Origin of the sequence: Brevibacillus sp. NPDC058079 (genome assembly GCF_042885155.1) — a bacterium.
GTDB lineage: Bacteria > Bacillota > Bacilli > Brevibacillales > Brevibacillaceae > Brevibacillus.
In genome coordinates, this window is record NZ_JBHVSO010000012.1 from 57672 (window position 1) to 114906 (window position 57235).

The following is a 57235-nucleotide window of genomic DNA, read 5'->3' on the forward strand; positions in this document are numbered from 1 at the left end:
CCGGCCTTATCTCTGGACTTGTACGTGATTACGGGGTTGATGAATTCAAGAACAATGTTCTGGCTTTAGCAAAGACCGCGAAATTTTTCAATTTGCCTGTCATTCTTACCACGAGCTTCGAGAGTGGTCCAAACGGTCCATTAATCAGGGAACTCGTCGAACTCTTTCCAGACGTGCCTAAGATCGCTCGTCCAGGACAGATCAATGCGTGGGATAATGAGGATTTTGTAAAAGCAATCCAGGCAACTGGCAAGAAGCAACTTATCATTGCCGGTGTGGTTACCGATGTCTGCGTAAGTTTCCCTGCACTTTCCGCTCTTCGTGCGGGGTATGAAGCATTCGTTGTCACCGACGCTTCTGGCACTTTCAGCAAACAGGTAGCGGAGGCCTCGTTAATGCGCATGGCACATGCTGGCGTGCAACTTATGAACTGGTTTAGTGTAGCATGCGAGTTACAACGAGATTGGCGCAACGACGTCGAAGGTTTTGGTGCTTTACTAGCTAGTAACCTTCCCGGCTATCAAAATGTAATCGAAAGTTATCGAGCGCAGAACGAACTTGTCAAATAGAACCAACGTGGGGTACCTCCATATTGTTGGCGGTACCCCTTGCTATATCTTGCGTCCCTAATCCATTTGTATAATGTCTCTTCAATTACTTGATACTACAAAAAAGTAAAGGAGGTAGTTCTGATTGTCACCAACCAATAACGATTCCCAAGCAAATTCTAATTGTCCACCAGATTGTAACTTACCGGATCCAGAATTTCCGCCATCGGGTGCAGTCCCACATCCACCAACTCCTTGGCCACCACACAGCCTCGATCCTCATCCTCCAACTCCAGTACCACTTCCCCCAATCAATCCACAGCCACCAGCGATACCACCCGTAACCAATCATCCCCGACCACCACACCCTTGGTGACCACTCGATCCTCCCCAGGGTCGAGTTTTCATGTCACCCATCCGGGCTTTTGATGACGTGTATTGCTTATCCGAACGGAATGTGCCAAAAAGAAAGACGACAGAAGCAGATTTGAAAATTCTGCCTATGTCGTCGCATTCTACATCCCATTTCATGCCGTTAACCCTCGAGTAAATGATGTATGAAGGTAAATAAATCCCCCACCATTTCGCCAATTTGGTGGCAGTACGGTGGGGGAAGAGTGCTACTTCTTATCATCCATGCGCAATACAGCCATAAACGCCTCTTGTGGAACCTCTACGGAACCGACAGACTTCATGCGCTTCTTTCCTTCTTTTTGCTTTTCGAGCAACTTGCGCTTACGCGAGATGTCCCCGCCGTAACATTTGGCAAGAACGTTTTTACGCAACGCACTGATCGTTTCACGAGCGACAACCTTCTGTCCGATGGTCGCTTGAATCGGCACCTCGAATTGCTGACGTGGAATCAGTTCCTTCAGTTTTTCGCAGATGACTTTTCCACGAGGATAAGCCGTGTCTTTGTGTACGATAAACGACAGAGCATCCACCACTTCGCTGTTGAGGAGAATATCCATTTTCACCAGCTTGGAAGCTTTGTACCCAGCTAGCTCGTAGTCAAAGGATGCGTAGCCTTTTGTACCCGACTTCAGCATGTCAAAGAAATCGTAAACGATCTCTGACAAAGGCATGTCGTACTTCAGCTGCACACGGGTCTCACCCATATACTGCATGTCAAGAAACTCACCGCGTTTCCCTTGGCACAACTGCATAACATCACCGACGTATTCTTTCGGCACCATGACTGTCGCCGTAACGTAAGGCTCCTCGACCATTTCGATCTTTTGCGCTTCCGGCATTTTGGACGGGTTGTCGATTTCGAATACTTCGCCGTTCGTTTTGGTAATGCGGTAAATAACGCTCGGCGCGGTGGTAATCAAATTAATGTTGAATTCCCGTTCGATCCGCTCCTGGATGATCTCCATGTGCAGAAGTCCCAAGAAACCGCAACGGAAACCAAAACCAAGTGCTTGGGAAGTCTCCGGTTCAAACTGCAGGGACGCATCGTTTAGCTGTAGCTTTTCCAATGCATCGCGCAGATCGTTGTACTCGTTCGTTTCGATTGGGTACAAACCGCAGAAAACCATCGGGTTGATCTTCCGGTAACCAGGTAGCGGTTCAGAAGCAGGGCGACTTGCATCTGTAATGGTATCCCCCACACTGGTGTCTCCCACTGTTTTAATGGAAGCAGCTACGTAGCCTACATCTCCAACCGTCAATTCTTCTACTTGCGTTTGGCGTGGTGTCGATGTACCAATTTCGGTAACCTCAAACGACTTGCCAGTCGCCATCATCTTGATCTTCATACCCTTTTTCAAGGTTCCGTTGATGACACGGATGGAGGCAATAACGCCACGATACGCATCAAAATAGGAGTCGAAAATCAAAGCTTGCAGAGGTGCATCCGGGTCTCCCTCTGGAGCAGGTACTTTTTGTACAACGGCTTCCAGTACTTCTTTAATTCCGATACCTGCTTTGGCAGAAGTCAGAACTGCATCGCTGGCATCCAGACCGATCACGTCCTCAACCTCTTGCTTCACACGCTCAGGCTCTGCACTCGGCAGGTCGATCTTGTTCACAACTGGAATGATCTCCAGGTTGCTGTCCAACGCTAAATACACGTTAGCCAAAGTCTGGGCCTCGATCCCTTGTGCCGCATCCACGACGAGAATAGCTCCTTCACAGGCAGCCAAACTGCGGGATACTTCATACGTAAAGTCGACGTGTCCAGGGGTGTCAATCAGGTGGAGAATGTATTCCTCACCGTCATCTGCTTTATAGTTCAAACGCACGGCATTCAGCTTAATCGTAATCCCGCGCTCTTTTTCCAGCTCCATCGTGTCAAGAAACTGGGCTTCCATCTCACGTGCAGTCAAAGCACCGGTCAGCTCCAAAATGCGGTCTGCCAGCGTTGACTTTCCATGGTCAATGTGGGCGATGATGGAAAAATTTCGTATCCTTTTTTGTCTTTCACGACGATCCATGTGTTGTTCGTTCCCTCCCACGCGAATCCATTCAAACGTTCAGATTGCGCCTCGCAAAAAATACACTAACAGTAATTATAACAAACCGATGATATAAAGAGCAACCAAAGAGAATCGGGCATTTGCCTCCTTTTTCTCGTATCCAAACTTTTCCTGTGCTAAAGTGGTAAATAGCATGGGGTGGTTGGAGTTACCATTTGTCAAAACAGCGGTGCTTTCAACGAACTGACTCATTTTCATATGCATGTCACCCCACGGTTTCATCATGATGGGTTCGCGTGGAGTGATCCTTTGTATGCGCATGGAGCTGAAACGCGCCTTGCAGCTACTCGTATAAAAATGGCGAAAGCATTAACTGATCTATTAGGTTCTACCGCCGTGAACACAAAGAAAGAAACGGAGAATGATCAAAGTGAACAGCGTTGACTCTTGCTTGCATTGCTTAACGATATCGGATACTCCCGGACTCATTGCCTTATCTGATTCCGTAGGTTGGGATTACGACGAATCGGAAATTCGCACAATTCTGTCTATCGGTACCGTATTCGGTCACAAAGATGCGACTGGCACTCTACTTTCAAGTGCGGCTATCATCCCATACGATGACAAGCTTGCGAGCATCGGTATGGTAATCGTCCATCCCTCGTCACAAGGCAAAGGGTATGGCCGCCAGCTCATGCAGGCGTGCATGGCGTCTGTTTCTACCGATACAACGATCATGCTCATTGCAACTCCAGAAGGAGAACCATTGTACAAAACCCTAGGGTTCCAGACAGTGGATCGTATTCGAAAGTTTATAGCTGACCGCTTTGTACCTGAAGCATCTCTGCAAAACGAAGCCAATCACGAGTTTGAAATTGTGCCAATGGGGTTAGACGATTTCCCAGGCATAGTTGAATTGGACAAAGTAGCACTAGGTAGCAGACGCACTCATTTTCTCGAGACACGCATGGGACAAGCTACCACCTGCCTGGTAGCCAAAAATCGCTCCGGCAAGATTATCGGATATGGCTTCGCCGTTCAAGGCCCGGTCAATCTTATCGCGGGGCCGATCGTCGCAGAAAATGCCATCATGGCTGAACACATCCTGTTCAAGCTGACGCAACATCATACGGGACGTGTGCGGATAGACGTACCGGATGAACAAGCAGCGTTTCACGCTTATTTGGAGAAAAACGGCTTCACACAGGTTTCTCATCCCCCAGTGATGGTTGCGAATGCTGATAACCTGCCACGCCGTGCTGGGACGTACTGGGCGATAGGCGCTCAAATATACGGATAGACATCCATAGCTAAAAACGGACCTTCTGTTAAGAAAAGGTCCGTTTTGTCATTCTTACTTTGTTTTTGATCGATTGTGAACTTGCTCCAGCACTTTAGGTGGAAACAGTTTTTGCAGGCTGCTCTGGTAGTTGCTGCCGTCCTCAGGCATTTGGAAGTCCGTTACCTGATAAGCATTTCCATTGTAGACGATTTGAAAGACCATCGGTGCACTGAGCGCGGAAGAATTGCTTCCCGTTATTTTCACCCAAGCGTATACGGTTCGCTTCGCCGCATCTGGCGCTTCCACTCCGAGGAGCTCGACGTTAATCTCGCGTTGTTTTCCCAGCCACCCCAGCTCATCGCTTTCCGTCTCCAAATACTGCTGAATGATAGGCCCGACCAGTTGACGATTCGCAGGTGCTATCCCTTTTTTCACCTCTACAAACACCTGTCCGAGATGCTTGCCTCCCGATCTTACTTCCAGCTTCCATTTTCCCGGTTCAGGTAACACGATCCCTGATGGAAAATGACCATCTGCATCGTATAACGAGTCCATAACCTCGTAGCTGCCCAATGACAGACGGGTCCCATCCGTATTGTAAGCAGTGATCTCTACTTTTTGTGCAAAGTCCCCATTCAACAGCCATATCACCCGCTGCGTCTGCCCTTCGTAGAAACCGTCCTGATCTGTCATGATGCGGATAGGCTTTTCTCCCAAATAAGAAAAGGACTGATTCTCGTAAGTGGAAGACAAAGAAGGCGACAACTTCCACAAATCCGCTTCGACGATTTGGCCCCCTGGCAACAAGGAGGGGACTTGCACCTCTTGTTGTGATGGTCTCACCTCATGCTGTGCAGATTGTCTCTCCTCCTGAATGGGGAGCCCGAACCACAATAGCAAGCCCATAGTCAGAATAACGCCCGGCAAGGCTAGCTTCCTCCAGCCAGTCAACCACCCTGTCTGGGGTCTCATCCTCTGCCGCACTCGCTCTTCCATCGATGCAGTGAACTGTACATCACGAAAAATGGTCTGATCTGCCCGTTCCTTTAAGTCCGTGAGCCATCGGTTTTCGTCCATTCCCAGTCCCTCCCTTCTCCCATACTTTGCCGAAGCTGTTGTCTGGCCCTATGCAACCGAGTTCTGACCGTTCCTTCCGTTACCCCAAGCACATCCGCCACCTCTCCGATGGATAAATCCGCATAGTAATGAAGGGCAATCGCTTGACGATAGAGCGGAGGAAGCTGCAACACTTCTAATACGAGCTGGTCCCTCTCGGCTTGATCGAGCACAAGACTTTCTGTTGAAAGCTTCCCATCCTGTCTAATCCACGAGCGGGGAAGGAGATGACGGAACGACCAAGAACGCAAATAACCTTTGCACTCATTAACCGCGATTCGATACAACCATGTGTGCACACTGCTCTCCTGCCGAAATCGGGGAAGATGCCGATACACCTTAACGAATACATCCTGCGTAATATCCTCTGCCAAGCTACGATCTTTAACCAGAAAAGTGACGAGTCGAAGCACACGGGTCCCATATTCCCTCATGATTTGTTCAAACGCAGCATCTGTCGTTGGCTGCAATTTTTCCAAGGGCGCGACCTCCTTCACTCGCATTCATACTGGTTAGATGCAGTAGCAGACTTTTTGTTACAAAGTGGAGGAGGATATTTTTTTCGCCAAAATCGTCCAGCGAGTAGCTCCACCCGGTGTCCCGACAGGTTCAGCGAATGGATACCCACCATGCTGCCAACGATCCATATCATAACCCTCGTCCGCCTGACTCGGCTCGAAGTCTTGCTTGTGGAATACATTCTCTTTGCTATGAGTGACGTGAAAGCCTGCTCCTTCCAATAACAGCTCAACCTCAGTAGGCAAAAGCAGCGCCATCTCGCGCTCTACGCGATACCTTGGCTGCTCAGTCTGTTCAAGAAAAGTCTCATAAGTAAGCGTGTAGCGGAACTTCTGATCCAAGAGTGAGGTTTCCCCCTCTACCTTTTGATACACCATACGGTCCGGGAAAACGAATTTGCGTTGCATCGTTGTCCATTGATTTTTTACTGGCGGCAAGAGTACGTCAATTGCCACTGTTCCGTCCTCTGTTATGTAATCGTGGATGACCGAAAGCAATTGACGTTGCTTGTCTCTACAGGTGGCCTGCTGAAAAATCCCTTCCGGAAGAAGCACATGCGTAAATTGCCGATCCAGCTCCAGCTCCCACATATTTTGTTCTACCAGCTCCAGTCGTTCTTCTTTCCCTTTTAACATGCGCCGTTTCTTTTTCGAGGCCATCTCCAGCATATCCGGGCTCCAATCGATCCCGCAGACTGACAAGTCATTCCGTGCCAGCTCAATAGCAATTCTCCCTGTTCCGACACCCAGCTCCAGCACGGAGACCGGTGATTGCTCCGCTTCTCGCAGCAACCAGTTTCGATAAAAAGCGATGCTGGCCTTCCCGGCAAATTGATCGTAATACGTAGCTTCTACATTTGTGTACTTGGTTTCAGGAAGCGGCAAGTGCCGACCTTCCTCGCTCATCCCACAATCGGTACACACCGAACTTGCTAAATGAGGAAAAGGCACCCCGGGCGGGACGCCATTTTTCGTATCACCTAGCCACTCGTCGTAACGGAACTTGCATATTCTGCAACTGTACACAGTCATAATGCTTTAGATACCTCCTGAAGATTGCTTGCTTCCCCCAGAACGCAAGAGAGGGAGCTTGATATGACTCGGATACTGGCTGTCATGATAGACACGTTGCGAGGCGATGACCGTCTCGGTTTCCGTTGCCAGATCGTTGCCTGTATTCGGATTGGGGAACGAGAAGTTCTCGGCGCCAGAAGTAACCGAGACGCGAATGCGATGACCTTTTCGGAAGACATTGGCGATCTTAGTCATGCGAATCTCATAGCATTCGATTTGTCCAGGAACAAGTAGCTCGGGCTCTTCGAATGAGTGACGATAGCGTGCGCAAATAATCCCGTCCGATAGACGAATCGAATTGCCTTCCTCATCTACATCACACAGCCGGACCAGCCAATCTGTATCACGCGCTGAAGTGGATGCATAGATAACAGCTGAGATTTCTCCCGCGATGACGACTTCCTCTTCCAATGGCTCTGATGTGTAGACTAGGACATCTGCCCGTTCTTCCACATCACGATAGTTTTCCGGTACGCTGTTTTCATTCTCAGACAAATCCAGCAGATACGGTGCTGCGTCTAGTGGATCATAGCTGTATGTATCCGCCACCTGTTCACCTGGGATAGACAGGGTCAATGTTCCATCTCCGTTGCTCGTATTAGCGTTTCCCCCACTGCTCAGATACAGATTCGAAAGCGTCGTCTCCGCTGGCGGCCAAGTCTGCGAGGTCTTCCATTCGTTTTCTCCCACCATGTAGTACTCAACACGTGGCTCTTGATCGACGCCATTTTCTACTCCTTTTAAATAGCGGTCAAACCAGCGGAGCTGTGTCACATCCAGATCGTAGCGGATTGCGTTGTTTCCAAAGGGCACATGATGGATTTCTCGCGTCGTATTCGCCTTGTGATACCACGGCCCCAAGATGAGTCTGGCGTGCTCTGGCACATTTCGCGAGACAACCTCCCACGATTCGCTCGTCCCCATCCCGTTGTCGTCATACCAGCCTGATACGAGAAGTGCAGGCACCTTTACCTGATCCGCATGCCGTTTCCAGTCTGACATACCCCAGAACTCGTCTCCGTCCGGATGTTCCATCCATTTTGTCCAAAACGGGATTTCTTTTCCCAGCACTTTTTGCGGGATTTCCTTGATTGGGCGCACCTTGATGACCTCACTCCAATCATCCCGAGAGAGGGCCGCGACATTTCGACGCTTCTCCGCCATCATGAAAATCCATGACAGACCACCAAGAATCGTTCCCCCTTTGCGTGGAATGTCCACGTAAGGTGTTCCTACTGTCACGTAGCTGAAAATCGCCTTCAGATGTGGATTTCCGCTTGCGGCCGCAGCCCACTGCACATACCCGACATACGATCCGCCGAGCATCCCGATGCTGCCATCCGACCACTTCTGACTCGCGATCCAGTTGAGGCTGTCGTCTCCATCATTGCGCTCGTGAACGAGTGGAATCCACTCTCCCTCGGAATCTTCACGTCCCCGCGTATCCTGAACAACCAGCGCATATCCGCGAGCTACAAAGGGTAAACGTCGAAAAATGCCATCCATTCGTCCATAGGGAGTGCGCATGAAAATAGTTGGGACTCGCTGTCCTTCTGTTATACCCGCGGGTAGCCAAACCTCGGTCGTCAAACGAATGCCATCTCTCATCTCTACATCATGCCTACCCAAATGATGTACACCGTAGTTAACTTCGGACAGCAGAGGGTCCTGCCACATCGAAAGCGGCGTCAAATCCTCCCACCCTGCTTTTGCCAATACGACACTATCTCCACGACCCGTCAGCACAAACGCGATGACTTCATTCTCACAAATGATCAAGTCAATTGGCTGCGCTGCTTCGCGCACCGCCCAGATCCACGCTTGCTTTTGCCCTGCGGGACCTGTTCCTTCGATGGATAGGTGGCGTTGGTAGTGCCCTCCGCTTTCCGGAAACACGACTTGTTCGCTCTCCCAGTCGATTTGCTCCCATGCGGGCAGCTTTTGTGCCAGGGTGAGGAGAGGCAACTCGTAGGCTGCTTCCCGTTCAGCCAGTTGTGCAAACAGACCTTCAGCTGCACCACCCGTATCCCAACCTGTGCCCCGATGCCAAACTTCCCCATCCTCAAAGCGTATATCAGCTACCTTGATGCCAGATTGATAATAGCCAAAAGAAGCTTGTTTGTGTCCAGTCTGTGCCATCCGTCATTCCTCCCGTTATCCGTTCTACTTCCACACTTCCTGATACACTCTGAGGAAATTACCACCCAAGATTCCTTCGATTTCTGCATCCGTGTACCCGCGCTTCATCAGCTCACGCGTAATTTCCGGAAGTGACGCATGGCCTTTCACTACATCAAATGGCATTTCTTTGGTTTTGGCAATCTTGTCCAAGGGCAAATATTTCGTCAAATCATCGCACAGGTCTAAGCCAATACCGATGCACCTTGCTCCGACAAGCTTTTTCATATAGTCAACATGATCAATCAGTCTCTCGATAGTTGCGTCAGCGCTGTTAGTGGCTGTGAACATGCTAAATGCATTCAGCCCGACAAGCCCATCCTTTTCCGCAATCGCTTTGATCTGCTCATCTGTCAGATTGCGCATCGTCGGCACGACTGCTCGGCTGTTGGAATGAGAAGCAATCACTGGCTTTTCAGCGATTTCCATCACGTCCCAGAACCCTTCGTCATTCAAATGGCTCACATCGATGACGATGCCCAGCTTTTCCGCTTCCTCGATGAGACGAACACCGAAATCAGTGATGCCCCCTTTTTTCCCTTCGCGTACCGGTGCAAAAAAGCTGCCGTCCCCAACGAAGTTGCGCCGACTCCAAACCAGCCCCATCATCCGTACTCCGAGCTCATAAAAGACACGCAAGAGACTCAGGTCATTATGCAGCGGTTCTGCCCCTTCCAACGAGAGGATGAACGATACTTTTTGCTCCGCTCTTGCCCGTTGCAAATCATCCAGATTTTTGGCGATGATGATGTGCTCGGGAGACTCTGCCGCCTCTGCGTGCAGAGCGCTAATCTGGTTGAGCGCCTTGCGCAGACTCATCTCTGGTACAAACGCATCCTCTACGAACACGGCTGCCACGATGGAATGCACGCCACCCTTCTGGAACCGTGGCAAATACTCCGTCTCGATCATTTTGGTTCGACCGTATCCACGCTGTATCTCCACATCCATCAGCAGATCAAAATGCCCATCCAATACGTGAACACCGTCATGAAATTTGCGCGCCTGTTCTCTCGTTACTTCCGTCATACGGGTCAACTCCCATCTTGTTCTATGGATTTTTCTTATCGAGATAGTTGTAAACCGTGAATTTGGATATATCCAACAAATCCGCGACGTATTGCACGGCTCCTTTGATCAAAAAGAGACCCATTTCATCCAACTGGTGGATAAATTGAATTTTCTCTTCTTTTTGCATCAGGGCGATTGGTTTGCCTGTCCGTTTCAGGCAGTCCTCTATCATTTGTTCCATTAAAGTCCCGACAGTCGGAGCGAAGTTCTCTTCCGCTTTTTCTGCATCACGCTTGTCTTGGATCACCATCATCGATTCGATGAATGATTGCGCCATTGCGAGATGAGTGATATCAAGATTGATGCACAGACTGCCAATGACCTCTCCTTGTTCATCCTTGATGTAAATGGAGCTTGATTTGATCTGTTTACCTTTGATGGTATCGTTGCGGTAATTGAGGTCAAAAGCTTCTTCACTGACCTTCGCCGTACGTAAAGCTTGCAGTGCCAGATTCGTAACTGGTGAACCGATCTGCCTGCCACTGACATGGCCGTTGGAAATGGCAATGATCGATGATGAAATATCGCCTGTTAGATCATGTAACACCACTTCACAATGCTCGCCAAATGTCCGTGCCAGTCCCTCTACTACCGGAATGTAGCTTGCTAATATGGGATGTACGTTTTTCATATTACCCCTCGTTCACTTCCACAATCATCTCAATTTCGATTGGGTTGTTAAACGGAAGAACAGATGTCCCAGCTGCCGCTCTCGCATGCTTGCCCGCTTCACCAAAAATTTCGATAAGAAAATCAGAAGCTCCATTAATCACCCGCGGCTGCTCGTAGAAATCAGGAGCGCTGCTGACGAGTGCGAACAGCTTGACAATCCGTGTGATTCGATCCAAATCACCAATCTCGCTTTTCAAAATGGCTAACAGATTAAGAACCGTGACCTTCGAAGCCTCGTAGCCCTGCTCTATCGTCACATCTGTTCCCAGCCTGCCTAGATACATAGGGCTTCCATTTATGTAGCACCCTGCACCGGATGTATAAATGACATTGCCAGTCTGTACACAAGACACATAATTCGCCATGGTTGGAGGAACTGGCGGCAACTCATACCCTAACTCTTTTAAACGTTGTTCCACTTTGGACATAAGGCCATCACCTCATCATCAATTTCATTCCTTTCTTTAAACATACTATTCTGCAAATTTGTCTTCAACAATTTTTTGTATGATAAAAAATTTATTTGAAAAACATATGCCGTCCACTTAACAAAAAAGGACGCCGACTAGGCATCCCCTCTTATGAAAATCAAAGATACTCAACTTGACCCTATCAGTTGGCCCCACTCATTACCTTCTGGATAGATGGCTTCACACGGATCGCTTCCGAGTAGAAATACACATGTTTTTTGCCTGTAATGGGATGCGTCGTCACTTCTGTCTCTACTCCGAAAACATCCCGTATCAGATTGGGTGTCAAGACTTCCTCTGGCGTCCCCGATGTAACGATTTCCCCCTCACAGATCACGTACAGCCGATCACAGTACATCGCAGCGATATTGAGATCATGCAACGAGGACAAGACCGTAATCCCAAGATTTTTGACCAGATCCATCACCTGCAACTGATATCGAACATCCAAATGATTCGTCGGTTCATCAAGGACAAGAAACTGGGCTTGTTGCACCAAAGCTCTGGCAATCAGCACCCGCTGCTTCTCCCCACCCGATAAACTGAAAAAACTGCGATCAGCGTATGTATGCATCCCTACTCGCTGTAGTGCTTCTTCACAAATTTGAACGTCTTCTGCGTTATCGGACTGAAATAGTCGCTTATGCGGGGCACGTCCCATATTCACGATTTCGGTTACCGAAAAATCGAATTCCACAGAGGTCTCCTGCCGTACTGCCGCCATTCGCTGAGCGTTTTGACGTGAGGTTAACTTGTACACGTCATCGCCATCGAGCGAGATCCATCCCGAACGCGGCTTCAGTACGCGATAAATGCTTTTTAGCAACGTGGACTTCCCGCTGCCATTCGGCCCGATCAGCCCCACAAACTCTCCGGAGCGTACCTCCAGACTGACGTTGCGAAGGATTCCCTTTTTCTCCAGTTCGACCGATATATTCTCAACCAGTAAATTCATCGTCCGCTACCTCCAAAGGAATAAGAACTCCGCAACATCAACCAGATAAAGAATGGGCCTCCACACAGCGCTGTCAAAATACCAATCGGAAGCTCTTCCGGTGCAAATGCAAGCCTGGCGACTACATCAACCCAGATGAGAAATATCGCGCCAAACAAAGCGCTGACAGGAAGAACACGTCTGTGATCTGATCCGACCATCACACGGACGATGTGGGGCATCATTAATCCAACAAAACCGATTGATCCCGCGATGGATACGATCACCCCCGTGAGCAGTGCCGTGATCACCAGGAGAAGCTTGCGGAATTGTACCGTATTAACCCCTAATGTCCCCGCTGACTCCTCTCCCATCAACATCGCATTGAGCGAGCGATATTGGGCCATTAAGACGATGAGACAGATGACGACAATCAATGTTGGGATCGTCAGGTACTCCCATTTCCCACCAGCCAAACTACCACTTAACCAAAACAGGACCGTCCCAATTCCATGCTCATTCGGGGCTGAAAAAACAAGGAGACTAGTAATGGCCGACAAGATCGCAGATATCGCAATTCCGGCCATGAGCAGGCGTACCGTCGAGTTTTGTCCTCCAATACGGGATAGCGTAAAAATGAGAATGATTGACACAAGGGAGCCTGTAAAAGCGCCAAAAGATAGCGCATACTGCCCGTACATGCTGAATGCTCCGAATATAATCACCGAGGTAGCTCCAACCGAAGCACCTGAAGATACACCTAACACATACGGGTCAGCCAGGGAGTTGCGAACCAACGACTGGATCGCTACTCCCACGACAGATAGACCTGCTCCGACGATCGCCCCCAAAAGTACACGCGGAAAGCGAATATCCCAAATAATCGTTTGCTCCCCTTTGGACCAATCCATCTCAATCCATTGGGTCAACATCGGAATTTTTGATAAGGCGATTTTCCATACCGTTGTCGGCTTAATCTCCACTGATCCCAAGGTAACTGCGAACGTAATGGAGAGGAAGAGTCCGACCAGTAGAGTAATGATAATATAAGGTAACTTGATCTGTTGCAGTGCTATTCCCTCCCTTAAAAGGGGTGTACTCTATTTGAATTTATCCGGGTAGAGTCCTTCCGCCAAAATTTTTAGCGCAATCGGTGCTCGAACGCCTTCAGAAGCCGCAGACAATGGCAATACCATTAGTCGTTGATTTTTAATCGCCGGGATATCCGCCAGTTCTTTTTTTGTCAAAAGGAAATTACGTTTTTGCTCAACGGTTCTATCACCGTAGTCTACGATAATAATCACGTCTGGATTGCGACTCACTACTTGTTCCCAACTAACCTCTGCCCAACCCTTTTGAATGTCATCAAAAATGTTCTTACCGCCAGCAGTCTTGATTAAGGACGTCATGTAGTTGTTGGCTGCTGTGAATGGTTTGTCTTCCCCGTTGTCGTACACGAACACTTTAAGTGGCTCGTCCACCTTGCCAATTTTACTAAGCGTTTGGTCCATTTCACTCTTCATTTTGTTGATCAAATCATCAGCTTTGTCTTCCACACGGAAAATGCGTCCAATATTCGTAATGTCTGCAAACACATCGTCGATTGTCGGGCCAGGCATACTAGATGACGCTTGCAGATACGATTTGATGCCGACTTTTTCCAAATCCTGCATCGATCCTACGCCCTTTTCGCCGAATCCGCTTTTCCATCCGGCGTACACGAAGTCTGGGTTCGCTGCCAGCAGCACTTCTTTCGTAGGATACTTATCAGACAGTACCGGAATCTTGTCGTAATCTGCTTTTAACTCTGGAAGGATTTCATCGTCTAGGTAAGCGGTTCCGACCATTTTATCAGCAAGGCCCAATGTCAACATGATTTCGGTGACGTGTTGGTTCAATGTCACAGCACGCTCAGGTGCTGTTGGATAAGTCATTTCGATACCATTATTGGTGAGTGTTACAGCCTTGCCCTCTGCTGCTGGTGCAGCTGTTTGTTCTGTTTTGGCTGGAGCCTGTGTTGTCGTAGTGGAGCCGCATGCCGAAACCAAAAGCATGGCAGCTGTCATGATACCGAAAGCTAGTCCTTTCATTACTGTATGTGATTTGTTTGCCTTAACCATCTGTAATCCCCTTTTCTATATGTATATGATGGGTTGAACCAAATCCTCCACAAAAAAAGCACCCCCCATTTCTATCGGGAGGTGCATGACAAACGTAGATATAGCTATAAGCAGGCACAAAGGCGCCCTTTCATAGACTGCTTCCACATCTGCCCCATCCTCGTGGGTCGATTGTAAATGATCGCATGGCAGGTCTCCTGGCTTACGGATCAACACACCCAGCTACCTTCCCATTTTTTGTCTCGCAAAAAACAGTGGCTATACGCTAGGCGCTCCTCGTTACAGTGGCGGGACCGCGCCGGTTTCTCACCGGACTTCCCTTTTAAGCTGACGGCATATGCCATCCAGCACCATTCGATACGTATTCAATTTTTACGATTTATTCATTAGTTGATAGAAGTCAGTTTTTTCGGGAACTGCGTGAGAATTTCAACGCCCGTTTCCGTAACCAATACATCATCTTCAATCCGCACTCCGCCTACACCTGGCAGATAGATGCCCGGCTCGATCGTAAAGACCATCCCTGGACGAAGCACTTCTTGGTTCTGGCTGTGAACAGACGGATATTCATGTACATCCATCCCAAGTCCATGCCCCAGACGGTGCATGAAGTATTCTCCGTAGCCTTTTGCAGTGATGACATCGCGAGCGGTTTTATCCAAATGCGCAAAGGTCACACCCGGACGAATCTCAGCAATTGCCGCTTCGTTGGCAGCCAATACTGTCTCGTAAATTTCTTGAAGCTGGGCACTGATCTCGCCTACAGCAAAGGTACGGGTAATATCGGATACATATCCGTTCGCTGCTACTCCAATATCAAACAAAAGCAAGTCGCCTTCTTGCACCTGGCGCGTTCCTGGTTTCCCGTGTGGCAGTGCCGACTTCTCCCCTGCCAATACCATGGATGTGAAGGATGGACCTTCCGCACCCAAGCGCTTCATCTGGAATTCCAGCTCAGCTACGATTTCCGTCTCGGTCATGCCTGTCTTGACTTTTTTCAGGGTCTCCCGCAAGGAATCCTCGACCAACTGAACAGCATGCTTCAGACGATCCACTTCATCCGCGGATTTGATCAAACGCATTTCACGCAGTGGCTCTTCCACGTCCACATAGCTCGACGCCAGAACAACTTGTCCAAGTGCTTCATAGCGCTCGACAGTCATATGACTTTTCTCAATACCGAGCTTCGTCAAATTCACTGGTAACACTTGCTTGAGGATTTCATACGGGTTTTGGATATCCGTATGTGTATGGATATCTTGAACGAACGAAGCCTCTGCCGCTGCCTCACGATCAAGAGCAGGTACAATTAAAGAAGGTTTTCCCTCAGCAGGAATAACGAGACCCATAAAACGTTCATGCGGGTCTGTAAAAAATCCGGTCAAATAGTAGACGTGCTTGGGAGAGGTAATCAACACCGCGTTCAGCTCTTGCTCTGTCAAAAACGTGTGGAGCTTCGAAATGCGCTCTTGAAACAACTTCTTCACCCTGCTTTCACCAATTATTCTATTGCGAGAATACCACTTCCCCATCAAAAAAAGAAGACTTCAATTGAAAAATCTACTTCGTATCGGACAACCTAAGGGTGGGGTGAAAACGAAAATGGAACAAATACTCGTCCATCAGGATGGCAAGCAGTTTGCTTTTCACATTTCGGGAAAAGGTCAGCCGTTATTGTGTATCCATGCGCCATGCATCGGCTCTATCAATTTTGTTTATCAGCAAACACTCGCGGATACATATCAGCTCATTGTCCCTGATTTGCCTGGACATGGCGACAGTTCACCGATGGAGAAGCCCTTTTCCATTGGGGAGCTGGCAGAACAGCTCCATACGCTTGTCCGGTCACTCGGCATTGAACGTCCCTTTATTTTGGGGTACTCCCAAGGTGTTTCTATCGCTCTTGAATATTGTCTTCGCTATTCAGATGCTACAAAAGGCGCCATACTCGTGAGCGGTTTTTCCGAAGTGAATGACCTGTATTTACATGGACGATTTTGGATGGGGCAGGCGTTGTCGATGCTTCACGGAGTTCCTCTTCTTGCCCGTTCGATTGCTTCCTCACATGTCGATGACCCAGAAATGCAGGAAAAATGGACGGCGCACGCCTCCAAAACAGATCCCAACAGCTTAAAATACCTTTATGCTGCGGGACATCGTTATCAATGTACGGAGCGTTTGGGCAACATCCAGCTTCCGATTTTACTTGCCTATGGCAAACAAGATCAACGGATGCACCATTATGCGCAGATGCTTACCATGAAATTGCCAAAAACAAAACTCGAGATGATCCCTAACGTGAAACATCAAGTCATCACGAAAGCTGCTCCTGTTTTCAATCAGTTGTGCCGCACCTTCATGGAAGAAGGCTAAACCAAGAAAAGACAGAAGGACCGGGCATCTCCAGCCCCCTTCTGTCTTTTTGCGATTGGACTAGCTCTTCATCCGTGGGTCGAGTGCATCGCGCAAGCCGTCCCCAATTAAGTTAAAGCCGAGAACTGTCAGCATGATAGAGAGCCCTGGAAAAATAACAGTCCATGGTGCTTTCTGAATGTACTGTCGTGAATCAGCGAGCATTTTTCCCCATTCCGGTTCTGGCGCTTGTGCTCCCAGTCCAAGAAAGCCAAGTGCTGCTGCTTCGATAATCGCTGTGGCAATCCCCATCGTCCCGGTCACAATGATTGGCGCAAGGCTGTTCGGCAAAATATGCTGCATGATAATCCGGGAATTTTTCATCCCAATTGCCCGTGCGGCCATGACGAATTCTTCTTCCTTCAAGCTCAATACGCGGGCGCGCACTAACCGTCCGAATGTCGGAATGTTAATAATCGCAATTGCAATCAAGGCGTTTTGCAAAGAAGGCCCCAAGATGGCAACAACGGCAATCGCCAAAAGAATACTTGGAAAGGCAAGCATAATATCAAAGAGACGCGAAATGATCGTATCAATCCATCTGCCATAATATCCTGCCAACAGCCCGAGCAAGGTCCCTGCAAGAACGGAGCCAATGACAGAGAACGTCCCTACCCACAAGGAGATTTGAGCCCCATAAATAACGCGACTAAACACATCGCGACCATTGTAATCTGTTCCAAACCAATGCTCTTCGGAAGGTGGCTTGTTTTTCATCACGAGCTGGCCTTCGTCGTACGGATACGGAGCAATCCATGGAGCTAAAACTGCCACAACAATGAAAAACAAAATAATCCCGAAGCCCACCAGCGCCAGCTTGTTTTTTCGTAGCGTCCTCCATGCATCCTTCCAAGGAGAGACTACTTCTTCTTGCTTCACTTTTAAAGGTACTACCTGATCTCGTGGTTGTAATTGTGGTTGTGCCATGTCTCTTCGTCCCTCCTTAACGATATTTGATGCGTGGATCGATATAGGCGTACAGAAGGTCGACCAAGAGATTGATCAGGACGAAAATCGTCGCGATCACAAGGATACCGGATTGGATAACCGGATAGTCACGGTTTCCAATGGCGGTCACAATATAACGACCGACACCTGGCCATCCGAAGATTGTCTCTGTCAAAACGGCTCCACCCAGCAGCAACCCTGTTTGCAAACCAATTACAGTCAAGACAGGGATCATCGCATTTTTCAGCGCATGCTTGTACACGACCCAGAACTGTGTCAGTCCTTTTGCACGAGCGGTTCTGACATAGTCGGCACGCATGACTTCCAGCATGCTCGAACGAGTGATGCGCGCAATGATCGCCATTGGGATCGTACCTAACGCGATTCCCGGCAGGATCAAATGCTTGATGACTTCCCATAGCTGATCCCACTGACCAGCAATCATCGTATCCAGTATATAAAAGTGCGTAATGGCCTCTACGGGATTACGCGAATTGTCGCGACCAACTGATGGCAGCCATTTCAGTTCTTGGGCAAACACCCACTGCTCCATCAAACCTAGCCAAAAAATTGGCATGGATACACCAACCAAGGCGATCAACATCGCACTGTAGTCAAACCAGGAGTTTTGCTTCCACGCAGAAAGAATCCCTGCATTTACACCGATAAACACCGCAATCAGCATACTCACAATCGTAAGTTCAGTCGTCGCCGCCAAATAAGGTATGATTTCATCTGAAATCGGCGCATTCGTTTGCAATGATTCCCCAAGATTTCCGCTCAAAATATCTTTCATATAATCGAAATACTGTATGTACCACGGATTATTCAATCCCAATGCTTCTCGTATGTCTGCAATCGCTTGTGGTGTTGCCTTTTCTCCCAAAATCGTCAAAGCCGGATCACCAGGGATGGCACGAATAATGGAAAAAACGATGATTGACATGCCCACTAAGACAGGAATGAGCATTAAAATTCTTCGAATGCTGTAAGCTAGCAATGCCATCTCCTCGCCTTCCTGCATAAAATAATCGCTAAATAATGAAAGGAGGGTAAGAAGAGGTATGCACTCCTCTTACCCTTTTACTATGAATCAGCTTACTTGATATCTACCTTTTCCAAACTTTCAGTCCCTTTTGGATGCGGGTTGTAATCTACGATATTCGCTTTTCCTGCCAATGCTGGTGTAGAGTGTGCCAGCGGAACCATTGGCACGTCTTTGAAAATGATCTCTTGTACTTGTTTGTACAGTTTTTCACGCTCTGCTTGCACTGGAGTGGATTGAGCTTTCATCATCAATTGAGAAGCTTCGTCGTTTGCCCAGCGTGTATAGTTGTTGCTGCCAATGCTGTTTTTGTCGAGCAAGACAGCCAAGAAGTTGTCAGGGTCGCCATTGTCACCTGTCCAACCAAGCATGAACATTTCTTGCTCACCCAAACGAGTCTTTTCCAAGTACGTTGCCCATTCCATCGTCACGATCTCAGCATCAATCCCAATTTTCTTCATGTCTTGCTGGATTGCTTCTGCAATCTTCACACCTTCAGGCATGTATGGACGCGGTACTGGCATTGCCCAGAATTTGATTTTGAAACCGTTTGGATGTCCTGCTTCTGCAAGCAATTGTTTTGCTTTATCGAGGTTGAACTCACGATCTTTAATATCGTTGTTATGTCCCCACATGGTCTTTGGCATTGGGTTGACTGCTGGTTCTCCAACGCCATCGAAGAAGGCCGTTACGATTTCAGGTTTGTTAATTGCATAAGCAATGGCTTCACGAACTTTTGGATTGTCGAGTGGCTTCTTCTCTACGTTAAAGCCAATATAACCAATGTTATTAGTAGGACGGAGGAATAGTTGCAGCTCTTTGTTGTCTTTTACTGCTGGGATATCATCTGTGTTCAAACCATCCATCAAATCGATCTCACCTGATGCCAAAGCAGTCAGACGCGCCGTGTTTTCTGGAATGACCTTGAATACCAATTTATCCAATTTCGGGAACCCTTTGTTCCAGTAATCAGGGTTTTTCTCGAGAGTGATGGTGTCGTTGCGCTTCCACTCTACGAATTTGAAAGGCCCTGTACCGATTGGGTGCTCATTGAATTTCTTAACATCCTTCTTCAATGCTTCAGGAGAACCAATCGCGAAAGGAGACATCGCGAGGTTAGCAAGGAATGGAGCCAATGGACGAGTCAAGGTGAACTTTACAGTGGTAGGATCGACTGCTTCCACAGATTTGATAATGTGATTCGCGTCACCCTTGTATCCACCGAATTGGCTGATGTAATACTCGAAGCCCTCTGGTGAATGCTGTGGATGGCTCTTGTCGCTCCAGCGCTCAAAGTTGTATTTGACCGCCTCTGCATTGAAATCTGTACCGTCGTGGAACTTGACGCCAGATTTCAATGTCAGCGTATAAACAAGACCATCAGGAGATACTTCCCACTTGTCAGCCAACGATGGAGCGAGCTCTGTTGAGCCGTCAGCGAAACCGATCAAAGTATCCATGATGTTCTCTGTTACTTTGAATGTCTCACCATCTGTTTGAGTGATTGGGTCAAGCCCTTTTGTGTCTGCACCGCGACCGACGATTAATTGCTTCGGTCCAGTTTTTGCAGGCTCAGTTGCAGGTGCCGGAGTTTCTGTCTTTGGTTGTTCTGCCGGCGCTTGTGTCGTTGGAGTGCTAGAGCATCCAGCAATCAGCATGGCCAGCGCCACTAGGCTGGTCATGGTTGCGGAGAGAACTCTCTTCTTCATGAAATCATCCCCCTTTTTCTAATAATGGTCGCATGTTCCTTTTTGGTAGATGGTCGATACAATACCTCCTGCTTTGCATCCCCCCTTTACAAGACTCCCTTTTGTCGATTAGGACTTGTATAAGTGACAAGCAACAAAGTGTCCGTCGCCTGCGTCCATAAATTCTGGTCGCACAGTACGGCACTCCTCTGTTACATGGGGACACCTCGTATGGAATGTACAGCCACTTGGAGGCTTTGCAGGGCTCGGCACATCTCCCTGGAGGATGACTCTTTCTCGTACCGCATCAGGGTCTGGCGAAGGTACCGCCGACAGCAGTGCTTTCGTATACGGATGGAGCGGATTGGAATACAATTGGCTACTCGTCGTCAGCTCGACAATTCTTCCAAGGTACATCACGCCTACCCGATCACTGATATGACGCACTACACTCAAATCGTGGGCAATGAACAAGTATGTAAGGCCGAATTCGCGTTGCAAATCCTGCATGAGATTGAGCACCTGTGACTGAATGGACACGTCCAGTGCAGACACGGGCTCATCCGCAACGATCAATTTGGGCTTGAGCATCAGCGCTCTCGCAATGCCGATCCGCTGCCTCTGTCCTCCACTGAATTGATGCGGATAGCGGCTCGCGTGATAGCTGCTCAGACCAACGATCTCCAGCATTTCCTGCACGCGCTTTTTTCGCTCTGCCGAAGAACCCAAACCATGTACAATCAAGGGCTCTTCCAAAATTTTCTCAATATTATGTCTAGGATTGAGTGAAGCAAACGGGTCCTGAAAGACAATTTGCATGTCACGTCGCATCTTTCTCATCGCATCTGTGGAAAGCGACATGACATCTGTCCCGTCAAAGTTGATTTCACCGGAAGTAGGTTCAATCAGTCGCAGCAAGGAACGTCCAGTCGTGGACTTTCCACAGCCACTCTCACCTACCAGCCCCAAAGTTTCTCCACTCTTAACGGTAAACGATACATCATCTACCGCCTTCACTACACCTACTTCCCCTCCAAGAACACCGCCTGTGATTGGGTAGTATTTTTTCAAATTTTTTACGATCAGAAGATCTTCAGCCACCTGCATGCTCCTCTCGGGTTATTCGGTCAGCCAGCAGCGGGAAAGGTGATTGTCCCCTACCACTTTTAATTCTGGCATCTCACTGCGGCATCGGTCTGATACTTTATCGCATCTAGGTGCAAAACGGCATCCGACAGTAAGCGAACCCGGAATCGGGACGTTGCCTGGAATTGAATAGAGACGCTCCTGTGATTCTTCCAGCTTCGGCAACGAATTCAACAAGCCGATCGTATAAGGATGCTTCGGATTTTTTAAGATCGTACGAACATCACCTTGTTCAATCACGTTGCCTGCGTACATCACCACGACGCGGTGACACATTTCCGCAACGACCCCAAGATCGTGGGTAATGAGGAGAATAGCTGTGTCTGCTTCCCGGTTGAGTTGGCGCATCAGGTCCAAAATCTGCGCTTGAATCGTCACGTCGAGCGCGGTAGTAGGCTCGTCTGCAATTAAAAGCGCTGGATTGCAAGCCATTGCCATCGCAATCATGACGCGTTGTCGCATGCCCCCAGAAAGCTGGTGCGGGTATTCATCGACGATAGCTTCCGCTCGAGGAATTCCGACTTTTTTCAACATCTCAATGGCACGTGCTCTTGCGTCCTTTTTGCTCGCCTTCGTATGTAATCGGACTGATTCTCCTATCTGGTCTCCAATCGTAAACACCGGATTTAACGATGTCATCGGCTCCTGAAAGATCATCGCAATTTCATTTCCGCGGATGTCTCTCATTCGCTTTTCGTCGACAGATACGAGATCCTCCCCCTTGAATTTAATCGAGCCTCCCACGATTCTCCCTGGGGGATTGGGTACTAGCTTCATAACGGAAAGGGAGGTAACACTCTTTCCGCAGCCGGATTCGCCTACGATACCGACTACTTCTCCTTTTTGTACCGTGATCGTCACGCCATCAACGGCAGGGATTTGGCCGCGGTCCGTGAAAAAGTGCGTTTGCAGGTTTTCGATTTGTAGGACAGGATGTGACACGTGGCTCACCTCTCTCACCGATATATACTTCCAAAATAGACCTTTCAGTAGACATTATGACATTTATTCAATTTTTTCGCAACACAATAAATTCAAACTATTACCTCTTTACTGATTAAAAAGAATATTTGACTCGCGTTTTAAAATTATGTAAAAGAATTATATGATAGCCCTTTCATTGTTGATGTAGCCTTACTTGCACTGTTTAAGCAGATTGAGTGAAGCATCTGTGGTCACATGCAAAAGACCCGCCTGTACGGGTCTTTTGTCACTGGGGCTTTCTGCACCCCTTCTTTTTGCGCATAAACCATTTTCACGGTTCAAAATAACTCCCTACCCAATCGACAAAACTCTGCGCCCCACTTTTAATGCTTCCACCCAAAGTCAAACCAATCCGACTGACGTAGTTGACCATTTCCTTCGGGTTGGCAGTCTGAACCTGCTTGCCCATTACCGCGATCTCCACTTGCCCTTGGTCCACTTTTTTGATGGAAAAGGTTTGCGCCTGCCCCTCAGGCACTCCACTCACCTTGGATATTCCACGCTCAGCCGTTTGCAATCCCAAAACTACCCCGACCAGCAAGATGATTAACAATCCAGTCAGCTTCATCGTCACGTTCATGCCCGTCACCTCTTTGCAGGCTCGTCAGAAACTGTTTTGCCTACTTTTTCAGCTTGCTGATAATAGGCTGCGAAAACATCAGCCAATGCTTCTGCCGTATTCTTGCTTTCCTGCACGCTGTTTTCCGTACCACCTATTTCTATTAACAGGCTTCCCGGGGAGAGGGACTGATTATACTCGCCATGATCCGTTTTTGCGCCTTTTTCCATCACGCCACGTGAAAGCTCTGGGTACATTTTTTCCATCAGCTCATGAAGCTCTGTTGCAAACGCCTCATTTTTTTCGTAGCTTTTGTTTCTTTTTCCGATGACGAACAATACTCTTCCATACGTTTTTCCTTTGATCGTGACCGTCGTACGATCTCGTGGCGCTGTGTCTCGATGCAGATCGAAGAAGTAGTACAGTTCCTTGTTTTTCTCCGTTGCGGCCTTGACCACTTGCAAAGATTCCGCGTAGGAGAAGGAGTAATGCATTTTTTTGTTCAACAGCTCCTGATAGATGTCGTCGGTGCTCACGTCCGAACCAATTCCTTTGTCATTCAACGCTTCTGATAAATACTTGCTGATTAACGATATATTTCTTGTAGGATGATCGACAGAGGTTCCTACTGGCTTCGTCTCACTAAACCACGATTCCCGATTATGCGAGTTGTAGACGTAAACGATTTTTTTGCCGTTCGTGACTGAATTGGGCACAGGAGCTGGCTTTGTTTCGCCTGACTTCGTGGTATCCTCCGGCTTTGGCTCTACGATCGGAACTACTTGCGATTGATCCGCTACCTGTCTCGGATGGGCGGGATACTCTAAATAAAAATCTGCGAGAGAAGCTCCTTTTCCCTGTACGACAAACCTGGCATCCTCTGTCGTCACCATCCCTGGGAGCTCCCTGCCTAGCAAGCTACGCAAGTCTCCCGGCTGTATATTGGTTGCCAAGCGAAAGAGAAAACCCGTTACGCTATTTGTGCGATCATCAGCCTGTGCTTGTACCGTTTCGGACAAAACCGGAATTTCCTGCCCCATCCACCCCAAAATCGCCAGACTGGAAATATGAGAAGCGGCCTGTTGTATGGCGGAGGAAGAAATTGCGATTCGGTTCCCACCGAGCGAAAGCACTCCTGTCATGACAAACAGGAAGGCAGTTATAAAGGAAAGAACAACGAATTGGCGTTGAATGAGGGTCGCCATCTGTCTCACTCCTCTAGCTGTTGCATGGTTGCACGTCGGGAGAACTTCCCCTCGTGCTTGTCTATGCTTTAGCTTATGAGGCTCATAGAGACGATAGAACCCTTTTCTAGCTTTTCTCTCTCACTCTAGCTTTTCACGACTTAGTGGGTTAGTGGGTATACGAGCCGCTATTTTCTTCATTTACGGCACTGTGCAAGGCGCGATTCAAACCTGTTGCGATCACATTCGCCACGCCTTCAATAAAATCATCAATTTCTTTTGGAGTGACGACCAGATCCTGTCCCAGCGGTCGAAGGACCTCATGAATCAGTTGCCGTTTCTCTTCTTCCGGCAGGGAACCTACCAATCCCATAAATGTCTTGCGGGATTCCAAGTCAGGCAAATCCTCTTCCGTGTACGGTTCCTTACGCTCCGGCAGCGTACTCAATGCCAGTTTGTTAAACGCCCGCTTGCTCTCCACCATTGATTGTCCAAAATGCCCCAGCAAATACGTAATCGCATCATTTACAATCGTGGAGGCAAAAACGACCGTAGGGACTCCTATCGCAATCACAGGCACACCAAGTGTCGCCTGATCAATCGCTTTGCGCTTGTTTCCGACCCCTGATCCGGGATGAATGCCTGTATCCGATATTTGAATCGTCGTGTTGACCCGGTGCAGAGCGCGGGACGCAAGGGCATCGATACAAATGACAAAATCGGGTTTGCTTTTTTCCACGACACCAAAAATGATCTCACTCGTTTCTATACCCGTAATCCCAAGGACACCCGGTGATAGCCCACTAACTTCCCGATACCCTTCTCCGACGGTTTCAGGTGCCAATGTGTACAGATGGCGTGTAATCAACAAATTTTCTACAACCATCGGTCCCAGCGCATCTGGGGTCACATTCCAGTTACCGAGACCAACGACGAGAGCCTTTTTGTCCTCCGTGATTCCCAGCTGTTTGAGAAACATCGCAAATTCGACGGAGAATCGCTTGGCCACCTGCTCCTCGATCGATGTATCATTATCCCGCAGCTTAGGCACTTCAATCGTAAGGTAATGCCCCGGGAGCTTGCCGATTTCCTTCCCCGCTTCCTCTGTTTCCACATGTAGTCTGGTTACTTTCACATTGGGCTCGCTGTCGTCAGCTTGCAGCCAAACGCCCTCAATGCCGCTCTGATTCTGCTGCTGGGCAAGCTCGTGGGCCTCCAAGGCCAGATCCGTACGAATGGAATAACCAGATAAATCAATGTTATGTGCCATGTTCATCAGCTCCTTTGATCCGAAGTGAAAAAAGTACTGACCATTTTGTTCCTGCTACTAGCTTGCTTGAATCCTTCATTTTTATTCCGAATCCTTTCTTGCAAATGGGTTCGCCCCATGCTAGAATTACTTTGTTGTATGACTGTATGTCTATGGTCGTATTAAGGAGGTGACACACATGCCAAACATTAAATCCGCGATTAAACGCACCAAAACAATCGAAAAGCGTCGCGCACACCGTGCTTCTCAAAAGTCTGATCTGCGTACTTCCATCAAGAACTATGAGAAAGCTGTCGCTGCTTCCGATGTAGCATTGGCGAAATCTACTCTTCTGGTGGCTGTGAAAAAGCTGGACAAGGCCGCTTCGAAAGGTCTCATTCATAAAAACGCAGCAAACCGTCAAAAGTCTCGTTTGATGAAAAAGCTTAACGTTCTGAGCGCTCCTGTAGCGTAAGAGACCAAGCGCCAAAAAACCCCGTGAACATCTTGTTCTAGGGGTTTTTTTCTGTGAAAATCGTCACGACTGTTTTGTTCGTTCGTCATGTGCACGTGCAATGAATAATTCGAGGGCGAGACGCTTGTCCACTTGCCCTGACTTCATCCGAAAATCTTCTTCCGCCAGAATGCCCAGCAGTTTTTTCAACGACCCCTCAGAAAAATGACGCGCTTGCTCCATTGCTTTTTTCACCGCGTAAGGATGCATTTTTATCATGCCTGCCATCTGTTGCTGCGAATAACCACGCGGAGCCAATTGCTTCACATGCAACAGCATACGGAACTGCCTCGCCAAGAGAGCCAGCAGCTTGATCGGCTCCTCTCCTGTTTTCATACAGTCATACATCATCCTGAGTGCCTTGTCCAATCTCCCCGAAGCGACCTGTTCAATCAGCGCGAATACATCCTGCTCCAGCGTACGTGCTCCGAGCAGCTCAATGACCTCGTCCGTGATGCTTTCACCCACCCCGACAAACAGGGCCATCTTTTCGATTTCCTTGTTCAGAAGGCGCAGCTCGGCTCCGACTCGCTCCACAAGCTTCATGGCTTGCTGACGATCGATTTTCGCCTCGTATTTACCCGCTTGCCGCTCTACCCAACCGTACAAATCTCCGTCTTTTAGCAACGGAAAAGGGATCACTTTCGCCTTTTGCTGCAGCGTTTTGACCAGCTTTTTTCGTTCATCGAGCTTGTCAGCTTCTGTATGTAGAATAAGCGTGGTGTAGGGAGGCGGATTTTGCAAATAATCGAGCAGAGCATCCGGGTCGCTTTCTACCTTAGTTGAAGGCTTACTTCCTGTTAAAAAGTAGGCTTGTCTGGCAATCACCAATCGATGCTCGCCCATAAACGGCAAAGTATCCGCATCCTGCAGAATTTCACTCAATCCTGTTTCGGTACAATCATACACGCTCATATTCAAATCCATAAATTCTGGATCAATCATTTCTTTACGAGCCAACGCCAAAAAATCTTCGGCCAGAAAAGACTCCGGACCGTATAAGACGTAGATCGGCGAGAATTGTTTTTGCCGTATTTCGCGAATAGCCGATAGGAGTGGCATACGTTTTCTCCCCTTTCCTTCTTCTTACCTGCGTTATTATAGCACATGTTGATCAGAGCAAAGCGAAAAAAAACCGCCACCAGTGAATCGGTAGCGGTTTTTTCATCCGTTGGCACCTCTATGTAAACGTTTAGGGAAAAGCCCCGGGATTCCTCCTCCCCAAACGGTAAGCAGGGGGTGCTTGATAATGTACTATACGCAAAATCCCCGCAAGCGGTGCCGGTCCATACGCGGAAAAAGTTAGTCATTATCTTTATTTTTTTTCTTCTCTTTATTTTTTCCCTTGTCTTTCTCCTCTTGCTTGTCCCTGCCGTCGTCCTTATCGTCATTAGCAGGTTCTTTGTCTTCTCTGTCCGGATTCTCCTCCAGTCCGATCGGCCAGCCCGATGGTTGATCATCTGTCATTACTGGCGTTGGAGGTACAGCTTTCTTTGGTGGCTGTGTCGGATTCGTTTTCTTCGGTGGCGGTGTTTTCTTTTGAACGTTCTTTGCCGGTGGCTTTTTACTCTTCGTCTGAGTAGCCGATCCAGTAGACTTTTTTGTCTTGTCCTCTTCCTCTTTTGAATTCGATGATATTGGATTATTGCTTGGAGGAGTGGGAGTATCTGGCCCAGGCGTTTTAGATTGTTCCACGGCCGCTGGCGTCATGTCCGTTCCGTTCTGGAACGAATCGACGTCTTGCTTTTTACCATCACCGCCCGAGAAAAGCATGCCAACCAATAAGCTGGCAGCGACGGCCGTACTACCAAGACTTGCCATCCACACTTTCATCCGCTTCCACTTTTTTGATTCCGGCAGCGAAGACGACTCGCGCTTAACTTCCAGAGTGGGCAGGATTTCCTCGTTCACCGCAGATTTCACCGCAGCAGGCTTTGCAGCGGCTAACTCCAGCTTGGGCAGGATAGAATCTACGATGCTGAACGGAGGTACGACAGGGGGCAGATGTTCTAATTGTTGTGACACATCTTTCAAACGGTTGTACATAAGCTGCAGATCAGCATCTTTCTGGATCATACGATAGAGCAGTTGCTGCTCTGACTCCGACAGATCTCCATCCAGATCCCGCTGCATGAGTTCAAAAATCTCTTCGTTGGTCATCAACCGATCCCCCCTTTCTGGTAGTCGTATAACAGCTCCTGTAACTGTTGCCTAGCCCGAAATAAATACGACTTTACCGTGTTAAGCGGCAAATCTAGTGCCTCCGCTATTTCTTGATAGGACAAATCCTCAAGATAGCGGAGTACTACAACCATCCGGTATTGCTTTGGCAATCTTCCGATGGCTTCCTGGATGTCATTCGACAGCCCGGTGAGAAGGATTTCTTCTTCTACGTTGTTACGATCAGGAATGATCAACTCGTGCTCGTCAATTGAGACCGTTTCCTTCTTCGCGCGAAATTTATCCATACAGACGTTGCTGACAATACGTTGTACCCAGGTTGAGAACTTTGCTTTTTCCTGATAGGTGTCCAACTTTCGATAAATTCGAATGAGGACTTCCTGGGAAGCATCAAGCGCGTCTTGTTCGTTCCCTAGAATGTAATAAGCGCTTCGGTAAACGGAGGTCTCAATAGATCGAAGCAGTTCGACTAGCGCGTCATGATCCCCGGATTGCGCCATCCTGATCAACTCTGCTTCTGGCATATTCTCTTCTCCCCCCTACAGACGGTTCGCTCATTGAAAAAGTTGCAAACAGATTATGTATCCAATATTTGGGCCTGCCAATATAATCCCGCGGGTGTAATAACCAGCGTAATCGCTCCATGAGCATCAGTCCTGTACACGGCGGAACCCGTTTTTTTTAATCGATGCAGTACTTCGGACGATGGATGCCCGTACCGATTTTTCACCCCAGCAGAGATTACAGCAACTTTTGGTGCTGTGACTGCAAGGAGCTCTTCGGTGCTCGAGGTATTGCTTCCATGATGGGCTACTTTCAAAACATCCACAGAAGTCAAACCGTTTTGAACAAGCTGACTTTCCCCATCCTTTTCAATGTCACCCGTAAACAATACAGTCTTGTTGAAAGCAGTCAGCTGGAGTACTACGGATGCATCATTTCCTGAGAAGGTCGATTCACCCGGGTGCAGCCACTTCCACTCGATTCCCGGCCCATCTGACCAAGATTGACCTGGGAGCCCAGTTAAAATCGGAACCCCTTCTTGTTGGAAGAGCTGGACAATCTCGCCCTCTAATTTGGAAGGTGCTGTTCCATTCACTAATACCTCTCCAAAAGAAAAATGAGGAATGATCGATTTTACTCCCCCGATGTGATCCAGATCGCCATGCGTCATGATGACACGATCGATTTTCTCGATTCCTCTGGCCATCAGAAACGGCAGAACGACGTCTTTCCCCACCTCAAATGGGTCACGCTTTTCCATCCATGGTTCAGCAGCTGGGAACCGCATTGTCCCACCCGCATCCATTAAGTATACCTTCTGATCACCAATTTCGACAACGATGGAATCCCCTTGTCCGACATCAAGGAAGGTAATTCGCACTTCTTCGACTCCGGAAAACGGCTGTCTGGCCGCTACAATGAACAACAGAAATATAACGAAAGTAAGCATTATATCACGCTTTCGATGATAGCCCAACTTCCATGAAATGGGTAGAACACTTAAAAAGCAGGTATACGAAACAAGCCACCACCACGAAGGATGCGGCCAATATGTGAAGGGGAGCCTCATTTTTTCAATAGCAAACAGTGGGAGATGAATCCATTTCAGCATAGCCGTCGATACCCAAACAGGGATCACCGCCAAAAATGGATGGACGAAATCGAGGACAATCGCGATATACCCGAACGGTAGCGCTATAGCCGAGAGAATCGGTGTCACCACCAAATTGACCAGCCAAGACACAGGTGAAAATAAATGAAAATGGTAGATGAGAAACGGAAAAGAAACGAGCTGGGCTGACAAAGTAACCGCCACGAGAGTACGAATCCAGACGGGTACTCGCACAAACACATGCAAGCTGTAAGGCACAAAAATAATCAGACCAAGTGTCACCGCAAAGGAAAGCTGAAAACCGACATGCCACAGCTGATAGGGATTCACCACCAGCATCAGAATGAGTGCACCTGCCCAAACGTCCTTGCCGTCCAACCTCTTTCCAAATACCTGACAGAGAAGACCCACACTCCCCATCAGCCCGGATCGGATCGCGGACGCGCTGGCTCCCACCAGGAGTACATACCCAATCAAGAACAAAATCGTTACGACAAATGCAAGTCTACGTCTGATTCCAATCCGTTCCAAACACCACATAAACATGGAGCTAACCAATGTCACATGCAAACCAGAAATCGCGAGGATATGGCTTAAGCCCAAATTCGAATACATCGACGCAAGCTCAGGATTTACCTCTTGTCCAAGACCAAGCAGCAGCGACTTCATGTAACCCGCTGTTTCTACATCTGTAAATAATGATTCAATTCTCTTGGCACCGGAGTCTTGCCATTCTTGAAAGCTCGCCGACACGGAAAAAGCAGGTGTCATATCAACCGCTTGATAGCTTGTTTCTCCTGTGACATGGACACCTTGCCGATACAAATAGCTGGCGTAGTCGAAGGCATGAGGATTGCGCGCAGTACCTGGTAAGGATAGTCGGATCGGAGCCACGATCACACTGCCACGTCTCCACTGCTCTATTTGTGATGCTTCTTGGAAAGAAGCAAGCTTAACACGAAGCGCAATTTTTTCGATAGACCGATGCTCTTGCTGATCAGACTGATTTTCACCCCAAGATGTTATTGTGACAAAAAATCGCGCTACATCCCCATCCCGTCTCACAGGTGAATCAATGACACCTTCTATCCAGATCCTCTGCTCCCTTTCTGCCAATGGTTTCACTTCAGAGCTGTAGAGATTCTCGTACCCATAAAAAAAGAGGCCTGCTAGAATAGAAATCAGTGAGTAGCATGCAACGTATTTGCGGTAAGGTAACCGGATACATGCAACGAGTGCCCATGATACGCCTGCAGCCAACAGGAGCCAAGCAGGATGCAAATAGGCGGAGAATATGAGGCCGATCATCATCGCTAGACTTGCTATCCATACTGACACTGCAATCCCCCCGTCCTGTTCTTTCATGAGACGTTTTGTCGAACGATTCATGGTCTCCTAGGGGAGTATATCTAACTGAATGGGGACAAAAATAGAAGAGAAGAAAGGCTAATTCCCTTGTGGAATCAGCGTTTTGAGGTCAATCACTGGCACTCATAAGAGATTGCGCTGATGGTCGATACATGATAGAGTTAGCAGGAGCAATCCAGTGAGAGGAAGAGTCATTTCTTATGTGCGGAATCGTATCACTCTATAACAAGCGGCAAATGCCTGTTCAACAAGAAGCGATTAGTGCAATGACGGGTGTCATCCTGCACCGTGGTCCAGATGACGATGGTTTTCACCTTGAAGACAACATCGCCCTGGGCTTTCGTCGTTTAAGCATCATTGACGTGGAAGGCGGACATCAACCGCTGTATAACGAAACACGTGACATCTGGATTATTGGTAACGGTGAAATCTACAATTACAAAGAGTTACAGCAATGGTTAAAGGACATCGGTCACGTTTTCCATACCGATTCTGATATTGAAACCATCCTCCACCTTTATGAAGAGGTAGGAACAGATGCACCTAAGCATTTGCGCGGGATGTTTGGCTTTACGATCTACGACTCCCGTAAAAAACGTCTGTTTGGGGCACGCGACCATTTTGGAATCAAGCCGCTCTACTATGTCGAGACGAATGATTCGATCGGGGTTGCCAGCGAGATTAAAAGCTTGCTGGAGATACCAGGATTCAAGCGCGAAGTGAATCCAACCGCTTTTTATCACTATTTGACGTTCCAATATGTACCTGATCCTGATACGATGTTTGCTGGTATTTACCGTATACCCCCTGCGCACTCGTTCGTGATTGAAAACGACCAGATCAAGCTGGAAAGGTACTGGGATGTAGAATTCAAGCCTGATGAAAGCAAACCGTTCTCTTATTTTGTTGAGGGTACGCGCAGTGTCATGCTCGAATCTGTCGACAAACACCGGATTAGCGAGGTTTCGCGTGGAGCCTTCTTGTCTAGTGGTGTTGACTCTAGCAGTATCGTTGGGATGTTGCGCACATTCGAGCCAGTCAAATCTTTTTCTGTCGGCTCAGATATTCCTGGTTACAGCGAGCTCGATTATGCAAAGCGAACCGCCGGATATTTGGGATCGGAGCATTTCGAGCGCGTGATAAACGCCAAACAGTACATGGATGAATTGCCGCGACTGATCTGGCATCAAGATGAACCGGTAGCGGACCCATCTGCCATCCTGCTCTATTTCGTAGCGCAGATGGCGAGTGAACACGTGACCGTTGTATTGTCCGGTGAAGGTGCAGATGAATTTTTTGGCGGATACAATATTTACAGAGAGCCAAATTCACTCAAAATGTTTTCCGGGATGCCTGGCTGGATGCGCCAATCCATCGGATACATGGCTGAACGCCTCCCTGATCAGGTAAAAGGGAAAAACTTCCTTATCCGCGGATCGAAAACGGTTGAGCAACGCTTTTTCGGAAACGCACTGATTTTCAGCGAAGAGATGAAAAAGCGTGTCGTCATGGAAGATATTACCCGTTCGGAAGCGTATGTATCTCCTTTCACCATTACAGAAGATATTTACAAACGTGCTTCCGAATATGACGATGTGACCAAGATGCAATACTTGGACATTCACACTTGGCTCAGAGGCAACATTTTGATGAAGGCCGACAAGATGACGATGGCCAATTCTTTGGAGCTGCGAGTGCCTTTCATTGATCTGAAGGTATTTGAATTCGCCGCTACCATTCCAACGAAGTACAAAATTGCCAACGGCACGACCAAGCACGTGCTTCGTGAAGCAATGAAAGACTTCTTACCACCTGAGATCCAAACGAGAAAGAAGCTGGGCTTCCCTGTTCCAACTCGTCATTGGCTCAAAAACGAATTTTACAAATGGGCAAAAGAGATCATTTTCGAATCCAAGGTGGATAATTTGATCAATAAGGCCTATGTGCTGTACATGCTCGATGAACACCGCGAAGGCAATGCGGATTACAGTCGCAAAATCTGGACGATCCTAGTCTTCATGCTGTGGCATCAAATCTTCATTGAGCAAAAGCAAAATTTTGAGCCTTATGTCAGCCCGAATGTAGACCTTCGCCGCAAAAAAAATTCGCTGCTGCATATCGGCTAACAGCGAAAACGCAATAAATAGATTTGCAGACCCTCTCTTACTTTTCGTAGCATCGTTGATAGAGAACAAGTTCACTCTATGAACGTATCACTATGTGAAGGACGGGAGGGTTTTTTGTTATGGTGCTGGAGTGGTGGGAGCGTTATCGTCGTTTCATCTTGCTGACTGCGGCTGCTCTGTTTGTCGGTTGTAGCTATCTGCTCTATCAACGCGACCAATCGCATAAGACTGACGAACTACCGTTGCATGCTCCTGCTTATGCTGCATCGAATGTTGAAACAAAAGAACGGACAGATGATTCAACAACTGCTCAACCTGCCAAACCTGTAAAAACGACACCTGAAAAAGAGAAAGAAAAGGAATCACCCCCCACTCCTCTCTATGTCGATGTGAAAGGGCAAGTGAAAAGTCCCGGTTTATACCAATTCGAACCAGGTACCCGTGTCGCAAATGCCATCGAAAAAGCAGGAGGAGCATTACCTGATGCTGACCTTGTCCAGATTAATTTGGCAGCGCCGCTCACAGATGGAGCTGCTCTTGTCATCCCGGCTAAAGGGGCAGCCGCGCCAGTTTCCGCATCCATTGGCCTTGTACAATCTACTACCAGCGTATCCACCACTGGTGCCTCCTCAGGGATTAATCTCAACACGGCAACTGTCGAACAGCTCATGAGCCTTCCCGGGATTGGAGAAGCTCGTGCCAAGGCAATCGTGGATTACCGGTCAAAACAAGGACCATTTCGTTCAGCGGATGACCTGAAACAGATTGAGGGAATTGGCGAGAAGATGTTTGCACGGATAAAGGATCTGCTGTTGATACAATGAGTGCTCAGCATCCGGTCATGATCATAGACACTCCTACATAGAATGGGAAAAGAATATCGGAGGGAGGTATGCCCATGAATAAAATTGGGTTCATTGGTACGGGCAGCATGGGCAGTATCTTGATTGAATCATTACTGTCAGCCAAGGCGCTGACTCCTGGTCATGTCATTATCAGCAACAGAACCCTTTCGAAGGCGCAGCAACTGGCAGAAAAACATCCCGGGCTCATTGTCGCGCACAGCAATGCCGATTTGGTCAAAGAAGCTACAACGATCGTGCTGTGCGTCAAGCCACTGGAATATAGCGTGATGCTCGAACAAATTGCTCCTGCCTTAACGCAAGACCACCTACTGATTACGATCACCAGTCCGATCAAGCTTGCGGATTTGGAGTCTCACGTTCCTTGTGCGGTTGCAAGAGTCGTTCCTTCTATAACAAATGCCGTCATGAGTGGTGTCAGCTTATGTGAATTCGGGTCACGAATCCAAGAGGAACAACGTCATTTTATACGAAGTCTGTTTGCCCACATTAGCTCCCCTATTGAGATTTCAGAGCCCTTTTTACGAATTACTTCTGACATTGTCAGTTGTGGGCCAGCGTTCATCAGCTATATTTTGCAGCAAATGATTCAAGAAGCTGTTGAAGAAACTGGCATTTCCGCAGAAGCTGCTACCTACATGACTACGCAAATGCTAATTGGGATCGCAGATCTTTTACGCGAAGAAGCGTTCACCCTCCCTACTCTGCAAAAGAGAGTCTGCGTGCCCGGAGGAATTACTGGGCAAGGACTAATTCCTTTGCAAGACGGTATTCCCGGTCTTTTCGCCCAAGTATTTCGTCGCACACAAGCGAAGTTTGCCGAGGACCAGGAACTGGTTGCACGAAATTTAAATAATCAGCCGCATTAGTGCAAAACGAAGAAGCGTTGATTTACAAAAAAAGGAGTGGATACCTGTCACTCACAGGCTCCACTCCTCTTCTCATTTCTTAACGTCCTTTTCTTAACGAACGACGATATTCACCAGTTTGCCTGGAACAGCGATGACTTTGACGATCGTTTTTCCTTCGATCAGTTCTTTAATCATCTCGTTGTTTTTCGCCATCTCTTCCATCAGTTCTTTCGTCGAATCAGATGCGATGAGCAGCTTTTCTTTGTTTTTGCCGTTAATTTGCAGGACGATTTCTACCTCGTCTTCAACCAGCTTCGCTTCGTCATGCGTAGGCCATGCTGCGTATGCCAGACTCTCGCTGTGGCCCAGTTTTTCCCACAGCTCTTCTCCCAAGTGCGGAGCGATTGGAGACAGCATTTTTACAAAGTCCTCCATGAAATTCTTCGGCAGAACTTCTGCTTTGTACGCTTCGTTTACGAATACCATCAACTGAGAGATACCTGTATTGAAACGCAGGCCCTCATAGTCTTCTGTTACTTTTTTCACCGTTTGATGGTACACGCGCTCCATGCCAGCCACGTTGGAGGTTTCCACGATTTTTTCGTTCAGCTCACCGTTGTCACCCACAAACAAACGATATACGCGATCCAGGAAGCGGCGTGCGCCATCCAAGCCTTTTGTCGACCAAGCGATCGAAGCATCCAATGGTCCCATGAACATTTCGTACATGCGCAGTGTGTCGGCACCATGGCTGGTGATGATATCGTCTGGGTTTACGACGTTGCCTTTGGACTTACTCATTTTCTCGTTGTTTTCACCCAGGATCATCCCTTGGTTAAACAGCTTTTGGAATGGTTCCTTGGTTGGTACGACACCGATATCGTACAGGAACTTGTGCCAGAAACGAGAGTACAGCAAGTGCAGTACCGCATGTTCTGCACCACCAATGTAAATGTCGATTGGCAGCCATTCTTTCAGTTTGTCTGGATCAGCCAATGCCTTGTCATTGTGTGGATCGATGAAGCGCAGGAAGTACCAGCAGCTACCCGCCCATTGTGGCATCGTGTTTGTCTCACGACGTGCTTTCATGCCTGTTTCCGGATCGACAGTGTTTACCCACTCCGCGATGTTTGCCAGTGGCGATTCACCTGTACCGGATGGTTTGATTTCTTTTGTTTTTGGCAACATGATTGGCAGTTCGGATTCTGGAACGACTTTCATCGTGCCGTCTTCCAGATGGAGAATCGGAATTGGCTCACCCCAGTAGCGTTGACGGCTGAACAGCCAGTCGCGCAGACGGTACGTTACCTTGCGATTTCCTTTGCCTTCCGCTTCCAGCCACTCGATCATTTTGCTGACAGCCTCTTCTTTGTTCAAACCATCGAGCATGCCGGAGTTGATGTGCTCTCCGTCGCCTGCATACGCTTCTTTGGAGATATCTCCACCAGCGATTACTTGCTGGATTGGCAGATCGAATGTTTTCGCGAACTCATAGTCGCGTTCATCGTGCGCTGGTACCGCCATGATAGAGCCTGTTCCGTAGCTGATCAGCACATAATCTGCAATCCAGATTGGCAGACGCTCGCCGTTTACCGGGTTGATCGCATATGCTCCGGTAAAGACTCCTGTCTTTTCTTTCGCCAGATCGGTACGTTCCAGATCGCTCTTGTGCTTCGCTTGATCCAGGTACGCTTCCACTGCTTCTTTTTGAGCTGGTACGGTAATTTGCTCAACCAGCTTGTGCTCAGGAGCCAGTACCGCATAGGTTGCCCCGTAGAGAGTGTCTGGACGAGTCGTAAAGACGGTGAAGGATTCGTCATGACCTTCGATTCCAAAGGTTACTTCTGCCCCTTCAGAACGACCGATCCAGTTGCGTTGCATTTCCTTGATACTTTCTGGCCAATCCAGTTCATCCAGGTCAGCAAGCAGTCTTTCCGCATACGCAGTAATTTTCAAGACCCATTGCTTCATTGGGCGGCGTTCTACCGGGTGTCCGCCACGCTCACTTTTTCCGTCAATGACTTCTTCGTTCGCCAAAACCGTTCCCAAAGCAGGGCACCAGTTTACAGCTACCTCGTCAATATAAGCCAAGCCGTGCTCATACAGCTTCGTAAAAATCCATTGTGTCCACTTATAGTAATGCGGATCGGTCGTATTGATTTCGCGATCCCAGTCATAGGAAAATCCGAGTGACTTAATTTGGCGACGGAACGTGTTGATATTGTGCTCGGTAAATTCCGCCGGATCGTTTCCTGTATCGAGCGCGTATTGCTCCGCAGGCAAACCAAACGCATCCCAACCCATTGGATGGAGAACGTTATATCCTTGCATCCGCTTCATGCGGGATAATATATCAGTAGCCGTGTAGCCTTCCGGATGTCCTACGTGCAGGCCAGCTCCAGATGGATACGGGAACATGTCGAGTGCGTAAAACTTTTTCTTTCCCTCATCCTCGGAGGTTTTGAAGGTCTTGTTCTGCTCCCAATATTGCTGCCACTTCTTTTCGACATTTTGATGACTGAATACCATGGTAAAGCACTCCCATCTTAAAATAGGTGAAAACAAAGAAAACCTCACATCCCAGATCGCTTTTGCGAAAGGGACGAGAGGTTGTTTACATTCCCGCGGTACCACCCAGATTGGCAAATGCTAAGCATTCACCCACTTGTTTCATCCGTATCGAGGATAAGCCGCTCACCCTTACGCAGTCATTGCTTGAATGACCTTGGGGGCAAGTGCTGGGAGGTGAGTTCAGATAGATCCGGGTTGACTTGCACCATCCGTCAACTCTCTGTGAATGCTCGAATCCAATTCCTACTATTCCTCTTAAACGCGTCGAAATCTGTAGTTATAACGCCATTATAGTCAATCCGAACCAATCATGTCAAACTTTTCGGCTTGCGGGCTGAAAAAAATAGGCGCTCACTCGCTTCTTGTGGCGGCATATCCGAGTAATCAGCGGTGATGACAATGTCTGTGAAGCCAGCATCTGTCAGCCAGCGCATCAGTTGGACAGGCTGGTAAGCCCGTTGCCAATGCTCTTCTTCCATCCGCTCGTACAATCCGTTTGGCTGACGAATGAAAAACGTTAACTGATGCTCTACCTCCAGTCGCAGCGGGTCGCAAAAACATTGCCAAATGTACGAAACTTCATCTTCTACATGTGTGAACGTCTCGTCTCCGAAAATGTGCAGCATCTTGTACGGACTGTGCACATCAAACAGAAAGCTCCCACCAGGCGCGAGATGAGCGAAAACGCGCTTGAACGTTTCCTGCACATCCGCTTCCTCTGTAAGATAGCTCAATGAATCGCACAAGGAGATGACCGCATCCGCTTCGGGCAAGGACAGCTCCCGCATATCCTGCTCCACCCACGCTACTTCTACTTGCTCCTGCCTCATTTTATCATAGGCGATCGCAAGCATTTCTGTCGAGAGATCCACTCCAGTAACACGGTATCCCCGCTTGGCGAGTGGGATCGCAATCGTGCCAGTCCCACAGCCAAGATCAATGACCCGCACAGGCTTCTCTCCCTTTGTCCAATGACGCTCGACCCAATCGAGCCACTGGTCATAAGGAGTATCCGCCATCAGCCTGTCATATACAGCGGCCATATGTGCGTATGCCATTTGTCCTTACCCTTGCGCGCTGAAGGAAACTTCCTCTGCGTCCTTCCACAGGCGCTCCAGGTTGTAAAACTCGCGATCTTCGCGATGGAAAACGTGAATAACGATATCGCCCAGATCAACCAGTACCCAGCGACCTTCATCCGCTCCCTCGATACCGCGGACGTCATAGCCGTTTTTGTGGGCTTGATCACGGATTTCGCGAACAATTGCCTGTACTTGACGCTCGTTGTTTCCGTGGCAAATCATGAAATAGTCTGCGATCACGGACAGCTTTTTAATATCGAGCACCTTCAAGTTCTCTGCTTTCTTGTCCTCTACTGCCTTCACAACCAACTGTGCCAAATCTTCTACTGTTTTAACCACTAAAACCCTCCTTCTCTCCCTTTGCGGGAAACCAAATCGTTATATGCAGTCAATGTCAACGGGAAAACCGTCTTTTGCTTCTCTATCAAAAATTGAATCGTGCCTCCCAAGGCGAGCGCCAGGGCGGCATCCAAATCATGCATGGCTTTGGCGCGAATAAAATCAACACCAGGGTAAACCCGGTTTGGTTCTATATAGTCTGCCACACAGACTACTTTTTCTAACAGGGACATGCCAGCCCGACCCGTTGTATGGTAGCGAACAGCTTGTAAAATATCTGCATCCGTTACACCTAGATCAGTCTGGATCACAATAGCAGCTGCAAAGGCGTGCCACAGCTCTTTTTCCCCTTCCAAAAGCTCTGTAGGCATATCGTGGCGAACGAGAATCTCGAACATTTTTTCCACAGGCCAGCACTTACAGTAATCGTGCAACAGTCCAGCAAGCTCGGCTTTGTCAGGATCAGCCCCGAATCTCTCAGCCAACTCGCGAGCCGACGCAGCCACCCCTAGCGTGTGATTGTAGCGTTTTTCATGCATTTGTTGCCGTACGCGAACGAGAAGCTCTTCCCGATTATCCAAAAGTCTCATAGATTCGGTTCTCCTTATATAGCGCTCCACGGCATCAGGTACAAGATAACGGATGCTTTTCCTGGTAGCTGCCTTCTCGCGAATCATCGTGGAGGAAATGTCCCAAGCAGGCATCTCCACAAATGTGACGTCCTCGCTCGATTTCAGGTCCAGTTCGGTTCCTGGCCTCGCTAGACCTATAAAGCGTACCATATGAATCAGCTCTTGGTACTGGTACCATTTGGGCAAGATTTTTACCATATCTCCTCCCATGATAAAGGAAAACCGGCAATCCGGGAACTGCCTGACGAGCTGAACCATCGTGTCATAGGTGTACGATGGACCTTCTCTTGCAAACTCTACATCTGTTACACGAAAGACCTCGTGATCAGACACGGCAATCTGAACCATTTGCAAGCGGTGATGCGCCAGCGTCAGACTCTCTCTCTTTTTGTGCGGTGGAACGTGTGTAGGCATAAACCAGACCTCATCCAGGCCCGCTTGCTCTCTGGCTTGTTCTGCCGCCAGCAAGTGCCCGCAATGTATCGGGTCAAACGTTCCTCCCATGATCCCTACTTGCTTGATTGGCTGTCTCATCGCATGTAGGTCACTTATGGCAGCTTGATCGTCTTGTTCTCCCGGGACTCTTTGTACAAGACAACCGTATGGCCAATCAATTGCACAAGCTCTGCTCCAGCACCTGCTGCCAGATCTTCTGCCACTTGATGTTTATCGTCATTATTGTTTTGTAAGATCGCTACCTTGATCAATTCACGTACTTCCAACGCTTCTTTGATCTGAGTGATCATGTTTTCGTTTACGCCGCCTTTTCCTACTTGGAAAATGGGGGTGAGATGATGTGCTTCTGCGCGCAAAAAGCGCTTTTGCTTGCCAGTCAACATCGGCAATGCCTCCTTTTACATCCTGCCAATCAGGTTGTTTTCTTTAATTGTTGCAAGACGACCTCACGCATAACCCCAGTTGGTGCTCGTTCGCCCGTCCACAGCTCGAAAGCTAGTGCACCTTGATTCACGAACATGCCGATTCCGGAATGAACAGTGGCACCGATGGCACGCGCTTCTTTGAGCAGACGCGTTTCGAGCGGGTTATAAATCAGATCGCTAACGGTTAAACCAGAATGAAGCCATTGTGCTGGCACAGGTGTCTCCTGTACGTTTGGCAGCATTCCGATCGATGTCGTATTGATCAACAGCGAAGAGTCTGCGATGGCAGCTGCCCCTTCGCCCTGTTCTACGATTTTCGTAGGTACAATCGTCCCGACATGCTCAGCCAATACTGCGGCTCTTTCCCGGGAACGATTGATGATGCGAATTTCCTTGACTCCTTGTTCAGCCAAGGTAAACGCCACTGCACGCGCAGCGCCTCCAGCCCCTACCATGGTTACCACTTGCTTTTCAAGAACAATTCCCGTCTCTTCCACAAGCGAACGAACATAGCCCATACCATCTGTGTTGTAGCCAATCAAGCGTCCATCACGAGAAACGACGGTATTGACAGCCCCGATTCGTTTGGCAAGCGGATCGATTTCATCCAGCATCGGCATGATAGCGACCTTGTGCGGGATCGTGACGTTAATCCCTTTCAAGCCTAAGGCGCGAATACCCGCGACTGCATCTTCCAGATTTTCCGGTTCAACATCGAACGCAGCATAGGCAAATCCCAACCCGGTCTCTGAAAAAGCTGTATTGTGCATCATCGGTGATTGCGAGTGGGAAACTGGATGTCCAAACAGGCCAACCAGTTTTGTTTTGCTTGTAATCATGGAGCTTTTCCTCCCCGGACGTCTCTCTATAGCATATGGCAAGGGGCAAGGCTAACTCGACTTTTCTTGCTTAAGCTAGATCAGCCCTTTGCGCATCCCAACACTTACGCCTTTAGGTGCATGCACGACAACACTCGCTTCGTGTTTTCCTTGGATGCTGACCCAGCCCAAACCGGAAATTACGATGTCAGTCGTCATGGTGGACTTGTTGATTTTAAAGGTGTGCTTCACAAATGGTGGAAGTGCTTTCGCAGCTTCCTCTCCTGTTGGCGGTACCAGCAAGGTTCCGTGATGCTTCTCCATCACTTCATCCGCTTTTTCCAGCTTCGTCCGATGAATGTACAAGTCGTTATCCGCATAGACGATTAACGGCTGTCTCTCTCCGCGTACGAAGTCGATACGGGCTAAACCACCCAAAAAGAGTGATTGTCCATTATCGAGCTGATACACCTTGGAGTTGATCCGGCTGGTCGGGGTAATCTTTCTCAGATCAGTCGGGGATACCATATGTCCAATCTGGTCACGATTAATGATTCCCGGCGTATCAAAAATAGAGCGGCCATCCTCGAGCGGAATCTCGATTTTGTCCAGTGTCGTACCCGGGAATGGCGAAGTCGTAATCTCCAGCTCAGCTGCACCGTAGTCATGCAAGATGCGGTTGATCATGGTCGACTTTCCTACGTTTGTCACACCGACAATGTAAACATCTCGACCTTTGCGCAGCTCTCCAATGCGATTCAACAGTTCATCGATATGAAGTCCTTTTTGCGCGCTGATAAGTACGACATCCTCTGGGCGCAGTCCGCGTTCTTTTGCTTCGTGCTGCATCCAGTTGCGTACCCGGTTTAGGTTGATGTTTCTCGGCAGCAGATCGACCTTGTTACCCACGAGCAAAATCGGATTTTTCCCGACAAAACGTGGCAAACCCTTGAGCCAAGAGCCTTGGAAGTCAAAAATATCGACTACCATTACGACAAGAGACTCCGTAGAACCGATGCCATCCAAAATCTTGAGGAAGTCGTCATCGCCCATTCCTACGGGAGCTACTTCATTATAATGCTTGATGCGATAACAACGCTGGCAAATAATTACCTTTCTGCCAAGCGCGGATTCAGGTGCATAGCCAGGCTTTTTTGCATCTGCTGTCTGAATGGCAATCCCACATCCAGCACAAGAGCCATGCATTTGTTCCGTCATGCTTTTCTCCTCCACGAAACCATTCCTTTCCTCTCCATCCAAATAAGGGCCACACGCTCCATCTGACGATTAAAGCGCGTCCAAAAACCATCCGTCTGGGCCACAGGAACAACCAGGATCGTATGAAATCCTAATCGATTTCCTCCCAGCACATCGGTAAACAATTGATCGCCAATGACAACAGTCTCAGCGATGGTTACATTCATCTGCCGCACTGCCTGTAAGAAGGCACGGTTTGTCGGCTTTTTGGCCGCATAAATAAACCCGAGATTTAATGGGGCACAGAAGCGGTCTACACGCTCCTTGTTGTTGTTGGAGACAACAGTGACCTGTATGCCTACCTCATGCATGCGAGCAAGCCAGTTGATGACCTCCTCTGTTGCATGTGGCCTGTCCCATTCCACCAAGGTATTATCCAAGTCTGTAATCACCGCACGGATGTTATTTCGTTTCAATTGATCTATGTCAATGTGATGGATTGATTCGACGAACTGACTAGGCATCAGCTTCTCTAAAAACACGGGGCACCTCCAAATGATGTGAAGCAATCAACCGCGATTTCGGCACCTACTATACCATAATCGACCACTTGGTTGCAAAACAAAAAGCATGATCACTGCTTGCATTGTTCTGGCATCCTGTGTAGAATAGCGTTACCAAGAAAACTATTTTTGTTTTTATAGTTTTCTATTACGTTGTTTTGGCTGGGGGTCGATTGCAATTAAAAACCGGATCATGAAAGGTTTTATTGAAGAGATTCGTGATAAAGGCATGAAATTTTCCATGGATGATTTGGCGAAGCGGCTCGGGATTAGCAAACGCACGTTATACGAGCACTTCTCATCTAAGGTAGAAATTCTGGAAACAATCATTCAGCAGTCCTTTGAAGAGGGCGATGAAAAAACACAGCAAATTCTCGCAGACGACAGTCTCTCTCTTATCGATAAAATCAAAGGCGTCATGATGGTTTTACCGACACACTATGAATTTTATGATTTGCGCATCCTCGAACAGATGAAGCGATATTATCCTGAGCAATATGCCCAAGTCGAGGCTTCTTTATCCGAGGATTGGCAGACGCTTCGCGTACTCATCGAACAGGGTATTCGAGAAGGACAAATCGTCAATATGAACGTTACACTCATGTTGAAGGTGATTGTCGATGCCCTCAATTCCACTCTTGATCTGCGTTTTTATACAAAAAACCAGATTACAGTCTCAGAGGCGCTTTCCGCCATTGTAGATGTCCTCTTGTTCGGATTGGTGCCGACGGAAAAAAGGTAACACATGACTCGTGGTCATTCCACTAACTTTGGAAGACCACGATATCGTTTTTGTAAGAAAACCAATAAAACAAAAATAGTTTTTATAGTTAAGAGGTGTTCCATTATGTCCATTTTTACACAAATGACCAAACAACAACGAATAGGACTTTTGTTTGTCATCCTGATCCTTTTTATCGACATGCTGCTGTACAGCTTGTTGATTCCGATTGTTCCTTATTTTACCGAAAAGCTTGCGCCCTCCTCCACCATGATGGGCGTGCTGTTTAGCAGCTATGCGGTCGCGATGCTCATTGCCACCCCTATTTTCGGGCCGATATCCGATCGGATCGGCAGACGGACCATGCTTTTGATCGGCTTGCTCGGTCTCGCCGCCTCCACGTTATTGTTTGCTTTCTCTGAGACAATGGCCTTGTTGATTACCGCTCGTTTTGTTCAAGGTATTGCTGCTGCGGCTACATGGCCAACTGCCCTTGCCCTCTTGGCGGATTTGTTCCCATCTAAAATGCGCGGAGCTGTAATGGGAATTGCATTGACGGCGATTTCGACCGGTACATTGCTCGGAGCGCCGATTGGCGGATGGTTGTTTGAAATTAGTGACCATCGCATGCCTTTCCTGGCAGCAGCAGCCTTTACCGTGATCAATATTGTGCTGGTTTACTTGTTCTTGAAGGAAGACACGACGAGAACTGTCAGTGAAAAGCTTCATGTCGGTGGATTCATCCGAAATCCGCAAGTCATCTTTATCGCTGGAATCGTATTGTTGGCTGAGATTTCCCTTTGTTTGCTGGAACCGACGTTGCCCGTATTTTTTACAGAGAAACTCAGCATGACACCGACAACGATTGGTCTTTTGTTTGGGGTCATGACACTCGCCTACGGACTGATCGCCCCAGTTGCCGGCTCTCTTTCCAGCCGTATGAATCCGTATAAGCTCATGCTTGGCGGGATCATTACGCTGGCTGTGTTTCTGCCATTTTTGGCGTGGGCAGATTCCCTCTGGCAGGCAATGCTCGCAATGGCCTTGGTCGGGGCTAGTATTGGCTTTACCTTATCGCCAACCTTGGGTACGTTGGGGGCCATCATTGACCAAGGAGGAAGCGGCGCATACGGCACGGCATACTCTCTCTTTAATATGTTTCACGGAATCGGAATGGTTGCAGGCCCACTCGCAGGGGGAATTTTGACGGATTTACTGCCTGTATCCTCTGTCCTCCTGATCGTGGCAGCGTCCATCCTTGGCTTCGGCATTTTACTTTTTGTCCAATTAAAAGCAAGCAAATCAGCCCGTCTCAGCACCAATGAAAGCGAGATGAAATTTTGAGCTTGTCTATTCGTGAAATTACAAAAGAAAATTGGCGCCAAATTGCCTGTTTGACTGTAACGGAAGGTCAACATTCCTTCATCGAGAGCAACGCTTTTTCCATCGCCCAATCAGGTTTTGAACCGGAATGGATATCATGCGGTCTGTATGACAAGGACATCGCTGTCGGTTATGCCATGCATGGAATCGAAGTAGAGAATGGTCGAATTTGGCTGGATCGCTTTATGATTGATGCTGGCTATCAGGGTAAGGGGTACGCCAAAAAGTTTCTGCGCATGCTCGTTGATGAAATGCACAAACGCTACCGATGTACACGCATTTACTTGAGTATTCATCCTGAAAATGAGTTCGCTCGGACGCTGTATGAGTCGTTCGGCTTTACCTCAAACGGCGAAATGGATGGTCCGGAGGAAGTGATGGTCCTCAACCTGACAAATGAATAGAAAAGGCACCCCCTCTGTCGATACTGACGAAGGGGGTGCCTCTTTTTGTAGCTATCATTGGCTTTTACGTGCTTCCATCAGTCGCTTGACCTTCTCTGTCGGAGTCCAGCATTGGAATCGATAGTCCGGACGTGTCTCATAGGTTAGACGAGAACATCGATAGCTGACTCCTCCCGTACCTTTCTCCACGCGAAAATGAATACAGGTCGCACAGCAATGAAAGGCATTCTCTGTCTCCACCGTTCTCCCTCCCTTACTTCCCCAGCTTCCACGAAAACATCGAGAGCTGTTCGTACCGCTCTCCTTGTTGCTCGGCAAAATTCGAAAAGCCTACGCCCACCAATCGAACGCCTGCCGTGTAGTCAAAGGCGTCGAGCAAATCGTCCAACAACTCCTGCCAATTGGCTCCAGCCACAGCCTTGTGCTGCTTGGTCCGCTGGGTAAAGTCCGCGTACTTGATTTTTAGCGTTATCGTCTGGGGCTCGACCCCTTCCTCGCGGATGTCCTCTTCGACCTCACGCAAGAGGGAGGTGGCAATCGGAGCAATCGCATCCCTGTCAAACAAATCAAAGGGGAGTGTCGTTTCGCGGCTCGATGATTTCGGCGCTCGGTCCATTTCGATTTCGCGATTGTCTTCTCCCCTCGCCCGGTAATAGAGGGAACGACCGAACTTCCCAAATAATGTAGTGGCCTCATCGAGTGAAAGCCTCCAAAAATCCTCTACCGTCTCAATCCCCTTTTTCGCTAGCAGCTCTTGCGACTTTTTGCCGACTCCATGCAAGGTGCCAATTGGCAACGACCGCAGCACATCCAAAGCCTGCTCAGGTCGAATGATTACAAAGGCATCTGGCTTTTTCAAATCACTGGCAATCTTAGCCAACGACATATTGTAGGAAAGTCCGATGCTGCAAGTAAGTCCGGTCTCCCGTTTGATTCGCCTCTTAATATCGTGGGCGATGGGTACCGCATTCTCATAATGGGACACGTCTAAATAAGCCTCGTCTAGACCCACTGTTTGATAACGCTCTGTATAAGAAGTAAATATTTGTCTGACCTCAGCAGATTTTTCGATATAACGGCTATAGCGGACAGGCAAATAAAAGCCTTGCGGACATTTTTTCCTCGCCATGGCGACAGGCATTGCGGAGCGAACCCCGTATTTGCGCGCCTCGTAGCTGCACGTCGATACGACACCGCGATTGCCCGTTCCCCCGACAATGACCGGCTTCCCCCGCAATTCGGGGCGATCTAACTGTTCTACACTAGCGAAAAATGCGTCAATATCCAAGTGAAGAATTTTTTTCATAGGGATACCCACCAAACATACATTCTCATTTCTATTATCCCTGTTTTGTTCCATTGACGCAAGCGAGAACGTCCTAGACTTGGCTTTCGATTACCTGTAGCAGCTCTGTTACTGGAGGATTCCCTTTTTTAGCGTAGATGATAGTTCCGTTTTTGCCTATGATGTACACGATGCGTTGCTGGAAAAACAGTCCGAGAACCTTGCCAACATCGTATGCTTTTCGAATCGATTCGTCTTCATCCACGATTAATGGAAATTCATAACGGAACTTATCAGCAAACGAGCGTTTCTTGTCCATGCCACCTGGATTGACGCCAAAAACGACTGTGTTTGCTTGTTCGATTTTGGTGTAGTGATCCTGAACCGCACATAGCTGCTTCGTGCAAATCGGGGTATCATCTCCCGGATAGAAGATGAGGACGATATTTTCTTTGCCGATGTGATCCCTAAGATCAATGGTTCCTTTTGTGCTCGTCGCCGTAAAGACGGGAGCCAAGTCTCCAACCTTTAACATTTCACTCACCTCTATGCTTAGTTTACTGGGGCTACCGGAATTTCAAATTTCATTTTCCCATCCCGATACGTTCTGAACGGATCGTCCTCCTCCCCCATAATCCATACCTTTTCTTCCCATACATGTACGGTTTCAGCATATTGAAATTTTTGTCCATCATGCTCAACTTCAAGCTTCATTTCAAGAAAGGCGGTATGCCCATCTTCGTATCTAATCTTTTTGATCTCATAATCGTTCAGTTTGTAATGATGAGCTTTTAAGAAAGCGATCTTTTTCATGTAAAATTCTTTCGCTTCCTGGTCACTTAACGTTGTGCCATCAGTTGGATGCTTACCCTCCTCAACATCATAAAGATAAAGGGTGTGGAATGCTTTTTCATAGTCTTCATCGATAAGCGCTTGATAATAGTTTGTGGTTATCATTTTCATTTCGCGTTCAGCAAAAAACTCTGCGAAGAGGAACCGTGGAAAAACAAGTAGAAAAAGCAAAAAAACAACAATTATTTTCTTCAAAAACTCACCTCACGGAATCAATTCTCTTACGTGAAGTTCGATTCTGCCTGTCATTTATCCTTGTTTCACCACGCTAACACTAATAAACCCCACGTGTCCGCTGCGATACGTGAGGCCCTACCATCACCTTCATGTTTTACGCCTGCTTTTGATCACCCTATAGTGGCCTCTTAGTTTGGTTGCAGTACTGCACCAGTCTGGTTGAAACGCCCTTTTTCACTAGATTAGGAAGCCCTCCTGCATGCAAAAAACCGCTCTGGGCAATCCCAGAACGGTTTCTCTCATTTCTATTCTAGTTAGTCGCTTGCAGCTTCAACTGCTTTACCCGAGCAACAAATGCCTCGGCAATCTTCAACATGTCGTCGTCGTGTGCCCACATCCGTTCTGGATGCCACTGTACGCCCACATGTAGCCCGTCGAGGCTTTCCATCGCCTCAATCACACCATCAGCCGCGCATCCTGTGACTTTGAAGCCCGGTGCTATGTCTTTGACTGCTTGGTGGTGAGAGGTGTTCACGAGCACCTCTGTCTTTCCAAGGGCATCCGCTACAAAGCCAGGTTGCAAAGTAATCTTGTGCGCCCCGTATTGCCGTGAACCCTTCTGCGCATGCTGTAATGCTCCTGGTACTTGGCTCGGGATATCTTGAATGAGGGTGCCGCCACACGCCACATTCAAAATTTGCATCCCGCGGCAAATGCCCAGGATTGGCTTTTTCAGCTCCAGCGCAATCTTGATAATCTCAAGCTCTGTGATGTCTCTTTCGTAATTGATATCGCCCAGCCCTTGCAGCGGATCTTCGCCGTACAAATGCGGCGCAGGATCTTCACCGCCGGACAAAATCAAGCCGTCCAGCGATTCGATCATCTCACGAAACGGAGCTTCCTGAATCGTCAGCAGTGGCAAGATCAGTGGAGTACCGCCACTGCGCGCAATTCCGTTCACATAGCCTGAACCTACATAGAAAAACTGGTCGAGATCGTTCTTCGGAAAATACATTTTCGTACATGCCACACCAATGATCGGACGCACGCCAGTCACTCCCTTATAGACTCATGATTACTTTTGATTGGAAGCGTACTTGAAGTCGATGAACCCGAGTGCATCTACTACCACATCTTTTACGCTATCTTGCTTCACCCACGCATAGGTGAAATAGTAGATTGGCAACGCAGGCATTTCATCCATGACGATTTGTTCAGCTTTCTTGAGGATTTCCTTGCGCTTCGCTACATCCCCTTCTTTGGCAGACTGCGCGAGCAAATCGAGGAACTCCTTGTTTTCCCATTTAGATGTATTCAGTCCACCCTTGAAGACTTCCAAGAAGTTGATCGGATCGTTGAAATCACCAATCCAGCTACCACGACCGATAGTGAAGTTTCCTTGCTTCATGTCCTCACGGTGAACCTTGTTCTCTTTGTTTACCAGTTTGACCTCGATGCCAAATGCTTTGCGCCATTGATCCTGAATGACTGTCGCAATACGTGAATTGACCTCTGACGTATTGTATGCAATCGTGATCGGTGGCAACTCTTTGATCCTCGCTTCTTTCATGCCTTCTGCCAAGAGCTTCTTCGCGGTTTCTATGTCGCCGTCTTTGATGTAGCCCTCTGGTGTGAGTGCCATAGTTGGCGGGAGAATACCCGTCGCTGGCGTGCTCTTGTATGGTACGACATTATCGGAGATTTCCTGACGATTGACTGCCGTAGCAAATGCCTGACGAATCTTTTTGTTGTCAAACGGCTTTTGCGTCGTATTGAAAATGTACCAGTACGTACCCGCTGTCGCTTGAGCTTGCATCTTTCCGGATTGCTTCAGAGCATCCAACGCATCCAGTGGCAAATCGCCCAGTGGTGATCCTGCCCAATCCAGATCACCTTTTTCAAACATCGAAAGCTCCGTATTGGCATCCTCGATCATGTTCAAGGTCAGCTTGGACAATTTGACAGCGTCCTTATCCCAGTAAGAATCGCTCTTCTCGAGTTCGATCTTTGATTTATGCTCCCAATTTTTCAAGCTGAATGGCCCGTTTGTCAGGTACGTCTCTGGCTTCGAAGCCCACTCTTTGTTGCCCTCAACCGCTTTTTTGTTAACCGGGAAATAGGTAACAGATGCAACCAGTTCCGGGAAAAACGGTGCCGGGTTTTCCAGTGTAACAACCAGTGTCTTGTCGTCAGTTGCCTTCACACCAACATCTTCGGCTTTTGCCTTGTTGGCGTTAAAAGCTTGCCCATTTTTCAAATAGTACATCTGGTACGCGTAACCGGATGCGGTTTTCGGGTCGAGAACCCGTTTCCATGCGTACTCGAAGTCATGAGCGGTAACCGGATCTCCATTGGTCCATTTGGACTCCCGCAGATGGAAGGTGTACGTGAGACCATCAGCGGAAACCTCGTACTTCTCTGCGACCGCCTCTTTCAGCTCGCCTTTTTCATTCAAGCGCAGGAGGCCATCAAATGCTGCACGGGCAACAGACATCGAAGGGATATCTTCTGCCAGTCCAGGGTCGATCGTGCTGGGCTCACCAGAATTCAGGTTGACCTGCATCGTTTGGGGGGCGCTACTCTGCTCCTGCTTCGCACCTGTCGTCTCCCCCGTGGTGCTTGCTTGCGGTGTTCCACAACCAGCGAATGCTAAACTGGTTAACAGAACAGCACAAAATGATAGTTTCTTCCACTTATGCAACAGCAAAACCCCCATCTTAGGAATAATTCTTCTTGATTGTTAGGAGCATGACTAAATAATATTATCTTGAGAAAATTTTGTCTACATCGAAACAAAAGGAGATGGGTCTACATGTTATCCAGTCTTTTTGCCCAAATATCCAGCCTGATCAAGGACGCTGGCGGGGAATGGGGAATCTTTTTCGAAGATTTGCAAACCGGTGAAACATTATCCCTCAACGAAGATCAACGCTTTTATGCAGCCAGTGTGATCAAAGTCCCGATCATGACAGCTGTTTTTGCTGAGGCGTACGCTGGCAAGTTTGCCTTGGAGGAAAAAATCAAGCTGCGTGCAGAGAATCTCGTTGGCGGTGCAGGTGTTCTTCAGCATATGACTCCCGGCACTGAATTTACGATTCGCGACCTGGTTACCCTGATGATCATCCAAAGCGACAATACGGCGACGAACATGATGATTGATCTCGTCGGAACAGAGAGCATTCGCAACGCAATGCAAAAAACAGAAATGACAAACAGTCACTTCTACAACAAGCTCATGGTCGTCCCAGCTGAATTGGAAGGATACAATGAGGTGACGGCAAAAGACATGGGAAGCCACCTCCGATACTTGGCAACAGGAAAAGTGATCTCCTACGACAGCTGTTTGAAAATGGTCGCCGTCTTGAAGACTCAGCAGCACCGTGACCGCATCCCCTTCCTTTTGCCTGACCCAGACGGTGATGTGATCGGGATGATTCCGAAATGGGAATTCGCCAGCAAGACTGGCTCTGTGACCAAAATCACGCATGATGTTGGCATCCTCTACATCGGTTCTCATGCTGTCACCTTGTCCATTTTAAACAAGGGACTCGAGCAAAAAGATGCTGCCGACGTCATGGCGCAAATCGGCAATCTCGTTTATCACGCATATAGACAGAAAGCGTAATCCATGTGGCCTGCCATCTCCATTGGCGGGCTTTTCTCTTTGAAACGTTGAATGAGAAAAAACAAGCAGGCATTCCTTTCTCAAAGGAACACCCGCTCGTCATTAACCTATTCTTTTTCCAAAATCAGCTTGGCAACGTTCATCGCGCTAGAGAAAGACAGCTCAGACAGCTGGCCTTGTCCTTCACACCAGTCACCCGCAAAGAACAGGTTGCGATAATCTGGCAGGAAAGTAGGCATTGGCTTCTGATTCATGGTCCATTTGATCTCCTGTACAATTGCACGAGCAGAAACGCGCGGCACAACCAGTTGCTCACGCCAGCCTGGGAAATGCTTGTCATACAGGTTTTCAATCTCTTGTTTGCGAATTTCAGCCGCTTCCTTGTTCCCTACTTCATCCTGACGCATGTAAGCAGTCGCCTGCAGCAACTGCCCGCCTTCAGGTACACAAGTACGGTCATAATACGAAATATCGGTAATGAAAATATTGTTTGCTTTTTCGTAGATGTAGGAGAACGGTACGTCAATACGCTCTTTCAAGCCAATGTCATACACCATAACAACAGTTGGCTCGTATTCAGCATGCTGTGCAATCGCATGTTCCAGGCGCGTCTCCGCAAAGACCTTCGCCATCTCCTTCGGCGGAATACAGCAAATAAATTCATCCGCCGTAAATTCTCCCTCCGGTGTCACCACTCCAACCACACGATCATTCTCTACTTGGAACTTTTCTACTTTGGTTTTGATCAGAATCGTACCCTGATTTGCTTCAATCACACGCACGAATTCATTGATCAATGCTTGCCAGCCGCCCCCGATATACGATACCGGTTTATTCGTTGTAAACAAACGGCTGTAGTAAGAAAAGAAAACGTCAGAAGGAATCTTTTCAGGCTCACGTGTGAAGAAGTTGGAAGAAGCAAGCGTCAACATCATTTCACGCACTTCTTCGTTGACTTGCTTTTTCTCCATCCACTTTTGAATCGACATATGTGGATGGCCTTTCTCCATTTTTAGCATCGTTTTCAAAATCTCAAAGGTGAACAATACTTTGTCCATGCCTTTTAAGAGCTTCGTTTGGAAAAGTCCTTGTACATTCGCCGGAACTGCAGTCAGATCGCTACCAATATCGTACTTGGCTTTTGTCGGATTGAAATCCTGCCAATCGATGTTCAGACCCAATTCTTTTTCAAACGTTCTCAAAACGGAGCTGTCGCGAGCATAAATGGCGTGGGCACCGAAGTTGAAGTTAAAACCTTTGATCTTCAGTGTAACGGCACGTCCACCCAATTGACCGCGTTCCAAAACTGCAACTTTTTTGCCTTTCGACGACAGGTAGGCGGCACTGGATAGACCAGCAAGTCCTGCACCTACAATAACAACGTCATAGTGATTGGTTGTCATACACAATCTCCCCTACGCGCTAGCGATGTTGATTACATAAGCTTAAACCCTATCCTAGTCTAAGGGATGGATAAGGTGGAAGTCAACCATTATTGAACTGTGTCTATTTTTATACTGACTTATACCAATATTTGCCTAATAAACCAACTTGTTTACCGCTCTTCTTGAAGCAGTATGCCCTGCTATTCGCCGTATATCCAACCTACGAAACCACGACAAAAAAGCCCTCTATAGCAATAATCTGCTTGATAGAGGGCTTTTACCCAATTGGAAACAGCGAACTAATCGTTTCGGCGAGTCATTTGCTGCCAAACGGTACCGCTAGCCGCCTCGCCGCTTTCAATGCGCTGCACGGCCATTTGAACTTGCAAGCTGACCTCGAACTCGGGATCGTTCTGTGCGGCACGCAAAGCGTCCAAGGCAGTTTCATCCCCCACCTCAAACAAGTAGCGAGCAGCACGCCAGCGTACCAGCTTGTTTTTATCCTTCAACGCTTCACACATCGGTAGAATCGCGCGCGTGTCCCCCAAGTCGGACAAGGTATCGCCTGCTGTGCGTCGTACAGAGACAGAATCATCGCGGAGCGCTTCAAACAGCAGCGGGAAGACATCATCGCCACCGATCATGCCCAGATACACAACCGCAAGCCTGCGAATCGACGGCTTGCTATCACGAAGCGCTTTTTCCAAAACAGGCAAATCCTCTTCGGTAGGCTCCATCCGATCCAGCGCTTCATATCTTTTTTGCCAATCCGGATCATCGAGCATCTCCAGCGTAACGACTTTCTTTTCACGTACGACTGGCTCTGGGGTTTCCCCGGGACCAAGCGCCATGGCCTGTTCCACGATTTCTTCCACACGGCTCTCTGGATAGGAGGCATCGACTTCCAATGCGACCTCCTCGCCAATCTCGCGCAAATCGCCATAGCGCACGCCTTGCTCGACCCATTTTCGCTCCATGATGAGGTTGGGCGACGCAGAGCCTGCACGCACAGCTGCCTGTCCAAAACGCTCTGGAAGTGCTGCACGAATCTGTTCCGTTCCCATGGTCACCTTAACCTGCATCGGTACACCGCGGAACATTTGAATGTACACTTGCGCCTCTCCAAATGCCCCCGCTTCCTCCGCAGACATGTCAGGAACAGCCGCGCCTCCACCTGCTTGCAAAACTTCGCGAGCGACAGTCAAAATACGCTGCCAATCTGCATTGGACTTTCGCTCCAGCGCGAGAAAATCTGCTGTATGAAAAATGGAGGTAACCCCTTCGATCTCCAAGAGCTTGTTCATGAGTTCTGGTGCTTTACTCGCATCTTTCTTTGTATAGACATGTTGGACCCCATCCGGCAAACGCTCGTCTACATTCAGCTTCATGACGTTTGGACTCGGCGTCGGTTCGATGGACAACAGTTTCATAGTGAGTCACTCCTTTTTACAGCGCACTTGCTTTCTCTTCTATCGTAGCATGTATCCTGATATGTTTTCCAACCTGAGAGATGGTCAAAAGCAGTTTGCCCGCTACAACGCCAGCTTGTAGTAATCATTGGCCGACTTTACAAAAAAGCCGCATGATTCATACAGCCCCAAAGCATTACTGTTTTCACAGGCGACCTCGAGTGATACGTTCTGGTATCCTTCTTTCCCCAGCATCTCGATCGTTTGTGCTAAAGCCTGGCGTCCATATCCTTTCCCTTGGTGATCTGGGTGGACACAAAATCCATAAATAAACGCCTTGCTCTCATCCTTGTTCACACTTATTTTGCCAACGGCCTTATCATCGACAATCATCAAATGCGTGGTGGACTTGGGATCACCCGCCATGTTTTCGGCCATTTCCCTTGCGCGTTCTTCCTCCATTTGAAATCCATGGACGTTCAGCCAAATCAATGTTTCGTAGTCACTGGCGATCTCTGGTCGAAGCAGCACGTTCCCAGATACCGTTGCTCTTTGCTTCTCCCCTAAATCCATCCAATATTCCGAGAATTGATATTCCCCGCCGATTCGCTCCATATATGACTTACCGCTTTGCGAATCTCGCTGAACGATAAACAACTGCGCCGGAATGCCTCTTCTTCTGCATGCATCTGCGGCTTGTGCTTGCAACGCTGTGAATATGTCTTTTCTTCTGTAGGCTGGATGGACCATGCCGCTCACTTCTGCCTCACCGCCGTGAAACACGTAGAGCCCTAGAAAGCCAACCAGCTTTCCATCCATATAACATACAAAATCTTCTTCATGCTCTCCCGAACGCTTTTCCAGCATACCCGGGTTTACTTTGAGATCAATGCCATCCTGCTCATTGCAAATCGCAACCAATTCTTTAATCTGTGCCAGTTCCTCTGAGGTGAGTGTTTTTCTTGTCGTGATCGTATACGTCATAGCGTAAGCACCCTTTCTATGATCAGAAGTATCGTCGTTGCAACTCAGCGACCATCTCTTCCAAATTATTGGCGACCTGCGGAATAGAATAGCCTACGTAAAGAGGTGAGGTAACAAACCTCGGAACTACTTTGGCGATCAGCTTTTCTCCCCAATGGTAAAAGAAAAAATTGTAGCTTTGGTTACGCGGATTGACATGAGTCAGTATCCAATGTGCTAAAATTTGTAAGTAGTCTGCCATTTTCGACAATCGATCAAAGTCCGATAGAATGACATTGTATTCAAAAAAACCTGCACGCGGATGCGTAGACAGATTGCATTCAATCCCTGCCTCTTGTTCGATGGTCATGCCAATAAAATCACTGTCTTTTACCTGATCCAGATAGTTGTAGTCATGTAATCCGACGATCTGCATGTGCGGATGACGGATGCTCCCCCCGGAATACGGGCCGTGGTTTTTGAAAAACAGAACAGAACGATAAGACTTACTGTGCTCCATTTCAAGCCACTTCTCTACCCCGAATGCCAGCAATGCTCGTACATGCTCATTGGAATAGACAGACCAATCCCCTTGGCATTCATCCGACTCAATCAAAACAGTTTGATGCGTATCCTCCAGAACAGGGAATTTGTTTTTGAGCCAAATCATGGAGCCCCGCTGCTCCAAAACGTCTGTGAGACTGTTTCGATCACAAAAAGGACAAGCCGTTTCTGTGTTGTTTACACTCACTGGCTTTTTTCTGCCTATTTGCATGTTAAAGTGCAAGTGCGTCTGCTTCATTCCCATGTCCCTCCAGTTTGTGCTACTTCCACTTTACACGCATTTCCTGGGAAAATCATGACGTTTTTTGCCCCGACAACACTTTTGAAACCTCAATTGGACTGCCTATTTTTCAATGTCTGTGGCGTTTGTTTCTTTTTTTATCTCAAATGTTTTACATACAATGGAAAGCAGTGAAACCTGGAAAGGTGTTGGAATTGGATGGAAAAATCATTTTATTATCCTGTTAGCTGGAGCGAGGCCCAACATTACAAAACGTTGCTTGATCAAGAAGGAGTCCCTTATGAAATTCAATCCCCGCTCGATTTGCCTGTCTTGGAAGAAGGTAAGCTGGCCATTGTCTTTCCTTCCATTCCTTTACGGATGTACGTCTGGGTGCGAACCTTGTTCTATCGTGACGGCCTGCGCTATCCGGATACGTTTTCGTTAGATTTCAAACTACATTAATCATGAGAGAAAAGGGACCGGTTCCGTTGGTTTTCATAACATAGTAAGAGCAGCATTTCGTATCGTCTGTGGGGGAGGTGAAGAAGCTGCCGTCCTACAACATCCGCATCTCGATTGCGAAGCTACGTCTTGATCTGTTCGATGGAAACCGACTCATCCGCTCTTATCCTGTTGCCTTGGGCAAAATTGCCACATCGACACCACGAGGGGATTTTACCATCATCAACAAAGTCCCCTATCCGAATTCTTATCCGGGAGGTCCTTTGAGTGCATTCGGCACCTTTTGGATGGGACTAAGCAAACCACACTATGGCATTCACGGTACGAACGATCCTTCTTCTATCGGCAAGTATGTATCTCACGGCTGTATTCGCATGTTCAATGAGGACGTGAATGCGCTGGCAAAAATCGTGCCCATTGGTACGCCCGTTCGAATCAGACAGCAATAAATATAAACATAGACATGCAAAGACCCGCCTCTCTTAAACCAAGGCGGGTCTTCTTTACATAAGATGAGTCTTTTTCGTTCTTTCTGCTTCCGTTTCATCCGCTTCCAAGTATAC

General features: G+C 48.1%; 58 protein-coding genes, 1 pseudogene, 1 riboswitch and 1 other annotated feature (2 of these 61 only partly in view). Of the genes and pseudogenes, 13 read left to right on the plus strand and 46 right to left on the minus strand.

Going from position 1 to position 57235, the window contains the following annotated elements; all coding sequences use genetic code 11:
• On the plus strand, positions 1–569 hold the 3' portion of the coding sequence (gene ycaC, locus ACFVS2_RS27735; RefSeq protein WP_390239583.1) for an isochorismate family cysteine hydrolase YcaC. It extends 64 nt beyond the left edge of the window; only the last 569 of its 633 coding nucleotides appear in the window; its start codon lies off the left edge, out of view; its stop codon occupies positions 567–569.
• A gap of 158 nt (positions 570–727) precedes the next feature.
• On the opposite strand, the gene ACFVS2_RS27740 is transcribed toward ycaC, so the two are convergent.
• From ACFVS2_RS27740 to ACFVS2_RS27750, 3 genes are all read right to left on the minus strand, one after another.
• Complete coding sequence (locus tag ACFVS2_RS27740; protein WP_390239584.1) at positions 728–859, minus strand: hypothetical protein; 132 nt, start codon at positions 857–859, stop codon at positions 728–730.
• Positions 860–1168: 309 nt separating this feature from the next.
• The gene (gene lepA, locus ACFVS2_RS27745) at positions 1169–2986 is read right to left on the minus strand and encodes a translation elongation factor 4 (protein ID WP_007727695.1); all 1818 of its coding nucleotides are present in this window, start codon (positions 2984–2986) and stop codon (positions 1169–1171) included.
• A 75-nt stretch (positions 2987–3061) separates the two neighbouring features.
• Positions 3062–3226, minus strand: coding sequence for a hypothetical protein (locus ACFVS2_RS27750; protein ID WP_390239585.1), 165 nt, complete (start codon positions 3224–3226; stop codon positions 3062–3064).
• Positions 3227–3389: 163 nt separating this feature from the next.
• On the opposite strand from ACFVS2_RS27750, the gene ACFVS2_RS27755 reads away from it, so the two are divergent.
• On the plus strand, positions 3390–4268 hold the full coding sequence (locus tag ACFVS2_RS27755; protein WP_390239586.1) for a GNAT family N-acetyltransferase: 879 nt from the start codon (positions 3390–3392) through the stop codon (positions 4266–4268).
• Positions 4269–4322: 54 nt separating this feature from the next.
• On the opposite strand, the gene ACFVS2_RS27760 is transcribed toward ACFVS2_RS27755, so the two are convergent.
• The 11 genes from ACFVS2_RS27760 to ACFVS2_RS27810 all read right to left on the minus strand — a co-directional run bounded on the left by ACFVS2_RS27760 (position 4323) and on the right by ACFVS2_RS27810 (position 15881).
• Complete coding sequence (locus ACFVS2_RS27760; RefSeq protein WP_390239587.1) at positions 4323–5327, minus strand: hypothetical protein; 1005 nt, start codon at positions 5325–5327, stop codon at positions 4323–4325.
• The gene (locus tag ACFVS2_RS27765) at positions 5297–5845 is read right to left on the minus strand and encodes a sigma-70 family RNA polymerase sigma factor (protein ID WP_390239588.1); all 549 of its coding nucleotides are present in this window, start codon (positions 5843–5845) and stop codon (positions 5297–5299) included. Before ACFVS2_RS27765 ends, ACFVS2_RS27760 begins: the two co-directional genes overlap by 31 nt.
• 57 nt (positions 5846–5902) lie before the next feature.
• Positions 5903–6916: a methyltransferase domain-containing protein gene (locus tag ACFVS2_RS27770; protein WP_390239589.1), complete on the minus strand. Its 1014-nt coding sequence runs from the start codon at positions 6914–6916 to the stop codon at positions 5903–5905.
• Positions 6917–6922: 6 nt separating this feature from the next.
• Positions 6923–9097 carry a CocE/NonD family hydrolase gene (locus ACFVS2_RS27775; protein WP_390239590.1) on the minus strand — a complete coding sequence of 725 codons (2175 nt, stop codon included), beginning with the start codon at positions 9095–9097 and terminating at the stop codon, positions 6923–6925.
• Between the two features lie 24 nt (positions 9098–9121).
• Positions 9122–10165 (minus strand): dipeptidase, encoded by a 1044-nt coding sequence (locus ACFVS2_RS27780; RefSeq protein WP_390239591.1) that lies wholly within the window; start codon positions 10163–10165, stop codon positions 9122–9124.
• A gap of 22 nt (positions 10166–10187) precedes the next feature.
• Positions 10188–10838, minus strand: a complete 651-nt coding sequence (locus ACFVS2_RS27785) for a helix-turn-helix transcriptional regulator (RefSeq protein WP_173620668.1) — start codon at positions 10836–10838, stop codon at positions 10188–10190.
• A 1-nt stretch (position 10839) separates the two neighbouring features.
• On the minus strand, positions 10840–11307 hold the full coding sequence (locus ACFVS2_RS27790) for a RidA family protein (RefSeq protein WP_390239592.1): 468 nt from the start codon (positions 11305–11307) through the stop codon (positions 10840–10842).
• A gap of 184 nt (positions 11308–11491) precedes the next feature.
• Positions 11492–12304, minus strand: a complete 813-nt coding sequence (locus ACFVS2_RS27795; protein WP_390239593.1) for a heme ABC transporter ATP-binding protein — start codon at positions 12302–12304, stop codon at positions 11492–11494.
• Positions 12301–13359: a FecCD family ABC transporter permease gene (locus ACFVS2_RS27800; protein ID WP_483862262.1), complete on the minus strand. Its 1059-nt coding sequence runs from the start codon at positions 13357–13359 to the stop codon at positions 12301–12303. Before ACFVS2_RS27800 ends, ACFVS2_RS27795 begins: the two co-directional genes overlap by 4 nt.
• 24 nt (positions 13360–13383) lie before the next feature.
• Positions 13384–14403, minus strand: a complete 1020-nt coding sequence (locus ACFVS2_RS27805; RefSeq protein ID WP_390239594.1) for an ABC transporter substrate-binding protein — start codon at positions 14401–14403, stop codon at positions 13384–13386.
• A 170-nt stretch (positions 14404–14573) separates the two neighbouring features.
• A riboswitch (cobalamin riboswitch) is annotated at positions 14574–14773 on the minus strand.
• A gap of 16 nt (positions 14774–14789) precedes the next feature.
• On the minus strand, positions 14790–15881 hold the full coding sequence (locus tag ACFVS2_RS27810; protein WP_390239662.1) for a M24 family metallopeptidase: 1092 nt from the start codon (positions 15879–15881) through the stop codon (positions 14790–14792).
• Between the two features lie 124 nt (positions 15882–16005).
• Here ACFVS2_RS27810 and ACFVS2_RS27815 point away from each other — a divergent pair, with 124 nt between their 5' ends.
• A complete protein-coding gene (locus ACFVS2_RS27815) occupies positions 16006–16776 on the plus strand; it encodes an alpha/beta fold hydrolase (RefSeq protein WP_390239595.1) in 771 nt (256 codons plus the stop codon).
• A gap of 60 nt (positions 16777–16836) precedes the next feature.
• On the opposite strand, the gene ACFVS2_RS27820 is transcribed toward ACFVS2_RS27815, so the two are convergent.
• From ACFVS2_RS27820 to gpr, 8 genes are all read right to left on the minus strand, one after another.
• On the minus strand, positions 16837–17742 hold the full coding sequence (locus tag ACFVS2_RS27820; protein ID WP_390239596.1) for an ABC transporter permease: 906 nt from the start codon (positions 17740–17742) through the stop codon (positions 16837–16839).
• A gap of 16 nt (positions 17743–17758) precedes the next feature.
• Positions 17759–18769: an ABC transporter permease gene (locus ACFVS2_RS27825; RefSeq protein WP_173620662.1), complete on the minus strand. Its 1011-nt coding sequence runs from the start codon at positions 18767–18769 to the stop codon at positions 17759–17761.
• 92 nt (positions 18770–18861) lie between these two features.
• The gene (locus ACFVS2_RS27830; RefSeq protein ID WP_390239597.1) at positions 18862–20517 is read right to left on the minus strand and encodes an ABC transporter substrate-binding protein; all 1656 of its coding nucleotides are present in this window, start codon (positions 20515–20517) and stop codon (positions 18862–18864) included.
• Between the two features lie 108 nt (positions 20518–20625).
• Positions 20626–21597 carry an ABC transporter ATP-binding protein gene (locus tag ACFVS2_RS27835; RefSeq protein WP_304502531.1) on the minus strand — a complete coding sequence of 324 codons (972 nt, stop codon included), beginning with the start codon at positions 21595–21597 and terminating at the stop codon, positions 20626–20628.
• A gap of 18 nt (positions 21598–21615) precedes the next feature.
• Complete coding sequence (locus ACFVS2_RS27840) at positions 21616–22584, minus strand: ABC transporter ATP-binding protein (RefSeq protein ID WP_007727737.1); 969 nt, start codon at positions 22582–22584, stop codon at positions 21616–21618.
• A 313-nt stretch (positions 22585–22897) separates the two neighbouring features.
• Positions 22898–23206: a YqxA family protein gene (locus ACFVS2_RS27845; RefSeq protein WP_173620658.1), complete on the minus strand. Its 309-nt coding sequence runs from the start codon at positions 23204–23206 to the stop codon at positions 22898–22900.
• 5 nt (positions 23207–23211) lie between these two features.
• Positions 23212–24390 carry a stage II sporulation protein P gene (gene spoIIP / locus ACFVS2_RS27850; RefSeq protein ID WP_173620657.1) on the minus strand — a complete coding sequence of 393 codons (1179 nt, stop codon included), beginning with the start codon at positions 24388–24390 and terminating at the stop codon, positions 23212–23214.
• 148 nt (positions 24391–24538) lie between these two features.
• Positions 24539–25639: a GPR endopeptidase gene (gene gpr / locus ACFVS2_RS27855; RefSeq protein ID WP_173620656.1), complete on the minus strand. Its 1101-nt coding sequence runs from the start codon at positions 25637–25639 to the stop codon at positions 24539–24541.
• 178 nt (positions 25640–25817) lie between these two features.
• Here gpr and rpsT point away from each other — a divergent pair, with 178 nt between their 5' ends.
• Positions 25818–26093 carry a 30S ribosomal protein S20 gene (gene rpsT / locus ACFVS2_RS27860; protein ID WP_007727753.1) on the plus strand — a complete coding sequence of 92 codons (276 nt, stop codon included), beginning with the start codon at positions 25818–25820 and terminating at the stop codon, positions 26091–26093.
• Between the two features lie 63 nt (positions 26094–26156).
• Here rpsT and holA read toward each other — a convergent pair whose 3' ends face one another.
• The 4 genes from holA to ACFVS2_RS27880 all read right to left on the minus strand — a co-directional run bounded on the left by holA (position 26157) and on the right by ACFVS2_RS27880 (position 31293).
• Positions 26157–27194 carry a DNA polymerase III subunit delta gene (gene holA, locus ACFVS2_RS27865; RefSeq protein ID WP_390239598.1) on the minus strand — a complete coding sequence of 346 codons (1038 nt, stop codon included), beginning with the start codon at positions 27192–27194 and terminating at the stop codon, positions 26157–26159.
• A 240-nt stretch (positions 27195–27434) separates the two neighbouring features.
• Entirely contained in the window at positions 27435–28292 is an 858-nt protein-coding gene (locus tag ACFVS2_RS27870) for an anti-sigma factor family protein (RefSeq protein ID WP_390239599.1), read from the minus strand.
• Complete coding sequence (locus ACFVS2_RS27875) at positions 28292–28837, minus strand: RNA polymerase sigma factor (protein WP_007727758.1); 546 nt, start codon at positions 28835–28837, stop codon at positions 28292–28294. The genes ACFVS2_RS27870 and ACFVS2_RS27875 overlap by 1 nt, the downstream gene beginning before the upstream one ends.
• 53 nt (positions 28838–28890) lie before the next feature.
• Positions 28891–31293, minus strand: coding sequence for a DNA internalization-related competence protein ComEC/Rec2 (locus ACFVS2_RS27880; protein WP_390239663.1), 2403 nt, complete (start codon positions 31291–31293; stop codon positions 28891–28893).
• Positions 31294–31496: 203 nt separating this feature from the next.
• Between ACFVS2_RS27880 and asnB the strand changes: the two genes are divergently transcribed.
• From asnB to comER, 3 genes are all read left to right on the plus strand, one after another.
• On the plus strand, positions 31497–33422 hold the full coding sequence (asnB, locus tag ACFVS2_RS27885) for an asparagine synthase (glutamine-hydrolyzing) (RefSeq protein ID WP_390239600.1): 1926 nt from the start codon (positions 31497–31499) through the stop codon (positions 33420–33422).
• A gap of 119 nt (positions 33423–33541) precedes the next feature.
• Complete coding sequence (locus tag ACFVS2_RS27890; RefSeq protein ID WP_390239601.1) at positions 33542–34246, plus strand: helix-hairpin-helix domain-containing protein; 705 nt, start codon at positions 33542–33544, stop codon at positions 34244–34246.
• Positions 34247–34320: 74 nt separating this feature from the next.
• The gene (comER, locus tag ACFVS2_RS27895) at positions 34321–35154 is read left to right on the plus strand and encodes a late competence protein ComER (RefSeq protein ID WP_390239602.1); all 834 of its coding nucleotides are present in this window, start codon (positions 34321–34323) and stop codon (positions 35152–35154) included.
• A gap of 93 nt (positions 35155–35247) precedes the next feature.
• Here comER and leuS read toward each other — a convergent pair whose 3' ends face one another.
• The 9 genes and pseudogenes from leuS to ACFVS2_RS27940 form a co-directional block, all read right to left on the minus strand.
• Entirely contained in the window at positions 35248–37665 is a 2418-nt protein-coding gene (gene leuS / locus ACFVS2_RS27900; protein WP_390239603.1) for a leucine--tRNA ligase, read from the minus strand.
• A gap of 66 nt (positions 37666–37731) precedes the next feature.
• Positions 37732–37976: a binding site (T-box leader), on the minus strand.
• 39 nt (positions 37977–38015) lie between these two features.
• Entirely contained in the window at positions 38016–38765 is a 750-nt protein-coding gene (locus ACFVS2_RS27905) for a class I SAM-dependent DNA methyltransferase (RefSeq protein WP_173620649.1), read from the minus strand.
• A gap of 6 nt (positions 38766–38771) precedes the next feature.
• Positions 38772–39128: a ribosome silencing factor gene (gene rsfS, locus ACFVS2_RS27910; RefSeq protein WP_007727773.1), complete on the minus strand. Its 357-nt coding sequence runs from the start codon at positions 39126–39128 to the stop codon at positions 38772–38774.
• Entirely contained in the window at positions 39128–39718 is a 591-nt protein-coding gene (yqeK, locus tag ACFVS2_RS27915) for a bis(5'-nucleosyl)-tetraphosphatase (symmetrical) YqeK (RefSeq protein WP_007727774.1), read from the minus strand. The genes rsfS and yqeK overlap by 1 nt, the downstream gene beginning before the upstream one ends.
• Positions 39719–39784: 66 nt before the next feature.
• A pseudogene (locus ACFVS2_RS27920) lies at positions 39785–40294 on the minus strand (nicotinate-nucleotide adenylyltransferase); the annotation flags it as partial.
• A gap of 14 nt (positions 40295–40308) precedes the next feature.
• Positions 40309–40599, minus strand: a complete 291-nt coding sequence (gene yhbY, locus ACFVS2_RS27925; protein ID WP_007727776.1) for a ribosome assembly RNA-binding protein YhbY — start codon at positions 40597–40599, stop codon at positions 40309–40311.
• 29 nt (positions 40600–40628) lie between these two features.
• Positions 40629–41480: a shikimate dehydrogenase gene (locus ACFVS2_RS27930; protein ID WP_390239604.1), complete on the minus strand. Its 852-nt coding sequence runs from the start codon at positions 41478–41480 to the stop codon at positions 40629–40631.
• 75 nt (positions 41481–41555) lie between these two features.
• The gene (gene yqeH, locus ACFVS2_RS27935) at positions 41556–42677 is read right to left on the minus strand and encodes a ribosome biogenesis GTPase YqeH (RefSeq protein WP_390239605.1); all 1122 of its coding nucleotides are present in this window, start codon (positions 42675–42677) and stop codon (positions 41556–41558) included.
• Entirely contained in the window at positions 42674–43198 is a 525-nt protein-coding gene (locus ACFVS2_RS27940) for a YqeG family HAD IIIA-type phosphatase (protein WP_173620645.1), read from the minus strand. Before ACFVS2_RS27940 ends, yqeH begins: the two co-directional genes overlap by 4 nt.
• Before the next feature lie 214 nt (positions 43199–43412).
• Here ACFVS2_RS27940 and ACFVS2_RS27945 point away from each other — a divergent pair, with 214 nt between their 5' ends.
• The 3 genes from ACFVS2_RS27945 to ACFVS2_RS27955 all read left to right on the plus strand — a co-directional run bounded on the left by ACFVS2_RS27945 (position 43413) and on the right by ACFVS2_RS27955 (position 45727).
• On the plus strand, positions 43413–43961 hold the full coding sequence (locus ACFVS2_RS27945) for a TetR/AcrR family transcriptional regulator (RefSeq protein ID WP_173620644.1): 549 nt from the start codon (positions 43413–43415) through the stop codon (positions 43959–43961).
• 105 nt (positions 43962–44066) lie between these two features.
• Positions 44067–45284 carry an MFS transporter gene (locus tag ACFVS2_RS27950; protein ID WP_173620643.1) on the plus strand — a complete coding sequence of 406 codons (1218 nt, stop codon included), beginning with the start codon at positions 44067–44069 and terminating at the stop codon, positions 45282–45284.
• The gene (locus ACFVS2_RS27955; protein WP_390239606.1) at positions 45281–45727 is read left to right on the plus strand and encodes a GNAT family N-acetyltransferase; all 447 of its coding nucleotides are present in this window, start codon (positions 45281–45283) and stop codon (positions 45725–45727) included. The genes ACFVS2_RS27950 and ACFVS2_RS27955 overlap by 4 nt, the downstream gene beginning before the upstream one ends.
• Positions 45728–45781: 54 nt before the next feature.
• Here ACFVS2_RS27955 and ACFVS2_RS27960 read toward each other — a convergent pair whose 3' ends face one another.
• The 6 genes from ACFVS2_RS27960 to ACFVS2_RS27985 form a co-directional block, all read right to left on the minus strand.
• Entirely contained in the window at positions 45782–45967 is a 186-nt protein-coding gene (locus tag ACFVS2_RS27960) for a hypothetical protein (protein ID WP_007727789.1), read from the minus strand.
• Positions 45968–45980: 13 nt separating this feature from the next.
• Positions 45981–47033, minus strand: coding sequence for a DNA polymerase IV (locus tag ACFVS2_RS27965; RefSeq protein WP_390239607.1), 1053 nt, complete (start codon positions 47031–47033; stop codon positions 45981–45983).
• Positions 47034–47106: 73 nt separating this feature from the next.
• On the minus strand, positions 47107–47547 hold the full coding sequence (locus tag ACFVS2_RS27970; RefSeq protein WP_390239608.1) for a peroxiredoxin: 441 nt from the start codon (positions 47545–47547) through the stop codon (positions 47107–47109).
• Between the two features lie 17 nt (positions 47548–47564).
• Positions 47565–48059, minus strand: coding sequence for a hypothetical protein (locus ACFVS2_RS27975; protein WP_390239609.1), 495 nt, complete (start codon positions 48057–48059; stop codon positions 47565–47567).
• Between the two features lie 292 nt (positions 48060–48351).
• Complete coding sequence (locus ACFVS2_RS27980; RefSeq protein WP_390239610.1) at positions 48352–49089, minus strand: gamma-glutamyl-gamma-aminobutyrate hydrolase family protein; 738 nt, start codon at positions 49087–49089, stop codon at positions 48352–48354.
• Positions 49090–49116: 27 nt separating this feature from the next.
• Positions 49117–50742, minus strand: coding sequence for a peptide ABC transporter substrate-binding protein (locus ACFVS2_RS27985; RefSeq protein WP_390239611.1), 1626 nt, complete (start codon positions 50740–50742; stop codon positions 49117–49119).
• A gap of 111 nt (positions 50743–50853) precedes the next feature.
• Here ACFVS2_RS27985 and ACFVS2_RS27990 point away from each other — a divergent pair, with 111 nt between their 5' ends.
• Entirely contained in the window at positions 50854–51666 is an 813-nt protein-coding gene (locus ACFVS2_RS27990; protein WP_390239612.1) for a serine hydrolase, read from the plus strand.
• A 107-nt stretch (positions 51667–51773) separates the two neighbouring features.
• On the opposite strand, the gene ACFVS2_RS27995 is transcribed toward ACFVS2_RS27990, so the two are convergent.
• From ACFVS2_RS27995 to ACFVS2_RS28010, 4 genes are all read right to left on the minus strand, one after another.
• Positions 51774–53069 (minus strand): phytoene desaturase family protein, encoded by a 1296-nt coding sequence (locus ACFVS2_RS27995; protein ID WP_173620635.1) that lies wholly within the window; start codon positions 53067–53069, stop codon positions 51774–51776.
• Positions 53070–53350: 281 nt separating this feature from the next.
• Positions 53351–54481: a virulence factor gene (locus tag ACFVS2_RS28000; RefSeq protein WP_390239613.1), complete on the minus strand. Its 1131-nt coding sequence runs from the start codon at positions 54479–54481 to the stop codon at positions 53351–53353.
• Positions 54482–54583: 102 nt separating this feature from the next.
• On the minus strand, positions 54584–55444 hold the full coding sequence (locus tag ACFVS2_RS28005; protein WP_390239614.1) for a GNAT family N-acetyltransferase: 861 nt from the start codon (positions 55442–55444) through the stop codon (positions 54584–54586).
• Between the two features lie 22 nt (positions 55445–55466).
• A complete protein-coding gene (locus tag ACFVS2_RS28010; RefSeq protein ID WP_390239615.1) occupies positions 55467–56225 on the minus strand; it encodes a DUF4931 domain-containing protein in 759 nt (252 codons plus the stop codon).
• Between the two features lie 201 nt (positions 56226–56426).
• Here ACFVS2_RS28010 and ACFVS2_RS28015 point away from each other — a divergent pair, with 201 nt between their 5' ends.
• Both ACFVS2_RS28015 and ACFVS2_RS28020 read left to right on the plus strand, forming a co-directional pair.
• A complete protein-coding gene (locus tag ACFVS2_RS28015; protein ID WP_007727802.1) occupies positions 56427–56672 on the plus strand; it encodes a hypothetical protein in 246 nt (81 codons plus the stop codon).
• Between the two features lie 77 nt (positions 56673–56749).
• Positions 56750–57121, plus strand: a complete 372-nt coding sequence (locus ACFVS2_RS28020; protein WP_390239616.1) for a L,D-transpeptidase — start codon at positions 56750–56752, stop codon at positions 57119–57121.
• Between the two features lie 54 nt (positions 57122–57175).
• Here ACFVS2_RS28020 and ACFVS2_RS28025 read toward each other — a convergent pair whose 3' ends face one another.
• On the minus strand, positions 57176–57235 hold the 3' end of the coding sequence (locus ACFVS2_RS28025; RefSeq protein ID WP_007727805.1) for a hypothetical protein. Its footprint extends 162 nt past the window's final position; the window shows 60 of its 222 coding nt (coding positions 163–222); its start codon lies off the right edge, out of view — the gene reads right to left on this strand; it ends in the stop codon at positions 57176–57178.

What these genes read in the sequence shown, in the direction of transcription:
- ACFVS2_RS27970 (WP_390239608.1), bottom strand. Translation starts at nt 47,547, where the DNA reads ATGTTAAAGGTTGGAGACTTGGCTCCCGTCTTTACGGCGACGAGCACA.
- ACFVS2_RS27990 (WP_390239612.1), top strand. Translation starts at nt 50,854, where the DNA reads ATGTTATCCAGTCTTTTTGCCCAAATATCCAGCCTGATCAAGGACGCT.
- ACFVS2_RS28005 (WP_390239614.1), bottom strand. Translation starts at nt 55,444, where the DNA reads ATGACGTATACGATCACGACAAGAAAAACACTCACCTCAGAGGAACTG.
- ACFVS2_RS27995 (WP_173620635.1), bottom strand. Translation starts at nt 53,069, where the DNA reads ATGACAACCAATCACTATGACGTTGTTATTGTAGGTGCAGGACTTGCT.
- ACFVS2_RS27755 (WP_390239586.1), top strand. Translation starts at nt 3,390, where the DNA reads ATGATCAAAGTGAACAGCGTTGACTCTTGCTTGCATTGCTTAACGATA.
- ACFVS2_RS27805 (WP_390239594.1), bottom strand. Translation starts at nt 14,403, where the DNA reads ATGGTTAAGGCAAACAAATCACATACAGTAATGAAAGGACTAGCTTTC.
- ACFVS2_RS27780 (WP_390239591.1), bottom strand. Translation starts at nt 10,165, where the DNA reads ATGACGGAAGTAACGAGAGAACAGGCGCGCAAATTTCATGACGGTGTT.
- ACFVS2_RS27875 (WP_007727758.1), bottom strand. Translation starts at nt 28,837, where the DNA reads ATGCCAGAAGCAGAGTTGATCAGGATGGCGCAATCCGGGGATCATGAC.
- ACFVS2_RS27795 (WP_390239593.1), bottom strand. Translation starts at nt 12,304, where the DNA reads ATGAATTTACTGGTTGAGAATATATCGGTCGAACTGGAGAAAAAGGGA.
- ACFVS2_RS27830 (WP_390239597.1), bottom strand. Translation starts at nt 20,517, where the DNA reads ATGAAGAAGAGAGTTCTCTCCGCAACCATGACCAGCCTAGTGGCGCTG.
- ACFVS2_RS27890 (WP_390239601.1), top strand. Translation starts at nt 33,542, where the DNA reads ATGGTGCTGGAGTGGTGGGAGCGTTATCGTCGTTTCATCTTGCTGACT.
- ACFVS2_RS27905 (WP_173620649.1), bottom strand. Translation starts at nt 38,765, where the DNA reads ATGGCATACGCACATATGGCCGCTGTATATGACAGGCTGATGGCGGAT.
- leuS (WP_390239603.1), bottom strand. Translation starts at nt 37,665, where the DNA reads ATGGTATTCAGTCATCAAAATGTCGAAAAGAAGTGGCAGCAATATTGG.
- ACFVS2_RS27965 (WP_390239607.1), bottom strand. Translation starts at nt 47,033, where the DNA reads ATGAAAAAAATTCTTCACTTGGATATTGACGCATTTTTCGCTAGTGTA.
- ACFVS2_RS28015 (WP_007727802.1), top strand. Translation starts at nt 56,427, where the DNA reads ATGGAAAAATCATTTTATTATCCTGTTAGCTGGAGCGAGGCCCAACAT.
- asnB (WP_390239600.1), top strand. Translation starts at nt 31,497, where the DNA reads ATGTGCGGAATCGTATCACTCTATAACAAGCGGCAAATGCCTGTTCAA.
- rpsT (WP_007727753.1), top strand. Translation starts at nt 25,818, where the DNA reads ATGCCAAACATTAAATCCGCGATTAAACGCACCAAAACAATCGAAAAG.
- spoIIP (WP_173620657.1), bottom strand. Translation starts at nt 24,390, where the DNA reads ATGGCGACCCTCATTCAACGCCAATTCGTTGTTCTTTCCTTTATAACT.
- ACFVS2_RS27880 (WP_390239663.1), bottom strand. Translation starts at nt 31,293, where the DNA reads ATGAAAGAACAGGACGGGGGGATTGCAGTGTCAGTATGGATAGCAAGT.
- ACFVS2_RS27790 (WP_390239592.1), bottom strand. Translation starts at nt 11,307, where the DNA reads ATGTCCAAAGTGGAACAACGTTTAAAAGAGTTAGGGTATGAGTTGCCG.
- yqeH (WP_390239605.1), bottom strand. Translation starts at nt 42,677, where the DNA reads ATGACGGAACAAATGCATGGCTCTTGTGCTGGATGTGGGATTGCCATT.
- ACFVS2_RS27775 (WP_390239590.1), bottom strand. Translation starts at nt 9,097, where the DNA reads ATGGCACAGACTGGACACAAACAAGCTTCTTTTGGCTATTATCAATCT.
- ACFVS2_RS27785 (WP_173620668.1), bottom strand. Translation starts at nt 10,838, where the DNA reads ATGAAAAACGTACATCCCATATTAGCAAGCTACATTCCGGTAGTAGAG.
- gpr (WP_173620656.1), bottom strand. Translation starts at nt 25,639, where the DNA reads ATGGCACATAACATTGATTTATCTGGTTATTCCATTCGTACGGATCTG.
- ACFVS2_RS27770 (WP_390239589.1), bottom strand. Translation starts at nt 6,916, where the DNA reads ATGACTGTGTACAGTTGCAGAATATGCAAGTTCCGTTACGACGAGTGG.
- ACFVS2_RS28000 (WP_390239613.1), bottom strand. Translation starts at nt 54,481, where the DNA reads ATGAAACTGTTGTCCATCGAACCGACGCCGAGTCCAAACGTCATGAAG.
- holA (WP_390239598.1), bottom strand. Translation starts at nt 27,194, where the DNA reads ATGCCACTCCTATCGGCTATTCGCGAAATACGGCAAAAACAATTCTCG.
- ACFVS2_RS27930 (WP_390239604.1), bottom strand. Translation starts at nt 41,480, where the DNA reads ATGATTACAAGCAAAACAAAACTGGTTGGCCTGTTTGGACATCCAGTT.
- ACFVS2_RS27950 (WP_173620643.1), top strand. Translation starts at nt 44,067, where the DNA reads ATGTCCATTTTTACACAAATGACCAAACAACAACGAATAGGACTTTTG.
- ACFVS2_RS27815 (WP_390239595.1), top strand. Translation starts at nt 16,006, where the DNA reads ATGGAACAAATACTCGTCCATCAGGATGGCAAGCAGTTTGCTTTTCAC.
- lepA (WP_007727695.1), bottom strand. Translation starts at nt 2,986, where the DNA reads ATGGATCGTCGTGAAAGACAAAAAAGGATACGAAATTTTTCCATCATC.
- ACFVS2_RS27750 (WP_390239585.1), bottom strand. Translation starts at nt 3,226, where the DNA reads ATGAAAATGAGTCAGTTCGTTGAAAGCACCGCTGTTTTGACAAATGGT.
- ACFVS2_RS27945 (WP_173620644.1), top strand. Translation starts at nt 43,413, where the DNA reads ATGAAAGGTTTTATTGAAGAGATTCGTGATAAAGGCATGAAATTTTCC.
- ACFVS2_RS28010 (WP_390239615.1), bottom strand. Translation starts at nt 56,225, where the DNA reads ATGAAGCAGACGCACTTGCACTTTAACATGCAAATAGGCAGAAAAAAG.
- ACFVS2_RS27760 (WP_390239587.1), bottom strand. Translation starts at nt 5,327, where the DNA reads ATGGACGAAAACCGATGGCTCACGGACTTAAAGGAACGGGCAGATCAG.
- comER (WP_390239602.1), top strand. Translation starts at nt 34,321, where the DNA reads ATGAATAAAATTGGGTTCATTGGTACGGGCAGCATGGGCAGTATCTTG.
- ACFVS2_RS27845 (WP_173620658.1), bottom strand. Translation starts at nt 23,206, where the DNA reads ATGAACGTGACGATGAAGCTGACTGGATTGTTAATCATCTTGCTGGTC.
- yhbY (WP_007727776.1), bottom strand. Translation starts at nt 40,599, where the DNA reads ATGTTGACTGGCAAGCAAAAGCGCTTTTTGCGCGCAGAAGCACATCAT.
- ACFVS2_RS27870 (WP_390239599.1), bottom strand. Translation starts at nt 28,292, where the DNA reads ATGACCAACGAAGAGATTTTTGAACTCATGCAGCGGGATCTGGATGGA.
- ACFVS2_RS27820 (WP_390239596.1), bottom strand. Translation starts at nt 17,742, where the DNA reads ATGGCACAACCACAATTACAACCACGAGATCAGGTAGTACCTTTAAAA.
- ACFVS2_RS27825 (WP_173620662.1), bottom strand. Translation starts at nt 18,769, where the DNA reads ATGGCATTGCTAGCTTACAGCATTCGAAGAATTTTAATGCTCATTCCT.
- yqeK (WP_007727774.1), bottom strand. Translation starts at nt 39,718, where the DNA reads ATGAGACTTTTGGATAATCGGGAAGAGCTTCTCGTTCGCGTACGGCAA.